The sequence below is a fragment of the Lentimicrobium sp. L6 genome (assembly GCF_013166655.1).
In the GTDB taxonomy this organism is placed as follows: domain Bacteria; phylum Bacteroidota; class Bacteroidia; order Bacteroidales; family UBA12170; genus UBA12170.
Genome location: NZ_JABKCA010000025.1, coordinates 1 through 57,671, shown reverse-complemented (window position 1 = coordinate 57,671; position 57,671 = coordinate 1). Strand labels below are relative to the sequence as shown.

Below are 57,671 nucleotides of genomic sequence, written 5' to 3'. Positions count from 1 at the left end.
ATGAAACTATCAAATTAGCTACAGTTAGCATTTCTATGCATCCCATACTTAACAATGCCAACCAAAGATAAGTTCTTTTTAAATCCCTTAGCCAATATTATAATCTTGAAAATATAATATTTGCTAAATATTTTCTTGATTTAGTAAAACTATAATGATAAGATAAAACAAAAAAAGGAGGAGTCTCGACACTAAATCAGTTTAAAATATCTCCTTAGCAATACGGCAAATATTATCAGCTTTTCCCATAGTATAAAAGTGAAGGGCTGGAATACCATATTCTATCAACTCCTTACTTTGCTGTATTCCCCATTCGATTCCTACTTCATAAACCTCGGCATTGGTTTTACATTTCACCAAAGAGTTAACCAGTTGATCTGGAAGATCGATATGGAAAATCTGAGGCAAGGTGAGCAATTGCTTTTTGGAGCTAAAGGGTTTTAAGCCTGGAATGATAGGCACAGTGATTCCAGCAGCTCTGCATTGCTCCACAAAACGGAAAAATTTCTTATTATCGAAAAACATCTGAGTAATAATATAATCGGCTCCAGCATCTACTTTGTCCTTTAAATATCTTAAGTCCGATGGGCGGTTGGCTGCTTCAGGATGTTTTTCTGGATAACCTGCTACTCCAATACAAAAATCAGAGGGATGATTATTCATCAGATTCTCATCTAAGTAAATTCCATTATTCATGTTTTTTACTTGCTTTACTAAATCAACAGCATAGGCATTTCCCTCTGGTTCTGGTTTAAAGAATTTTTGAGTCGCAGGTGGGTCTCCACGCAAAAGAAGGAGATTATCGATGCCCAAAAAGTGTAAATCGATTAGCGCATTCTCCGTGTCTTCCTTGGTGAAACCTCCACATATTAAATGGGGAACCACGTCAATTTGAGTTTTGTATTGAATGGCCGCAGAAATACCAACTGTCCCAGGGCGCTTACGCACTGTTCTTTTCTTCAAAAGGCCATTACTCAAGGTTTCGTATTCTACTTCCTGTTGATGGTAAGTGATATTGATATAACTGGGATTAAACTCCAATAGTTGATTGATTTTTCCCTCTATATGCTCAAAATGCTCCCCTTTCAATGGTGGCAATAATTCGAAAGAGAATAATGTTTTATCTGACTTATTTATATGATCTATTACTTTCATTTTCTTCTTATTTATATATTCAAAGTATGAACACAACTCAGGAGAGTTGTGTTACTCCTAGCTTCGAGCTTTTACACATTCTGATTCAATAATTTCTTTAAATCTTCCAAACTCATTCCTTTTCTTTCAGCATAAGCTGTGGCTTGGTCTTCTTGTATTTTATTCACCATGAAATATCTACTATCAGGATGGGCAAAATAATAACCACTTACCGAAGCAGCTGGATACATGGCATAACTTTCTGTTAACTCAATTTGAGCTTTCTCTCTGGCTTCTAACAAACGGAAAATCTTTTCTTTTTCCGAATGGTCAGGACAAGCAGGATAGCCTGGTGCGGGTCGTATACCTTGATAAGTTTCTTTGAGGATGGTGCTGATATCAAAATCCTCCTCTGGTGCATATCCCCAGTTTTCCAATCTCACTTTGTGATGCAATAGTTCTGCTAATGCTTCAGCCAATCTGTCGGCGAGTATTTTTAGCATAATTTGAGAATAGTCATCATGATCTTTTTCAAACTCCTCCAACTTTTTCTCAATTCCTATTCCAGCTGTTACTGCAAATAGACCTAAATAATCCGTCAAGCCACTATCTTTAGATGCAATATAGTCTGCCAATGAATAGTTGGGCTCATCTCGTTCTTCTTGATTTCTCAAAAACTCGAATTGCTCTAAGACTTCTTTTTTAGAAGCATCCGTATAAATTTCAACTTGCTCCTCTTGGCTATTTGCCGCATATAAACCATATACAGCTTCGGCTCTCAACCATTTTTCCTCAATAATCTGCTTCAGCATTTTTTGTCCATCGGCAAATAGCTTCGATGCCTCCTCTCCTTTTTCAGGATGCTCAAAGATCTCGGGATATTTCCCTGGTATTCTCCAAGCTTGAAAGAAGAAAGTCCAATCGATATATTTTACAATATCTTGCAAAGGGAAATCACCCAGATGAAAACTTCCCAACTGCTTTGGTTCCACAATATTTTCTTTGGAAAAAGTTACCTTTGGTTTCTGTGTTCTGGCCTTCTCCAGACTCACATATTTTTTTTCTTTATGACGCTTTTCATATCGTTGTCTGGTAGCCTCATATTTAGCTTCCACCTCTTCTAGCCATTGTTCTTTCTTTGAAGGAGAAAGCAAATGAGATAAAACGCCAACAGATAAAGAAGCATCTTTCACATGAATCACAGGCTGATTATAAGCTGGACTTATTTTAACTGCTGTATGAATTTCTGAAGTAGTGGCACCACCAATGAGTATGGGAATATTTAATTCTAACCGTTGCATTTCTTCTGCAATGCTCACCATCTCTTCTAAGGAAGGAGTAATTAATCCACTCAATCCTATCACGTCTACCTTTTCTTCTTTTGCGATTTGGAGGATTTTATCCATAGGCACCATCACGCCCAAATCAATCACTTCGTAATTATTACAAGAAAGAATAACGCCCACTATATTTTTTCCAATATCATGAACATCGCCTTTTACGGTAGCCATTAAAACTTTTCCTGCAGAGGTAGACAAGCCGGTACTTTCAGCTTCAATATAAGGAAGCAAATATGCCACAGCTTTTTTCATTACTCGAGCCGACTTAATCACCTGAGGAAGGAACATTTTTCCACTTCCAAAAAGCTGACCAACTTCATTCATACCATCCATTAAAGGGCCTTCGATTAGGTTTAATGAAAAGTCGAATTGCTGACGAGATTCTTCTAAATCCTCTTCTAAAAACTCTGTAATTCCTTTCACCAAAGAATGACTCAATCGCTCGTTCACGGCTAAGCTTCTCCACTCTTTTTGCTTCTTTTCTTTATGCTCACCTCCTCTATTCTTAATACTTTCGGCATATATCACCAATTCATCGGTAGCATCAGCGGAGCGGTTAAATATAACATCCTCCACTTTTTTCAGAAGTTCAGGCTCTACCTCATCATAAACTTGCAGCAGGGCTGGATTTACTATTCCCATATCTAATCCAGCTTGAATGGCATGATAAAGGAAAGCAGCATGCATGGCTTCTCTCACCTCTTGATGTCCACGGAAGGAAAAAGACAGGTTAGAAATCCCTCCACTCACTTTCGCCAATGGCAATTCTTGCTTAATATATTTGATGGTTTCAATGAAATCGATGGCATAATTGGCATGCTCTTCTAATCCGGTTCCAATAGTCAGTACATTGGGATCGAAGATGATATCTTGAGGAGGGAAGTTTACTTTCTCCACTAACAAATCGTAGGCTCGTTTACAAACTCGTTTTCGCTTGTCCAAAGTATCTGCCTGTCCTTCTTCGTCAAAAGCCATCACCACTACTGCTGCTCCGTATTTTCTAACTTTTGCGGCATGTTTTAAGAAAACCTCCTCTCCCTCCTTCAAACTGATGGAGTTTACAATGGCTTTTCCTTGCACACATTTCAGACCAGCTTCTATCACGGACCATTTAGAACTATCAATCATAAAGGGAAGACGAGCAATTTCTGGTTCCGAAGCCATCAAATTAAGAAAAGTAGTCATTTCTTGTTCTGCATCGAGCATGGCATCATCCATGCAAATATCCAATATCTGAGCGCCTCCTTCTACTTGGTCGACAGCAACAGTGAGGGCCTCCTCATATTTCTTCTCTCTGATGAGTCTTGCAAATTTGATACTTCCAGCCACATTGGTTCGTTCTCCAATATTTACAAAATTGATTTCAGGAGTTATCTTTAGGGCATCCAAGCCACTTAAATGGGTAAATTTATCTTGAGTAGCCGATTTTCGTACTTGAGTTTCTTGAGCATATCGAGCCATTTCAGCAATATGCGCTGGAGTAGTACCACAACATCCTCCAATGATATTGGCAAATCCGCTATCTAAAAAGTCTTTCATGTGAATACCCATTTTCTCAGGACTCTCGTCGTATTCCCCAAACTGATTGGGCAAACCCGCATTGGGATACACACTTACAGGAATATGGCTATTATTTGACAATTCCGCTAAATAAGGTCTCATTTGTTCAGCTCCAAAAGCACAGTTAAATCCAATGCTCAGAATATCGATATGAGTCAAAGAATCGAAGAAAGCCTCTACGGTTTGTCCACTCAAAGTACGACCGCTATTATCGGTAATGGTGCCGCTTATCATCACAGGAATTCTTTTACCTTTTGCATCGAAAAGCTCCTCCATGGCCATCAAAGCCGCTTTGGCATTTAGGGTATCGAAAATAGTTTCCAATAGGAAAACATCAACACCACCATCCATCAAAGCTTCACATTGCTCATAATAGGAAGTCTTCATTTCATCAAAACTCACCGCCCTAAAAGCTGGATTGTTCACATCGGGTGAAAGACTTGTAGTTTTATTGGTTGGACCAACAGCACCAGCTACAAAACGAGGTCTTAGAGGATTCTGTTTTGTGAATTCATCGGCTGCGCTTTTGGCAATTCGGGCTGCAGCTAAATTAATGTCTCTCACATATTTCTCCATATCGTAATCTGCCATGGAAATGGAGGTTCCATTGAAAGTATTGGTCTCTAAAATATCGGCTCCGGCCGCTAAATACTCTTTATGAATATTTTTAATCACTTCTGGTTGAGTCAAACATAAAAGGTCGTTATTCCCTTTAAGATTAGAATGCCAATTTTTAAATAGCTCTCCTCGATAGTCCTCCTCGGTAAATTTATGTTTTTGTATCATGGTACCCATAGCACCGTCCAATACTAGTATTCTCTTTTTTAATTCTTCTTTTACATTCATAACCTCAAGCATTATCTTTGTTTTGCATATAGCACGAGCAGTCATGAGAAATCGTTCTCATAAGGACATCAGAAATACATCATTAATAGGCGATGTTTCTTTAGATGAAAATTTGCATTCGTTTATACATGAAACAAAGTTTATTCATTTATAATCTTCCGGGATTTTCCCGAAATCAGGTATTGGCACCTTGCTGTTGAGGCAGGTTGCCAGAGCTTCTCGGAGCCTGATCTCTTCACTCTTCTTTATAAATCAAACAAACCTAATGGATTTAAGAAAAAGTCAAATACTTCGTTACTCTCAAATTGCTTATTCATCATTTACCAATGTAAACTCAAAATAATCAATATTTCGAAAGTCTCGTCTTTAACAATTTCTTATCAAAGCCTTGTTGACTAAAATTCATAAACCCATTTTTTGAAAGGAATATTTGAATTCTGCTGCAAAGATAATTATTTTTTGAAAATGGGCTTATGTACTTGAAATTTAGGAGTGATTTAACAGAAAAGGTCTACATCAAACAAATCTAAATTATAATAAAGCTGGCATGCAACAAAACCTAGCAGGGCAAATTCATGCTTATCATTATATTTAAAAAATCAGAGATTATTTAAAAAAAAGAAAAACTGTCTGTTAATCCCACTCATTTTCACGGATTATTTCTCCCAACAGAGTTCAGCAAAGCTACACTCTGTTGGTAATCTGTGTTAATTACTTTCAGTGAGTTTACTAAGCCTAGGTCATTAGAAATCTGTGGACTAACAAAAGCATGGGACTTACCTGTAGAGCCTAGATTCCAAAACTCTTGACTTAAATACATTATTAAAACCTTTTAAATATTAAGCTTCGAATGGAATCTAAGGGATATCATATTATTTCCTAATTTAGCCATCTTAAATGACATGTAACACTTTTAGCATTATGCCAATTCTAGGAAGAAATGTCTTATTGATTTTATCCTTACTACTTAGCCTTTATTCCTGTGAGGATAAAGAGGTCAATACTACTGATTACTCTTTGCCTTTCAATGAGATTCTTGACACCAAACTTAAAGCAGAACAAATAGATTCTATTTACGATGCTGCCTTATCACTTCCAAATACCAAATCAAGAGTCGATGTCTTATTGAATATTTATAGGAAATCACTAAAAGCCCGTCCTATTCGTTTTGATATATTAGACACAGCAATATTTATGGCCGAAAATCTAGACTATAAAGAAGGCTTAGCATATGGTCATGACAGAAAAGGATTAAATTTTAGATACCATTCTAATTTTCAAGAGTCTCTAACTGAACACATGAAATCCTTAAATTATTACAGGCAAGTAGTAGATACTTTTGGTACTTTAAGGTGCTTGAATAATTTAGGCGTAGTATTGAGAAAGCTTAATCATGAGCAAGAAGCCATGAAATATTATCTAGAGGCATTAAAAATGGCTCGCTCCATCAATAATGAAAAAAACATTGCCATTTCACTCAATGGAATCGGGAATGTCTTTGTCAATATTGAACAATACGATAAAGCCATGGTCTATTTCCGAGAAGCATTAGCTCTGGAAAAAAAGAATGGAAATCAGCGAGGTATCAATTACGATCTCAGCAATATAGGTGAAGCATTTATGCTCACAGAGCGATACGACTCTGCACTTTATTATTATTCCGAAGCTTTAGTGATTGGTTTAAAAAGAAATTATAAAGCAGACTACTCTGTGGATTATTATAATTTGGCCATGCTTTATCAAAAACAAGGGGATTATATCACTTCCAACGAATACTTTCAAAAAGCATTTCCTAAATTAATAGAATACAAGGTTCAGCGATACCTGAGTAATGCCTATATTAATTCAGGAATCAATTACGATCATTTACAACAGCCAAGCTTAGCTCTCGAAAACATTCAAAAAGGGCTAGAAATTGCTCAGAATATAGAGACTCCCGAGATCAGCATCAAAGCTTATCAAGCCTTATCTGATCATTATATTCAAGCTACAGACTATCGTTTGGCTTTAGAAAGCTTTCAAACAGTTATCACGCTAAGAGATAGTATTCGTAGTGAGGAAACCAAAAGAAATATAGCCTCATTAGAAAGCATTTATAAAAAGGAAATCCAAGACAAAGAAATTCAAAACTACCAAACCAAAGCAAAACTTCAGAAGTCCCAAAACATCATTCAATTATTAACCATTGGCTTCTTATTAATTACAGTATCGGTGTTTATTGTTATTTCTCGTTTACGCCGTAGGAATAATAGATTAATAGTAGAACAAATGCGTTATGATATTCAAGAATATATTCAAAGAATAGAGGAATACGAGAGCCAAAACGAGAATGAAAGTGAGGAGGATGAAAGAAGCATCTTCTACAAAAATGTAGAAGAATACGGTCTATCAGAACGAGAAATAGAAGTGCTTTTATTAATCTCCAAAGGTTTGAAGAATGATGAGATTGCTGAGAAGCTATTCGTTTCTGTTTCCACAGTAAAAACCCATACTCGAAATATTTTCACCAAATTGGATGTAAGAAATAGAATTGAAGCTGCCAGAAAAGCCCAAGTGCTTTAGTATTGATAGGCGCCTACCTAATGTGAATGATTGCATGGTAACGAGGTTTACATACATTTCATGACCTATACAAAAAAAGCTCTCCTCATACTTCTTATTGTGACCCTGTCTATACTAATAAAACAAAGCCTCATCCAATAAATTATGAATGAGGCTTTTCTATTTATTTTAATCGTTATTATTCACATTTTGAATAACCACAATGCTTACATGTTAAACAACCTTCTTTATAAACTAGACCATCGGGCACGTCGCACTCTGGACACTTGTTTTTGGCTGCACTAGTTCCATCAGGTATATACTTTTTTAAAGATCTAACTACACCGTTCTTCCAGGTATTTATACTTTCTGTATCAAAAGTTAAATTGGAAATTAAATCTACTGCTTGGTATAAAGGCATTCCGTGACGTAGAATTCCGGAAATCAGTTTAGCATAGTTCCAGAATGTCTTGTCAAAACTTCTACTTAAACCTTCAATAGTTACCTTATACCCTTGTTTGTCGGAGAATTGGAAATCGTAACGAGCACGTTCCCCTTCTTTTTTATATTTAATAACCTCACCATTATGCACCCAAGGTGGTAAATAGAAATCATCTGCTTTTCCGGTAAACACCTCGTAAGGTTTCCCATCTAATAATCCTACAACAGCAATCCACTTCTCATAGTCATTTTGGAAACGCAATATATCAGATTGTAATCTTTTAGGACGTGTTGGGGCTTGAGTTTCTTTAAAAGTAGAATCATCCTCTTCTTTTTTATCATTAGAAACTAAAACTCCAGAACGAGAACCATCACGATAAATCGTCATTCCTTTACAACCTGCTTCCCAAGCTGTCTGGTATACGTTACTCACCAACTCTTCTGTAGCATCAGAAGGGAGGTTTACGGTGACGCTGATGGAATGATCTACCCATTTCTGAATAGCACCTTGCATTTTTACTTTTGCTACCCAATCAATATCATTAGAGGTAGCTTTACTATATGGAGAGATATCAATTAACTTTTGTAACTCGGCATCATCATATGCCTTTACTACATCTGTATCATAACCCTTTACTGTCAACCATTTCAAAAACTTAGGGTGGAATACATTATATTCTTCCCAACTATCGCCAATCTCGTCTACGAAACTTACAGTTACATTCCTATCATTAGGATTTACTTTTTTCCTTCGCTTATAAGACACCAAGAAAACAGGCTCTATACCAGAAGTGGTTTGAGTACAAATACTCACGCTACCCGTTGGAGCTATGGTTAAAATGGCAATATTTCTTCGGCCATGTTCTTTCATTTGCTCCAAAACCTCAGGAGCTGACTCCCCTATTCTTTTAATAAAAGGGTTATTGGCTTCTCTATCATAATTAAAGATAGGGAAAGCGCCACGGTCTTTTGCTAAGTTAACACTGTTTCTATAAGCCTCTGTGGCTAAAAGCTGGTGAATTTCTGTTGAAAACTTAATCGCTTCATCAGAACCATAACGCATACCTAAAGCAGCCAACATATCACCTTCAGCTGTTATCCCTAGTCCAGTACGACGACCTTCAATAGTTTTACGTTTAATATTTTCCCAAAGGTTTTTTTCTACTCTTTTTACTTCCTTTGTTTCTGGATCACTATCAATCTTTGCAATAATAGCATCCACTTTTTCTATCTCTAAATCAATCACATCATCCATCATTCTTTGAGCATAATGAACGTGCTTGATAAATTTCTCTGTGTTGAATTTTGCTTGGTCAGTAAATGGCTGATCCACATAACTATACAAATTGATGGCCTGAAGACGACAGCTATCATAAGGACAAAGTGGAATCTCACCACATGGGTTGGTAGATACGGTTTTAAATCCCATATCAGCATAACTATCAGGTACAGATTCTTTAATCACTGTATCCCAGAACAAGATACCTGGTTCTGCAGAAGACCAAGCGTTATGAATAATCTTATCCCACAATCCTTTAGCATCAACATCTTTAGCCACTTTAGGATTCTCAGATTCGATTGGATATTGCTGACGATAAGGTTTGTTTTCCTTGAGAGCCTGCATAAAATCATCATCAATTTTGACAGAGACATTTGCTCCTGTCACTTTACCTTGCTCCATCTTAGCATCGATGAATTTTTCTGTATCGGGGTGTTTTACAGAAATACTTAACATTAAAGCTCCTCTTCGTCCATCTTGAGCAACTTCACGAGTTGAATTAGAGTAACGCTCCATAAAAGGAACAATACCGGTAGAGGTCAAAGCACTGTTTTTTACTTTGGAACCTGCAGGACGAATATGAGACAAGTCATGACCAACTCCTCCTCTACGCTTCATCAACTGAACCTGCTCTTGATCTATCTTCATGATACCACCATAACTATCAGATTCACCATCGTTACCAATCACAAAACAATTTGACAAACTTGAAACTTGCAGATTATTACCAATTCCTGCCATAGGACTTCCAGCTGGAATAATATATTTAAACCTATCCAGAAGCTCAAAAATAGTCTCCTCAGACATCGGATTTGGATATTTCTTCTCTACGCGAGCTATCTCAGAAGCAATTCGACGATGCATCTGCTCAGGGTTTTTTTCAAAAACATCTCCCTCGGAATTCTTTAAAGCATATTTATTCATCCAAACTCCTGCAGCAAGTGTATCTCCTTTGAAATATTCTGTGGCAGCTTTTAAAACCTCCTCGTGAGTATAGGCTTGTAATGGTACAGCTATCTTTTCTTCTGCCATAGTAAAGACCTCTTTGGGCTCACTTATGTCTGGACGGTTTCTATTAGATTCTAATTTAGTATACAGGTCGGTTTTTTCTTGAGTGGTGTCATTCCCCGTTTCAACACCCAAATTGGCAAACAAATCTTTCTCCATGCTAAGTTGGCAATTAAATAAGTTAATAAAAAAACAAAATGATATTGATTGTGACGGCTTTATATTTTCCGCATTGTGAAGCCAAATTTAAGCTGAATTCTTTAGCTTTTACAGTTTTTATTATCAACATTCCTATGTTAATTAAAAATTACACATCCATTAAGCGCTTGATAATGACAGGAAAAACAAAAACAAAATATTGCAAATTATTTTTTTCTCTTTTTCTTTAAACAACTCTATAACAACCGTATATACTACACTTAAGAAATATTATTTGACGTTTTTTTCATTTTTTAAAAAATATTTTCTTGAAAAATAAATTTGTTTTTATCAATTACGGCATAGCAATTGCTTTAAATTTGGTTCTCAAAGCATTGGCTATGAAGAATCCAAAATATGGAAATATTAATAACTTTTTAACAAGTGTTTCTATTAAATATTTCCAATGATTTTTTTGCTTTTCACAATTCTTTGTTTAAAATATAAAAACAATAAAGAGATTACTTTTCTGAGAAATCAAAACTCCCAACATTAACAATACACTCCTCGATAACCACCAAGCATCAATATGGTTTTTTATAAATTTTAGAATTTTCCCAAATTGAAATAAATGCCTATATTTGTTTCAATTTGATACACATTCCATTTTTTGCAAAAGAAATAAAATCAAGTCTTAATTAGCCCACTTAAATACAACAAGTATGGAAACATTCAAAATTTTCATTGTTGAAGATGACAAAATCTTTGCTAAAAGATTAAACTACGAACTGAGTTTAAATCCTGATTTTGAGATCGAAGTATTTTACGATGGCAGCTCATTACTTCATGCACTAGACAGAGAACCCGATTTTATAACCCTAGATTACCATCTCCCAGATAGCAATGGAGATGAATTGCTCAAAAAAGTTACGGAACGACTTCCACATGTGCCAGTACTCATTGTTAGTGGACAACAAGATGTTTCAACCGCTATTGAATTATTAAAAAACGGAGCCTATGATTATCTGGTGAAAGACAATGATTTAACCAAACGTTTGCGCAAAGTTATTAGCAATATAAGAGAAAGAGTTCTACTACAAAGAAAAGTGGAGCGCTTAGAACAAGAATTGAACGATAAATTTGTTTTTCGGAATTTGATAAAAGGGAAAAGTACAGCCATGATTAAAGTTTACCAATTGATGCAAAAAGCACTGGCGACGAAGATTTCAGTGAGCATCATGGGAGAAACTGGAACAGGGAAAGAATTGGTTGCAAAAGCTATCCATTTTAACTCTCCACGTAAAAAATGCCCTTTTGTTGCTCTCAATGTATCCGCTGTTCCTGCAGAGCTTATTGAGAGCGAGATGTTTGGTTTTGAGAAAGGCGCCTTTACAGGAGCAGTAGGACGAAGAATAGGGAAATTTGAGGAGGCCAATGGCGGAACATTATTCCTTGACGAGATTGGGGACATGGATATTAATATGCAAACCAAGCTATTAAGAGTTTTACAAGAAGAAGAGTTTACCAGAATTGGAAGCAATAAGGTGATAAAGACCAACTGCAGAATCATGGTGGCTACTCATAAAAATTTAGCTACCGAAGTTAAGAATGGTAATTTCAGAGAAGACCTTTATTACCGATTATTAGGCTTACCTATAGAACTCCCACCCCTAAGACAAAGAGAACAAGATATCATTTACCTTTCTAAGTTCTTTATTAAGCAGTTTTGCAAAGAAAACGAGATGCCTAAAAAAGAATTAACTCCTAAGGCCATAAAAAAACTGAACGCTTACCAATTCCCAGGCAATGTAAGAGAACTAAAGGCCATTATAGAACTAGCGCTGGTATTAAGCACCGAAGATCAAATAACAGAAGAAGACATCAGCTTTAATTCCTCCGTGGGATTAGATGATTTGTTTAATAAAAAAATGACCCTAAAAGAATACAACACCAAAATAGTGGAGTATTACCTAGAAAAGAATAACGACGATATAAAGGTAGTTGCCCAGAAGTTAGATATTGGAAAGTCTACTATTTACCGCATGATGCAGAATAAATCTTAAAGCTAGCTATAGGTTTCTTTAAATGAAAAAAAACCACTAATCTATTAAAATTAGTGGTTCTATAGTTGGTGGGCCCACCAGGACTTGAACCTGGGACCAACTGATTATGAGTCAGCTACTCTAACCAACTGAGCTATAGGCCCTTTCTCAAGTAAAACTTGAAAACACAACTCTTTTATTGGAATTGCGGCTGCAAATTTACATATTTGCCAAATACAAAGCAAGAATAATATGATTAAGAATATCATCTTTGATTTTGGTGGGGTAATTTACGATATTAACCACAACCTCAGCAAAATAGCATTTGAAAAACTAGGTGTAGAAAACTTTGACGAGCTATATGGACACCAAATTCAAGCTAAAACCTTTGAAAAAATGGAGCGTGGTGAGTTAGAACTCGATGTGTTTCGAGATGAATTGCGTAAAGTCATCCCCAAGAATGTTAGCGATCAACAAATAGACGATGCTTGGTGTGGGCTCTTATTGGGTTTCGATACCAAAAAGCTTGACTTGTTAAAAAGCATAGGAAGAAACTATAGAATCTTCCTTCTATCCAATAGTAATGAGATACATTATATGAGATTTATTGAGGAATTAAATGAATATTTCAACTTTCGAAGTCTCTTTGAGGATGTTTGGTTTTCTCATGAAAAAGGAATGAGAAAGCCAGAACCTGAATTTTATATGGGCTTGCTAATAAATAATGACTTAAAGGCGTCTGAATCGCTATTTGTAGATGATTTGGAAACCAATATTTTTGCTGCCAAAAATATTGGGATTAAAACTCATTATATCCAAAACGACTCTATTCTAGATATGTTTGAGGATGGAAAACTAAAGGTGAATTATTAGGACTTTTCAAATTTACTAGACTTATAATCAAAGTATAGTAAGAGAATAAATTATTTCAATCCTATAGGTTTATATATTACCTAAACCATAGATATAACTGAGTAGTGCTTCTTTTTTACGATGCGAAACCTCCACTCTACTTGTATCGGTCATGATCAAAAATCCTCCTTCACTCTTATCGAACCTATCGATATATTTAAGGTTAACTAAGTGAGATCGATGTACTCTCATAAATCCGTAGTCTGTCAGTATTTCTTCAAACTCCTTTAAAGTTTTTGATACAATAATCCGCTCTCGATTAGCAAAATAGAAATAAGTATAGTTCTTCTCGGACTGACAGCGAATCACATCTTTCAAATAAATGATATAGATATTCTCGGTAGTTCTAAGAACTATCCTTTTTTCCTTTGTGGACTCTCCTTTATAATAATTATCCTTAAAGGTTTCAAATTGATCATTCATTCCGGTTACATCCTTGGAGTTAGATATTTTCTCTACTGCGCTTATCAAGTCACTAGGATCGATAGGTTTTAATAAATAATCCAAAGCACTGAAACGAAATGCTTTTATGGCATATTCTTCATGAGCGGTGATAAAAACTACTTTAAAATTAATATTTTTGAACTTATTTAATAGGTCAAACCCACTACCATCCGGCATTTTAATATCTAATAATACTAAATCTGGTTTCAGAGAATTAATCATTTCGTAAGCAGTGGTCACGTTTCGAGCCTGACCAATAACGGTTACTTCAGAGCAATACAACTTTAACATTTCTGCCAAAATTTCCCTTGCCTTACTCTCATCATCAACTATTAAACATCTTATCATCCTTAACCTATTTATTGAATAAAACAATATTTCATCATACTATTCTCCTCTACTCTTATAGCTTCAAAACCATATCACCCTACTATTCAACCATATATAATCTGCATCAATATCGCACTAACATATTCTTCAAAAATACAAAAAAATCCCTATAAAACACCCAATGTGAATCTAATTACATAGGTCGCACAGGAATATACAATTCCATATATTGATGCTTCTTTGCACCTTCGTCAACAATGTTCTCACGATAGACAAAACTCATCTTATCTTTTAGAGTTTTATTCAGAAGCCTTATTCTTTCTTTTACTTCTACCAAACTGTTTTTCATATCTTGGTGATCTGCTAGATTCTCATCCTTAAACAATGGCAAATAGATCTCACCTTTCATCTGCAAATAATTCTCATCTGTATCTATTTCTATTTTTATACGCACTTCACCAAGACTCAAATGAAAATCGATAGCGTGGGCAAATATGGGAAATAGTATCAATGGTGGAATGGCCAAAATTTCGGTTTCCACATGTCCTGCAACATCAATATCAAATTTCAATTCATGCTCGTATCTTAGCTGATGCAATTTAAAGAAACTATGATAGGCTTCTATCTCTTTGTCCAGTACGATGGCATTATTTGTTGAAGTTTCTATAAAGACTCTAATGAGCCTTGCAAAGCCACTCAAAAACAGGCCTGACTCTTTTACTCTATTTTTCCCTATCAACTCTTTGATACCAGATAGGCTGCTATTTATAAACTGAGGGTTGAGCTGATAACGAAGGAGTGCTGGAGTTAATTTACTATGTTCAAAATTGGTCCTGGATCTGATCTGCCAAATAATCAAATAAGCCAATCCAATAACCAAAATCAAAATCACAACAGCTCCAGCAATAAAAATTCTTGTTTGCAATTTATCTACTTTTGTAGCCTCCATTTCATTTTGCAATATAGAGATGTCTGCTTGATTCATTTCCCTTTCAAACTTCACCTCAATATTTCTGATTAAATCAATGTTCTGAACTTTTCTTATGGAGTCGTTTAATCTATTATATCCTAACAAGGCAAAATAAGCCTTATCCCATTTCTTGTTTTCAGAAAACACTTCGTTTAAAGCCTGGTAATTGGCTATCAAATAATCCCCAAAACCTTGCGCTTGTGAAATATTCAAACTTTCCTGAAAATACTTCGCAGCCAAATCAAATTCCTTTAATTCCTGATATACAGATCCAATATTATAAAGTGTCATAGTTGTACCCATCCTATTGAAAAGCTCCTCAAAAACCACAAATGATTGCTGAAAATAATCTAATGACTTTTCGTACTTCTCAACTGAACCATAATACATACCTAAATTATTCAGAACATAGGCTTTACCATTCTTATCGCCTGTTTTTTCTCTATAATCCAAACTTTTTAAGTAATACATAAGGGCCGAATCATTATTCTCTTTATACCAATAAATGGTTCCCATATTATTATACAACCTACTAGACTCCTCCACAGAACCCAAAGAATCAGCTATTTCAAGGGCTTTTCTATAATAAGCTAGTGATTTATCAAATTCTTGCCAATCTGAAAACAACACCCCTAAATTATTATAGAGCATACTTTGCTCAGAGCAACAAAGGCTTGAATGTTTACTTAAAGCTAGTGCCTGATGAAAGTGCTTTAGTGCTAAGTCTGCCTGCCCTTGTTTATAATAGACATTTCCTATAGATCGTAGCGATTTTACTTGATTCAAAGTATCATAAATTTGATAAGCTTGTTCTAAGGAAACTTCAGAAAAATATTGAGCAGAATCCAATTGGCCAAGCCTACTATAAACAGTTGCCATATCTAAATACACGGCACTTAGGCAATCCAGAGTTCCTAGTTGATTATAATATTTTAATGCTTTATTGGAATAATTTAAGGATTTGTCATAATTCTCTCCGACATAGGAATAAGTTGCCAAACGCATGTAGGAGTTTGCCATATTCAATTTATCTGATGAGGAAATTGATAACTTTAAAGCATCATTGGCATATTTTACAGCCGAAGTATTACTGGATTCACTAAAAACATCAGCAATTAAAAGTAATGTTTGAATATGCTCAGTACCTACTTGGTTTTCTAGGACTAGATGAAGGCTATCTATTAACATTTGCTGAGGATTTTCAGCCTTAATATTAAAAATGGTAGCAAGTACCAACCAGAAATAAAACAGATATTTTAAGCACTTCATCATGTGCATCAAATTTATAAAAAATAAAGCTCAATTTTTAATGATTAATAAGATATTTGAAAACTCCTTATATCGCGAAAAATAATATTTTTGTAAAAAATTAATATATGCCGCTATTAGGGACATTAATAAAAAAGGCTTATCAAATAAAAGATAGACCTGCTCTTAGAGAAGCCAAGGTTTCACCCATCGAAATACAATATAAAGAATTAAAGAAATTACTTTCAAAAGCCGAAATTACAGCTTTTGGAGAGCATTACCATTTTTCAAAAATTCTTCATTCCAAACAAACTATTCAGGATTTTCAAAATACAATACCTGTATTTGATTATAGTAAAATGTTTCAAGCTTGGTGGTATCGCTCTCTAAATGGCGAAGCATATGTGAGTTGGCCTGGCAAGGTGAAATACTTTGCTCTTACATCTGGCACCAGCGAAGCCAGTAGCAAACAAATTCCAGTTACTGGTGACATGCTAAAATCTATTAAAAAAGCAAGCCTAAGGCAATTGGTATCTGCTTCTCGTTATGATTTCCCTATTGAGTTTTTCCAAAAAGGAATCCTAATGATTGGGGGCAGCACACACTTAAATCTAAACGGAAGTTATTTGGAAGGTGATTTAAGTGGCATATCAGCTGGGAATATTCCATTCTGGTTTCAGCACTTTTATAAACCCGGAAGAAGAATCTCAAAAGAAAGAGATTGGGCTACTAAGCTGGACGAGATTGTAAAATCAGCTCCCAAATGGGATATAGGCGTAATTGTAGGAGTTCCTGCATGGATACAAATTATTCTGGAAAGGATTATCGAAACACATAAGCTAAATTCCATACACGATATTTGGCCAAACCTCAATGTATACGTTCACAGCGGTGTAGCTTTTGCTCCCTACAAAAAGAGTTTCGACAAACTTTTTGCAAGGCCTATCATATACAATGAGAGCTATTTAGCATCTGAGGGATATATTGCCTACCAAAACCAACCTGAAGATCTAGGTATGAAACTGATTTTGGATAATGGGATTTTCTATGAATTTGTTCCCTTTAATGACCAGAATTTTGATGACGAAGGAAATATTAATGCAAATGCCAAAGTCCTTCATATAGGTCAAGTGAACGATAAAGAGGAATACGCCCTTCTATTATCTAATAATTCTGGGGCATGGAGATATTTAATTGGAGATACCGTCAAATTTAATTCTGTTGAAAAATCCCAAATCATCATCACTGGAAGAACAAAACATTTCTTGAGTATTTGTGGGGAACATTTATCAATGGATAATATCAATAGAGCTATGGAACTCACTCAACAAGATTTAGATATTGAGGTGGGTGAATTTACGGTTATGGGGGTGGAGCATGGCAGCCTTTGGGCCCATGAATGGCATGTAGGCACCGATTGTCAAGTAGAACCTAAGGTTATAAAAGAGGCTCTCGACAATCATTTAAACACCTTAAATGATGACTATAGAGTGGAGCGCATGGAGGCCATTAAAGATGTAACAGTAAAAATTATCCCTACCCAAATTTTCGCTAAATGGATGAAAATAAACGGAAAAGAAGGTGGTGCCAATAAATTCCCACGGGTCTTAAAAAACAAAATAAAAACAGATTGGCTAGAATTCCTTAAACAAGAAGGTTATTAATGGGCTTCGCAATTAGAGATGGGTTAATACTTGGAATCACCTTGGCCACCTTATTTGGCTTTGGTCCTGCTTTGCTTGCCTTGGTGCAAACAAGTATCAATAGAGGATTCAAAGCAGGAATAGCTTTGGCTTTCGGTGTGTTTTTAAGTGATTTATTTTTGGTCCTCTTGAGTTTTCAAGGGGTAATACAAGTGGTTGAGCAACCCAAGAATAAATTGGCTTTTGGAATTGCCAGCGGACTCATCTTAATTGTTTTTGGTATTATCACCTATATAAAAAAACCAAAAACAAAAGCCGATGAAATTAAGGTAAAAGACCCCAGAGCCATTACCTATATACTTAAAGGATTTTTCCTGAATGTGGCCAATCCATTTATTTGGTTATTCTGGATGGCCACCATGGTAGCCTTCACCTCCAATTACCAAAAGGATGAACATGCTATCATGACCATGTTCTCCGTTACCCTAATCACTGTATTTCTAAGCGATACTCTAAAATCCTATTTGGCAGGAAAACTTAAGCCCTTACTTACCGAGAGACTATTGGTTTTAATAAATAGTGTTGCTGGAATTGGACTTATTTTATTTGGAATTTCTTTGATGGTTAGAGCTTTCTGGTTTTAAGCTAAATACTGCCTTTATAAAAAGCACCAAAGTAAAAAGCCAATGCTGCGAAACATTGGCATTAAAAACTAAATCAAATTATTCAAATACTAGATATTGGATATTTTAAGTCCGATGAAATAAGTTCTAGGTAAACCTGGTCCATAAACGTATCCTGCATCTCTATATACCCCTGTATCAAAATCATCTTGATAACTGTTAAAGATATTTTTAACACCTCCACTTAACTCCAAATTAGTTTGTCCAGACAATTTGAAGGTATAAGCTAGTTTCACACCAATATCTAGGAACTCTTGAGTTTTCACCAACTCCTCTGGTGTTTCTTGGGTTTCGAGATGAGGAACATACATGCTACCTGTATAATTCATATTTACATTGGCCATGAATTTCTTGGTAGGATAATAACTATAAACCAAATAACCATAATTGCTAGGTGTACGAGTCATATGTTTTGAAACACTCTCGTCCAACTCACCCCAAGCCTGAGCTGACTCAAACTCCGATGACTGTACAGTAAAACCAGACTGCAGGTCCATTTTATTATTGAAAGCATAATTTACTTCCAAATTGACACCTGATACAATAGCACCATCCTCAGCATTTACTCTGATATCGGTTAGTATTTTCTCATCTTCATCCCATAAGTATTCACTTGAAAAGGGATTATCCAATTTGGTATAAAAGCCTTCCAAAATAATCTCTAAAGCCGACGATTTAAAATCTAAATCATAATCAAAACCACCTGTAAGACTCCAAGAATGCTCTGCTTCCAAATCTGGGTCGTTTATATGAATCACTTTTCTAGCAGCAGAAGCCTCAATATGTAAATCTTCACTGTATATTTGAGGCGCTCTAAATCCAGTAGAGAAATTAGCTCGAACACTCAAATGCTCGCTGGGCTTATAAACCAAGTTTACTCTTGGGCTCCAATTTGGATAAACCTCTTTTTCAATATCAGAATGCACTCTATCTTCCACAGCAATCTGATCGTAACGAACTCCAACTAAGAATTTAATGATGTCAAAATCCCATTCATTTTGAAGATAGGCAGCTAATGTTGTTGTATATTGATCGGCAATATTCATATTATCCTCCATTCTTGAGGAGTCTTGATTATAAAATCCCAGTTTATTATCGTTTAAGGAGCCATAAATAAACTCAGCTCCAGCAGTAAGAGTGGAAGGAGCAAACAAGAGACGATCGAAATAATAGGTTTCTTGAAGACCAGCAACAGCAGAATAATCATAGGTTTTTCCATAACCAGCAGGGTCTTGTTCTGCCCCATAATAACTGTCTCTGTCAATATATTGCCCGCTTGCATAAGCCGAAAACTTGTTTTTTGAGTCTTTGGAGTATTGATCAAAAGTTAAACCCCCACTGATAATATCATGATTGAGCTGTTCAGCTATATCTGCCATATCTGCTTTATAATCGAAGTTATTTCCTCCTCTTCTAAATTCTTTGGTAGCTCCAAAATCCAAATTGATTTTACTATAATCCCCAGGACGATAAAAGGCTCTCAAACCAAGATGATTGGCATTGATTTCTGTAATTTCTGAGAAGCCATCCTCATTGGCATCCCAATGATCTCTTCTTTTTATGCCTCCGTAAAGAAACATTCCCGATTTATAATCATCACTAACAATACTCGTGGAGGCATTCAAATTAAACTCTGGCGCCTCACCGTTAATCATAGCGAAATTAGATTCTATGGCATAAGAGTTTACTAAAGGGTCTTTGGTTATCACATTAATAGTTCCTCCAATTGCATTGGAGCCAAATAAGGCAGAACCTCCTCCCCTCACCACTTCAATCTTATCAATCATATTTACCGGAATCTGTTCCAATCCATAAACCCCAGCCATTGTAGACAAAATGGGTCGGCTATTAATTAAAACCTGACTATAAGAACCTTCTAAGCCATTCAGCCTCACTTGGGTAAAACCACAATTTTGACAATCATTTTCCACTCGTAAACCAGGGGTGAAATTCAGGCCATCCGCCAGTGAACTAGCTTGTACACTCTCGAGCATTTTTGTTCCAATGGTATTTACTAATACTGGAGCATCCTTTCTTTTCACTGCATTTCTAGATGCACTCACTACTACTTCATCTGTGGTAATTAATGACTCCTGTAGTTCAATTTCTAATTTATCATCTAACTCTTCTGCTACATCAACAGCATGAGATACACTTTTATATCCCACTGCACTTACTACTAAAGTTAAGTCACCACTCGGAATATTATGCAAATGAAAGTGGCCATTGGCATCTGTGGCAGCTCCTATTGTAGTTCCATTTATTAAAATGGTAGCATAAGCAACAGGCTCAGTATTTGACACTACATAACCATGTATCTCTCTTATTTTTTTAACATCCTCAGCAAACACATACCCTTGAACTAACATTGACATGAGCAATGCTAAAATCTTAATTGATCTCATTCCTAAAACTTATTATATTTGAAACTTAACCCATAGCGGGTTAAAACTAATGAATTGTTATTCTGCGAATTAGATTAACATTTAGGAGGTCCCCGAAGTGCATTAAAGGGGATTTTCATTAGCTGAATGGCCTCATTCTTAAAAAGAATAGAAGCGACAAATACCTCAGTAATCTCAATATCCAAATAGGGGAAGTCTTGAGCTAAATCGGCATGAGGTATGAGCAAGCTTAAAAAAGTGATTTCACTTTTATGATGTGTGTGCTGGGTTCCATTACTATCAGAAAACGGATGAGCATGAGTAATAATAGAACCATCAGAAAGATAATGGGAATGTTTAAATGTCAAACTGGATTGAAAAAACAACATCAACACTAAAACAGCCAACAAACTGCCGACTCCTTTTAAAATAGATGTTAAATGTTTTATCATTCTTCTAATTATTTGATGGGGCAAAAATAGAGGAGGCTAAAAAATCTGGCAATACCTAGATATGGGGATTTAAAGTCATGGGGAAGCTAATTAAAAGTCCTCAGAAAAGCCACCACTATGGCTCCAACGCAGTTCTTACCAAGTTAGACATTGATTTTTAACAGCTTAGAAGCAACCTTTCCTCAAAACGGACTGTCTTTAAAGATAGACTTCTATAATGTTTAAATTTCCATATAAACAATGATATGAAAAAAATATTCCCTCTTCTATTAACAATATTGATATACTCAAATGGTATTGGCCAAAATTTCAATGCTCCTGAACTAAGTTGGGATGTTGCTAAACAATTAGTCAATACCTCTCCAAACTACCCCTCTAATGTAGACACCATCACTAGCGTATATGGATATACTGGAGATACCATTATCGAAAATCAAACATGGCAAAAATTATCTTTTACATATGAAGAAAGCCTAAATGAGAACTCAATTCCCCTTGGCTTTATCCAACAAGAGGAACATATTGTTAGTTTCAAAGACACAAACGAAGTCGTTCATCAACTTTATAATTTTAATCTAAATATAGGTGACTCTGTATTATATTTTGAGGGACTTGGGTCAGAAAACAATTATCTTTTCGTTGAATATATAGATAGCATTCTAATAAATGGAACCTATAAAAAGCAATTTCATTTTAGTACTTCACTAAACCCTCCATATCTATTAAATGAAATTTGGATAGAAGATATAGGAAGTATTCATGGACCATTATTCCCTATTAACCCATGTCACTTTTCTTCTGAAATGCCAAGTGACATAAAATTAACCTGTTGTTTTTTTGAGGACGATATCATTTGGGATAATCCAGATTTTGCTTATTGCTATTACCATTCTGTACTACCCTCCCCTAACTTTATAGAAGAGGGAAAACAATGGAATGTTAGACTAAGCAATTTTGAAAATTACATAACAGAAATCCTCCTATTTATGGGAGATTCCATAATCGACAATGTCAATTACAAGAAACTATACACCTCTTACGACTCCCTCAACACACTGCATTTTAAGGCATTAATCAGAGAAGAAAACAACAAAGTGTATTTAAGACACTATAATCAAGCCGAAGCTTTAATCTATGATTTCAATTTAACTATCGGAGAAAGCACCACCATATACTCTCCTGAAGGGCAAGGCTTTATAGAAATCACTGTTAATGATATATCATGGGTAGAATATGAAGGTTTCTTTCGAAAGAAATATACACTTGATGGTAATTATGAAGAATATTGGATGGAAGGAATAGGCAGTTGCTTTGGCCCAATTTATAGTAAGGTTTATGATTTTATTGTTTGCCCGGATTGGATGATGTCATGTGCTTATAACGAGGAAGGTCAAATTTATCAATATCAGGATTATCCATGTTATGATCTTAAAACTGGAATAAACGAAATACAAGAAAACAAAGTAGTCATTTATCCAAACCCTATCCAATCAGGTCAAGTTCTACAGCTTTCTAATCCTATTCAAATGAAGTCGATAAATATATTTGATTATTCTGGTCAACTTATCATAAGTATTAATTATGATTTTTCTAATCAGGTATTTATTCCAACGGATAAAATAAAAAAAGGAATCTACATCATAAAAATAGAAGATAAAAATGGCAAACTTCAGATTTCTAAACTCATTGTATCTTGAGGTGATTAGAATGGCGTCCTTATTTCACCTAAAAACACCTAAGTAGCTTTGAAATCTTTAATAATACCACTGAATCATCATCAATTATTAATCGCATAAATATCATTGAGAATGTATAATCCACTTCCCTACCTTCCCAAGAATTTCCAAAAATGGATTAAGAAATTAAAATCATTGAATATCCATCCGAAAATTATGTTTATCGTTTTGGGTATTTTATCCACTCTTTCCCTAGGTGGAAAAATCAGAATAGAAACCAGTTTTCAGAGCTCCGTGAAAAAAATTATTAATTATTGTTTTTCAGATATTTACACAGACACTACTTTCCCATTTTGAGCAATCATTTTATTTTTATAAATTTCATTGAAAAGACCAAAAAACGAATACATTTGCTCAATTTTATTTTAAGAAAATAATAAAAATGATAGAGCATAAAAAGAAGTTCCTTTTTGTTTCAAAATGGGGCGAAATTTTAGATATTGCCAATACCGTTCAAAAAGAAGGGAACTTAGTAAAACTTTTTATCGAAACGGTTTCTTGTAGAGAAGTTGGATTAGGCTTTGTGCCAAAAACTAGAGATTGGAAAAAACAGGTTGATTGGGCCGATGTAATCATCTTCGACTATATAGGCTGGGGCAAGGAAGCCGAAGAACTACGTCATGCTGGGAAACATGTCATTGGCGGCTGCGAATATAGTGATAAACTTGAGTTAGACAGAAGCTTTGGACAAGAAGAGCTAAAGAAAAACAAAATAAAAATACTGAATTATAAAGAATTCACCTCCTATCAAGAGGCTATTGAATATGTACAAAACAATCCTCACTCCTATGTCCTAAAACCTTCTGGAAAAATGCAGGACTATAAACAGCTACTATTTGTTGGAAAGGAGGATGACGGGAATGACATCATCAGGGTATTAAAAGCTTATGAGAAAACTTGGGGAAGTGATTTGGAAGTATTTCAATTGCAACGAAAAGTTAATGGTGTGGAAGTTTCTGTGGCTGCATTTTTTAATGGAACCCAATTTATTAAACCTTATAATATCACTTTTGAACACAAGAAACTATTTCCAAAAGAATTAGGAGTTTCCACCGGTGAGATGGGGACGAGCATGTTTTGGACCGAGGAAAGTCCGCTCTTTAATGCCACTCTTTTAAAACTAGAAAATGAGTTGAAAAAACATCATTTTGTTGGACACATCGACGTCAATTGTATTGTAAATGGAAACGGAATTTATCCTTTAGAATTTACCACTCGCTTTGGCTACCCTCAGATTTTTATTCAGCAGGCTGGAATTACAGAGCCCATCGGGATGATGCTGTATAAAATTGCCACAGGATTAGAATTCAAAATCCAGGTAAAAAAAGGATTTCAAATTGGAGCATATATGGTGGTCCCTCCTTTTCCATTTCAAGACAAAAAATCCTTTGAAATGTTTTCCAAAGATGCTATTGTTATTTTGAGAAAACCCATGAAAGAAGGAATCCATATACAAGATTTAAAAAATATAAATGGAGAATGGCTCATCACTGGCGACACAGGAGTCGCATTACTCATCAGCGGAACGGGAACAACCATGAAGGAGGCCCAAAAAGTAATGTATAATCGCATTAATAATGTATTGATAAATAGCTCCTATTATAGAACCGATATTGGTGATAGATGGAGTGAGGATTCAGATAAATTGTGGGCTTGGGGTTACTTATAAACTTTTGATATGAAATCTTCTATATTATTTAATGAGATAACGGAATCCGCCATGGATTTTTTCACTCTTTTACCTTTAGACTGGCAAGATACTATTATTCCATATTGGAATCAATACAGCGACAGCAGCCGAATATATACATTATTAGAAGCGGGCAAAATTATTGGTGGTGGAATTGTGTTTACTAAAGCATCTCCAGATATGATAGCGAATGTTAAAATTGCAGATAAGTATTATCAACTCGGATACCATTACCTAGGCTATATTTGGATTTCGGAAGAACATAGAGGAAAAGGATTAGGTCAATATTGGCTCGAACAATTATTTCAAGAAAACCCAGAACAGAACTATTGGTTAAGTATTGAAGATCTAAACTTAGAATCTTTTTATCAAAAATCGGGCTTTTATCTTAGCGAAACCATCAATAACAAAGAGGGTAATGAATGGATTCTAGTACGTTTATAATAATAAATAACGGTTTTGGATGTATAGGATTTTATTAATGTGAATAAACTAACTTTGTCATGAGTTTAAATTTATAAATATTTAAAACCATGAAGCCCTATGAGCCTTAAACACTATTCTGCTCTTGCTATTATTTTTGTATTCCTATTTGCTTGTTGCTCAAAAGAAGACGATAAAAAGGAAGAAACACCAACAGAACCCATACCATTAACTTATGTCAGTGGTGCAGATTTGTCTTTTCTACCCTTTCTCGAAAGAAATAACACTAAATTCTATGATGCAGAAGGCATTGGGAAAAACGTAGTGGATATTTTTAAAGAAAGAGGAATGAATGTGGTGAGGTTGAAATTATGGTATCAACCCCAAACTGAAGCCGCTTCCTTTGCGGAAGTCAAAGCATTTAGCCAAGAGCTAAAAGCAAAGAGCTTGAAGGTATGGCTCACGGTGCACTATTCAGATACTTGGGCTGACCCAGGACATCAAGAAACTCCAGAGGCATGGAAGAATTTAAGTTTCCCAGTTTTAAAAGACAGTGTTTATAAATATACCCAAAGGATTGTTGAACAGATACAGCCCGATATTATTCAAATCGGAAATGAAATAAACGGAGGATTCCTCTGGCCCGAAGGTAATCTTCAAGATAATGAATCCCAGTTTTTACAATTAATGGAAAGTGGGATAAAAGCGGTACGAGATCATTCGAGTACTAGTCAAATTATGATTCACTTTGCTGGACATGAAGCCAGCGATTGGTTTTATAATAAGATGACCTGTTTAGATTATGACTTTATAGGATTATCCTACTATCCATGGTGGCATGGTAAAGATATGGATGCCCTTCAAAATAATATGAGCTCTTTAAAAAGCAAGTATAACAAAGAAGTCATTATTGCAGAAACCTCCTACCCTTTTACTTTGGGCTGGAACGACTGGACCAATAATATTGTTGGAGCAGACGAGCACTTGATACTCCCTAATTTTCCGGCAACACAAGAAGGGCAGAAAGCTTTTCTAAGTCAACTCAAAGAAAAGATTAAACTTGCTGGTGCTTTCGGATTTTGCTATTGGGCACCAGATTGGGTGGCTTGGGATGGTCCAGAATCTAAAATTGGCAGCTCTTGGGAAAACCAAACCTTATTTGATTTTGAGAATATGGAAACGGAAGCAACTGAAGTATTTTCGGCTCCAAGTAAATAAACTTATAATATTTAGAAGTTCCGTTATTTCTCTTCCTAATCTAAAACTTGAAACGATAGTAATTTCCTTATTCTTAAATTTTCCCTCAACAGTGAGAGCCATAAACCAAAAGAAATTCCATTCAAAAGAAAAATTCGCTGAAAAAACTCTATTTTTGCAAAAAAATAGAATGCCCTATGCAAGAATTAAAAGTATATAATACCCTAAGTAGAACAAAAGAAGTTTTTAAAGCCATTAATGCTCCTCATGTAGGAATGTATGTTTGTGGCCCAACAGTATATAGTGATGTTCACTTGGGAAACTGCCGTACTTTTATTTCTTTCGATGTGATTTACAGATACCTCAGTGCTATAGGTTATGATGTGAGATATGTGAGAAACATTACTGATGCAGGGCATTTAGAGAATGATGGCGATGTAGGAGAAGATAAAATCTCTAAAAAAGCAAGACTGAGTCAACTTGAGCCCATGGAGATTGTACAGAAATACACTTTGGATTTTCATAAAGTTCTGGAGCAATTTAATAACCTCGCACCAAGTATAGAGCCCACAGCCACAGGTCATTTGATTGAACAAATCACCATGGTTGAAGATATTCTTTCCAAGGACTTAGCTTATGAAAGTCAGGGGAGCATCTATTTTGATGTGAATGCCTATAATAAAGATTTCAATAATGATTATGGTATGCTCTCAGGAAGAAATGTAGACGAGCTGATGAGTAATACGAGAGAACTAGACGGGCAAAGTGAGAAAAGAAATCCTGCCGATTTCGCCTTATGGAAAAAAGCATCTCCAGAACATATCATGCGCTGGAAATCACCTTGGAGCATTGGTTTCCCAGGTTGGCATTTGGAATGCTCCGTGATGGGTACCAAATATCTAGGTGAGCAGTTTGATATTCACGGAGGAGGAATGGATTTAAAATTCCCGCACCATGAATGTGAGATTGCTCAAAACAAAGCGACACATGGCGCCAAAAACCCTGTTAACTATTGGATGCATGCCAATATGCTCACTCTTAATGGGCAAAAGATGAGCAAATCCACAGGAAACACCTTGCTTCCAGCCGAGCTATTCAGTGGAGACAATGACAAGCTCAGCAAAGCATTCAGTCCGATGGTGGTTCGTTTCTTTATCTTACAAGCTCATTATCGTTCTACTCTAGACTTGAGTAACGATGCCCTTTTAGCCGCTGAAAAAGGCTATCAAAAACTAATGACAGCTATGGAAACTTTGGCTGGATTAAAACCAGCGGCCTCCTCTAGTGTAAATGTGAATGAAATCATGACCAAATGTTATGAAGCCATGAACGATGATTTCAATACTCCAGTTCTTATTGCCAATCTTTTTGATGCTGTAAAACTCATCAATAGTTGTAATGATGGCAAAGAAACTATTTCTGCCAGTGATTTAGAGAAGCTTCAAAAAGAAATGAATAGCTTCGTATTTTCCATTTTAGGCTTAAAAGCTGAAGAAAAAGCTGAAGGTGGAGATAATGAAGTATTAGAAGGTGTCATGCAAACGGTATTGAGTCTACGCCAGCAAGCCAAACAAAATAAAGACTGGGGTACTGCAGATTTAATTCGCGATGAACTGGCCAAAGTCAATATCAAAGTGACCGATACCAAAGAAGGCGCTGTTTGGAATGTAGAAGATTAATCTTGTTTCATTTTTTCTAATTTCTATAAACCTTAAACTGGCTAAATCCTATTTTTATGCGCTAGGCAAAATGTATTTAAATTGTGATATGGCCATAACAAAGGAACCTATACTAAATATAATTTACTGGTAGACTCTATTAGTCCCTTTTATATGTAATTATTCCATCTCACCTGATTTGTTCTCATTGGTTGGTTTGCTATTTTTTTGTTGTGTAAAACATCAACTCATCCTTTTTTGTGGAAAAAAGGAAGCAAAAGCCATCCCAAACAAATGCCTACCCGCCTCTTATAGAATATTGATTTGCCTACCAAAGTAGAAAACTAATGACCTAATAATTTTACCTCTCTATCAGAACTAGAACACTTATCTCTATTCCAAATATGTTCGATGTCATTATTTTAAAAGCCAAGGCCCTTTGATGACAAATGAAACATTCTATAATTCACCCCATGAGCCGCCGCCTGTTTGGGAAAGGCCAGCCCACTATCTTCGAAAGAAAATTATGACTTAAGGATTAGCACCAGCTTTTATCATGAAGAAAGTGTATTTGAATCTATTTTGTTATGAACTAGAATCCAGTTAAGGATTCTGTATTAAATCAAGCAATGTTTATAAAGACTTCCAACGGAAGTCTACCTCCGCCTTATCAGGAAGTCGTTAAGCGGAGCAAATGGCTTGTAGGATATAAAACAATACTGTTTGACGCTCGTTAGTGACCATTCGCAGAATGTCACTATAAGGAGGAGTTTATTGTTTTTCCGGAAAGCTATTTGTGGAGTAGACTTCCTGATACAGCGGTGGTTTTGCTACACTTTTTGAAAAGTGTAAAGAACAAGACTATTAAACAAAACTTCTAATTCAAAAGGGTAAATGATTTCAAAAGAGCCCTTAACAACTCAACTAATAAAATTCATGTACATACACTCTAAATGCATTTAGTATTACCTAGCAATTGGGAGATTGAGTAGTCTTTTCAGTTACACAATGATACTACAGCACATCAAAATGAGATACAGACCTTAAACTCATAGAATCTTAACATCTTATTAAACAGCCCATAGCTTCTGTTTCTGAAAAAATACTACATTTGCCTCAAACCAGATTAACCAACATTATGCGTATTTTCTTCATTGCTTTAATCAGCTTGCTGTCATTGACCGCTATGAGCCAGGACACTTTAAAAATCATGTATTATAACCTCCTCAATTTTCCTGGAACAACTCCTGGAAGAGCGGATACCTTGAGAAAAACGGTGCAATATATTATGCCCGATTTATTAGTAGTTAACGAATTAAGCTCAGAGGAGGGCGCTGAATTGATTTTGAATAACTCTTTAAATATAGGTGTTTCTGAAACTTTCCAAAGAGCTGAATTTACTGATGGCCCAGACTCAGACAATATGCTGTTCTATAATGCCAACAAACTAGCTCTATACAGCCAATTTGAGATAGAAACAGAATTGAGATTGATCAATGAATATGTTGTTTATACTTTACCAATCATTAACGATACAGTTTTCTTATCTCTGTATTCAGCACATTTAAAAGCCAGTGATGGTAGTGAAGAAGAAAACCTACGTTATGCCGAAGCCATGGCTTTTAAAACTCATTTGAATACTAAACATAAAGTCAGTAATGTGATTTTTGGAGGAGATTTAAACATCTATAAAAGTAGTGAAAAAGCCTATACAGAAATTACTACTGGTCAGGACATTACGCTCTACGACCCCATATTCTCTCCTGCCAACTGGCATAATAATTCTTCCTATGCCAACATTCATACTCAAAGCACACGTTCTAGCCAATTTGGTGGAGGAGCAACAGGCGGAATGGACGATAGGTTTGATATGATATTTGTGAGTACAGATATCTTGAGTGGTGCCGAAAGAGTTAGATACGTCAGTGACAGTTATCATGCCTTTGGACAAGATGGTCAAAGATTTAATCAATCCATTAGAGTTCCCAGTAATTCAACTGCACCAGATAGCATCATTAATGCATTATACTATATGTCCGATCACCTTCCAGTTATTATGGATGTAGCCATTTTAGAGGAGGCTAACGCTATTGCTGAGGCCAATAGATTAGAATTCGACTTCCAAATAGAGAAAAATCTTATTCGTTTTTCGAGCTTGGAGAAGCCATTGGAATTTAAAGTGTTCGATGTTTTGGGTAAAGAGGTTTTTTCAAAACATCTAAATTCGGGAATGAGTCAATTTAGTCTTCCTTCCCAAATAAATTCTGGAGTTTATATCCTGCAATTCATAGAGCTCAAATCAGAAAAATCGCTGATGACTAAGAAATATTTAGACCTTTAAAATCTAAGTGTATTTGTTTAAACTTAACAATTCTTTATCCTGTATATTTGCCCCATGAAATCCGGCGTACCTTCTTATAAAAAGATTTGGCAAATCAGCTATCCTATTGTTCTCACCTTAATTGCTCAGAATGTAATTAATGTAACAGACACTGCTTTTTTGGGTCGTGTGGGAGAAGTAGAATTGGGCGCAAGCGCCTTGGCTGGGATTTTTTATATTGCCATTTTTATGCTGGGTTATGGTTTTAGTACCGGAACTCAAATTATGATTGCCCGCCGAAATGGCGAAAGGGATTATAAGCAAGTTGGAAAAATCTTCGACCAATCTAATTACTTTCTCGCCGGACTCGCCTTAGTAGTTTTCTCCATCATCTATTTCTTTGGGACTCCCATGCTAGCTTTGATAGTCTCCTCAAAAAACATTTTGGGTGCTAGCGAAATCTACCTTCAAACTCGTGTTTTTGGTGTTTTATTTGCCTTTGGAAACTTAGGATTCAGAGCACTTTTAGTAGGAATCACTCAAACTAAAGCTTTGGGATATTCCGCCATAGTCATGGCCATCACCAATGTGATTTTAGATTATATCTTCATTTTTGGTCATTTTGGAATGCCAGCCATGGGAATTGGGGGTGCAGCTATGGCCAGCGTATTTGCGGAATTATCAGCCCTCATTTTCTTCATTATTTATACTTTAATGAAGCTTGATAGAAATCAATATCCCATCTTTCAGTTTTCAAAAATCGATTTTAAATTGATAGGCAAAACACTAGAGCTTTCCATATATGTTATGGCTCAATATTTTATTTCTATCCTCACATGGTTCACCTTCTTTGCCTTTATTGAGCAAATGGGAGAAAGGTCATTGGCCATTTCTAATATAGTTAGGAGCGTATATACAGTTTTGATGATTCCCGTGATGGCTTTGAGTACTGCTGCCAACACTTTAGTGAGCAATGCCATAGGAGCAGGACATAAAGAAGATGTATTAAAAATCGTAAACAAATTAGTCTTTATTGGAGTCCTTATTGCCATTCCTATTATTGCCTCCATGCTTTTATTACCAGAAACCATGGTGAGCATTTACACCAATTCGGAGGAGCTTATTCAACAAACCATTCCTTCGATTTATACCATATCGGGTGCTGTAGTATTATTTGCTATTGGTTTTATAGCTTTTAGTGGGGTGAGTGGAACTGCCAATACCAAAACTGGATTGCTTATCGAAATCATCACCTTAGCCATTTATATCAGCTATGTGTATTGGGCCACACAAATCAAACAGTTTCCTGTTCATATTGCTTGGACTAGTGAATATGTCTATATGACTTTTTTGGGTCTATTTTCTTATGTCTATTTAGTCTCTGGTCGTTGGAAGAAAAAAGAAATATAGTCCCTTATCCGTTTCTAATCATCCTAAATAATTCATTTTTGCATTCTCTAATGAAACGATAATTCTTTACTTTTACCAAAAAATAAATTAGAATCATGCGTTTGGGGTCCATCACAGTTTATTATCTTTTATTAGTGGTCTTGCTTTTTTCAGCTTGTACACCATCCGACCCTTCCCTAGATTCATCAGCAAAATCAGGGTTTCAAAAAGAAATTATCAACTTGGCTCAACTTGATCAAAAGATAGCTCTACAAGTCACAGATTCAGATATTAAAGATTGTGAGCAAGCGCTGGAAATAGCCAGAACATTAAACGACAAAGAGATTGAACTGCAATGTCTCATCAGACTTTTCGAACTACAGAACAAACAAGAGCTTTTTAAAGATGCATTACAAACAGGTAATCTATCCTTGAATTTAGCTAAAGAGCTAAAAGACAAAACATCACAAGCTCAGATTTACATGCTTTTTGGAACCAATTATTATCACCTCTCCTCTTTTCACAAATCTTTTGAAAATTTCGAGACTTCATTGAACTATTATTTGGTTTTGAAAGATACCACTAGCCAATTGAATATTCTAAATATGCAAGGCAATATTTATTTCAATTGGCAAGACTATGAAATGGCCTACGAATATTATAATAAATGTTTAGAATTGGCTCAATTTCAATCGCGTAATTCTACCATAGCTAAATCACTAACCAATATGGGTGTGGTTTATGCAGCTCAAGCTGAAAATAAGGAATTGGGTTTAGATTCCACTCAGATGCTTAGTAAAAAAGCCGTTCAATACATAGAAAACGCCTTAGTATTTATAGATAAAACCAAGCAAAATGACATGCGAGCTGAAATTTTAAACAATTTGGCTCAAGTATATACATCAAGCAATGACTATGATAGAGCCGTACAAACTATCAAAAAAGCCATTTCAATCTCCAAACCAATCTCCGATAGAATCTATATTAATTCCTGTCAGACATATGCTCATATGCTCTTTTACAAAGATTCTTTAACAAAGGCTAAAATACTATTAGAACAAGTAGAAACCGTGACAAAACAAAAAGGGTTTCAAGCACAATATACGCAGACCCTTAATCTCATGAGTTCGATTAGTTTTAAAGAGAAGGATTTTGAAAACGCATACCTCTATCAAAAAAAATATGCTCAATTATCAGATTCCATTTTTAATCTAGACTATAAAAAGAAGATAGATGCCATTAAACTTTCCAGTGATATGGATAAGGTAATAGAGGAACAAAAGTTAAAAAGGCAGCAAAACTTCACAAGAACCCTAATCATCATTATTATTCTGATAGCCATCATTATCATCATTGGCCTCCTCTATTCTCAATCTAGGACTAGAAATATGAATTTCAAACTTCAAAATAATCTACTCACTGAAAGATTAGAAACCAGAAACAAGGAACTCACCACAAGAATAATGGCTCTGATACAAAGAAATGAGCTGGAGAAAGAAATTGTTCAGAAACTACACTCCCTTCAACCTAAAATGAAAAAGGAAAACCAAGGGGATATTAAAGAAATCATCAGTGATTTAAGCTTCAAACAAAACGATCAACTTTGGAAAGAATTTGAAGTAAGATTCGAAAGTGTTCATCAGGAATTCTTTAGCAAGTTGAGTGTGTCATTTCCAGAACTAACCACCAACGAAAAACGCTTGTGCGCCTTTTTATATTTAGACATGAGCTCTAAAGATATTTCTTCTATCACTGGCCAAAGTACCAGAGCTTTAAATGTTGCTCGTACTCGTTTGAGAAAGAAATTCGATATTACCAATAGTCAGCAGAGCCTTTCTTCTTTTTTAAACGAAATTTAAGCCCGAAACTATCTCATTGATATCCTACACCTTAGCAATAGTTGTGCACTAGAAATGCACCCCTAAATTTCTTTTGTATTGTTTTTATAGCCCAATAAAATTCTTCAAATTCTTCCAGCTCTTATAGTTTTGTCCCTAATTAATTTCAATAGGATTTAAGCGCATTTTAAGCATTAACGATTTTTTCAAAATGAAAAAAGATAAAGAATACGAAGAAGAAACAATAAGCAAACTTGAGGACCAAAACAAAGCCTTGAAAAAGCTTATGGATACACTAGACAAAAAACAAAAAGAAATAATTTCAAAAAAACAAAAACATGAGAAAGCTTAGTTTACTTTTTATTTTATTTATTGCAGCAATGACACAGCTCAATGCTCAAAAGGTTTTTCAGGGAACAGACCTAAATCCTATCAATAATGAAAAACTTGTTTTAGCCAATGGCGATCATGCCTATTGTATGGTTACTGGAGGAGGAGGTGGTGGAACTACCGGTTGGGCAAAAATGAATGTAGACCCTATAGGTTTTGAAAACATTGGCCCAAAACCCAGTGACTTGTATTTCTTAGGTGGTGATTTTGCACAAGATGGAAATTGGTATGCAACAGAATACTCTGGTGGATTTTACCAGATTGATACATTAACATCAGAGCATACTTTATTAACTACTTGGTCAATCACTGCATCGGGTTTCACTTATTCTCCTGCCTATGAAACACATTATGTTTGTTCTGGGGGTGAACTTTATACCGTAGATATGGACACTTACACTTTAGAGCTTATTGGGCCTATGGGTAATTCAGGAAATATGGTAGGTATAGGAGCCGATTTTAGAGGAAACCTTTGGGGAATAGATACCAATGATGATAAACTATATTCCATCGACCCTATAACAGGAACAGCCACTGCTATTGGAGAATCTGGATATAATTTCGATTATCTTCAAGGTTGTACTTATGATAAAACCAATGATATGATGTATCATGCTGCTTTTTGGGTGAGCCCGGGTATTTATGGTGGTTTATTTACTTATGATTTAGAAACAGGTGCTGCCATAGAGCTAGAACAATTTACTTATAACGATGAAGTAACGGTGATGTCTTTTCCATGGTCTTTACCTTCACATGGTAGCATTTCTGGCTTAGTAAGTGATGCCTCAAATGGAAATCCTGTGTCCGATGTAGAAATGAAATTAGAAGCAACGGATGGTAGTGATGGTTCTTACATTATCAAGTTCACTGAAACTGATGGCTTATATTCTTATGGAATGGTTTTACCTGGAACATATAAAATTACAGCTACCAGTTCTTCTTTTGCTGTTGCAGTTGAAAATGATATTGTGATAAATGATGGAGATGAATTAGAAATCAACTTTGAGCTCAGCACTGCTAGTAATTCTGCCAGTTTTACAGTGGTAAAAATGACTGACAATACACCTATGGAAAATGTGATGGTAGAATTTGCGGGACAAGAAGCCTCTACCAATGCAAGTGGAATGGTGAACTTTGAAAACATAGCAAGTGGCACCTATGAATATACAGCTAACTATACTGGATATTACGAAGGTTTTGGCGATTTGGAAATCACAGAAGGCTCTCATGAGCAAAACATTAGCCTATATGAGCTTAATAATGTCTCCGTTGACAAAGTAATTATTGAGGAATCTACAGGAACATGGTGTGGACCTTGTGGTTCCTTATCACCAACCATTGATGAAATATATGAAAGTGGTGCTCCAGTCAATATCATTGCTTATCATGCCAGCGACCCTTATGAAAATGAATATGCTAGTGCTAGAAATGGATATTATGGAGTAGTGGCTTATCCTACCCTTACCTATATGGGACAAGAAGCTACAGTTGGTGTTGTCGGCGAGACCGAAATACTTAACATCATTAACTCTTATTCAAGTCAAGAAACACCCGTGGAAATCAGCCTAAACAATCTTCAAGTTGATATGATGGCAAACACCGTAAATGGAAGTGCAAACATTAAAAACTTTGGGCCGGTAAACTCTGATCATATGCGTTTACATTTGGTATTAGTAGAAAACCACATTCCCGAAGAATGGCAAGGAAACCCAGAGTTAAACTTTGTAGAAAGAACCATGTTCCCGGATGAAAATGGTACGGAACTCGACTTTACTGCTGTTGGCGAAAATGAATATGAATTCTATTTAACTTTAGATGATATCTTAGACTTTGAACACTGTACTATTATAGCCTTTGTGCAAGATAACTTAACTAAGAAGATTTATAATGGAACTTCTATAGATTGTAGTTTAATCACTGGCATTAACGATGTAGAATCTAATTCCATCCTTCTTCTTCCAAACCCAGCAACCGATGTAGTTTCCATAAAATCAGATGAAGCCATCAATTCTATAAAGGTTTATAATAATACTGGTCAATTAATGATAAGGAAAAGTGATTGCAATACCATGACCACTCCATTGAAGATTAATGAGCTAACTGATGGAGTCTATTTTATTAAAATAGCAACTGATAATAAAGAGTATACAGAAAAATTGATTAAAAGATAATTATAAGGATAGAGTTAATAAATTGATTTAGCATAGTAGGGATGGTTTTAATAAGCTATCCCTACTTTTTTGTCATCATTTTACTAAAAACCACCATCCTTATTATGAATTTTGCACTGTGAATTAGTTTATGATATCTTGACATTTCTTCAATCATTTCTGTCAAAAAAAAGACTATTTTCGAGAGCTAATAAGGCACTAGGGAATACGAAAATCAATTTAGGAATTCATTTCTGTTTCTAATATCGAAGTATTTTCAACTTGCAATGACGAAACGGATAAAACATGGATTTCAAAAATAAAACCATCTGGATAACGGGTGCTAGTTCAGGCATGGGCAAAGCAACAGCTATTGCTCTATCTAACAGAGGTTTAAAAATCATCATTTCAGACCGAGATCTAAAAGGATTAAAAGAAACTGCTCAAGAAATTGAAAATAATGGCAGTAAAGTTCGGATGCTTAGTTTAGACATGTCTGACCAAGAACAAATTCTCCAAAGTGCTCAACAGATTATTTCTGAAGGAGAAGTCATTCATGGTTTATATCAGTTCGCAGGAATAAGTCAACGATCATTAACCGTGGAAACACCCATTGAAAACGACCGGAAAATAATGGAAGTGAATTTTTTTGGTGTCATTACCTTGGCAAAAGCAATACTTCCACATATGATAAAAAATGGAGGAGGACAAATGGCTGTAGCATCAAGTTTAGTCGGTAAATTTGGCTTTCCTTATCGCTCTGCCTATTCTGCTTCAAAACATGCTTTGCACGGCTTCTTCGAAAGTATTCTGGCTGAAAACTATGACAAAGGCATTCGAATATCGATGATAATGGGTGGAAGAATACAAACCAATATTTCCAAATTTGCACTCAACAAAGAAGGTAAAGAGCATGGGAAGATGGATGATGGTCAAGCCAATGGTATTAGCCCCGAAAAAGCAGCTAAACAAATTATAAAAGGGATTAGAAAAGAAAAATATGAGATTCCTGTTGGGGGAAAAGAGCTGAACATGCTTAAAATAAAAAGGTTTTTACCAGGTCTAGCTTTTAAACTAGCCCGAAGTATAAAACCGATGTAGACTTAGAATTTTAAACAAATAAACGACAATTAACACCTTGAAGAAATAGATTATATGTCAAAAAGAATCAACGGAATTCAACAGTTAGGAGTGGGAGTATTGAATGTTCAAGAGGGTTTCCGTTGGTATCGGGAAAAATTCGGAATGGATATTAAAATGTTTGAAGAAGCAGCTATTGCAGAACTTATGCTTCCTCATACCCAAAACAAAACCCGCGAGCGTCATGCCATCTTAGCACTCAATATGCAAGGTGGAGGGGGGTTCGAAATTTGGCAGCATACCGGCAAAAAGCCCAGTCCTCAAACTTTCGAAATTCAATTAGGCGATTTAGGGATTTGTGTGGGTAAACTAAAGTCATCAAACCTTGGAGAGACCTACCAGAAATATAAAGAACAAAACATAAAACTGATTACTGATATTTCTAAATCACCTACTGGCGCTCGCCATTTCTATATAAAAGATGACTATAATAATCTTTGGGAAATAGTAGAGGATTCACATTTATTTCAGAAAGATGGGAAAGTGAATGGTGGTATTTTCGGAGTTGTAATTGGTACCAAAAACATAGACGATAGCCTGAATGTATATCGCGATATTTTAAACTATACTGAGGTCATATTTGATGGTAATGGGTTATTTGAAGATTGGCAAGGGGTTCCTGGTTCAAAGAATTCATCCCGACGAATTATACTCGCACATCCCCAAAATCGTAATGGTAGTTTTTCTCCCCTTTTAGGGCCTTCACAAATAGAATTAGTTGAAGTAAAAGATAGAGAACCAAAGGGTGTTTTTGATGGCAGAATCTGGGGTGATCCAGGCTTTATTCATCTTTGCTTCGATATTAATGGCATGGATGAACTTCGTGAGGAGGTAAAGCAAAAAGGATTTCCTTTTACCGTTGATAGCGCGAAAGCCATGGATTCATTCGATATGGGTGAAGCCGCAGGAAATTTCTCTTATATACAAGCTCCCGAAGGAACTTTGATTGAATTTGTGGAAACACATAAGATACCGCTGATCAAAAAAATAGGCTGGTATTTGAACTTAAAAAAGAGAGGCGAAAAACCACTACCTAACTACATGTTCAAAGCCTTTAAATTCATGAGAGTAAAATCTTAAATTTATATCTTTGTGATACCAATTTTGAGATGATGTTAGCGTTAAATAATTTTAGAGTATTTAAGATTTATCAAGACGAAATATTTTTACATAGCCTTAGCTATGGTAAAATAAATGAAATTATAACCCTTATTTCATTTTAATATTGGTATGATGTTAGATTTCGAAGTTTCATGCGTCTAAAAAGGAAATGGAATAAATAAATCATGCTTCCTCAAAGAATACCATATCATCTTTCGCTAAGTATAATATTAGGCTTAACTCTGATATCCAATATTTTATTGGCTCAAAGAACCGAATTGGATTACTTTGAGGCTACTGAAAATCAAGATGAAGTATTACTTAAATGGGCCATCTCCAAAGGAAGCACCTGTAATGGAATTACGATAACTCACTCGTCCGACTCTCTTTACTTCTCGCCTATAGGACGAATAGAAGGTGTTTGCGGAGATGCAGATACTCCTCAACCCTATAGTTTTGTTGATTTGAATCCTCTAAAAAACCAAAAAAACTATTATAAGCTAGAACTCGGAACCAGCTCTTTTTCTGAAGTGATCTCTATCACATTGGTTAACAAAAATGAGGAGGGTTACCAAATAAGACCCCAACCTATTCATTCAGAAGCCAATATATATTTTGACAATCCCGATTTTAATACTGCCCAATTACATATTTATAATTTCAATGGCCAATTGATTTATCAAAGTCAAAGCAGAGAGAATTATTTTGAAATCAATAGTGCTCCATGGTCGTCAGGGCTTCTATTCTTTTCTATTTTATTAGATGATAAAGAAATAAAAGGCAAATTATTAATTGCTCATTAAAAGAGCTAATCGGATTTATACTATTTTTACTCCAGTATATAATCTCCGAAATCATGAACTGTATCCGCACATGCGCCCTACTCCTGTATACTCTTATCCTTCCTGTGATTTCCATAGCTCAAGTAAGAGAAGTGAAGGAATTAAAAACGAATTGGAAGTTTCAAAAAGGACCAGAAAAATCAGCCTATCAAATTGATTTCAATGATTCAGATTGGGAAACTGTTCAAGTTCCTCACGATTGGGCCATTTATGGTCCATTCGATAAGGAAATTGACAAACAAACGGTGGCCATCATACAAAATGGTGAGGAGAAAGCCTCAGAGAAAACAGGAAGAACAGGCGCATTACCCTATATAGGAGAAGCTTGGTATAGAACCCATTTTGATATTCCTAAGCTTCATAAAAACCAAAAAGTATTGCTCCTGTTTGAAGGCGCAATGAGCGAACCTAAAATCTTTTTAAATGGTGAAAAAGTAGGAGAATGGGGATATGGCTATAGTTATTTCTACTTCGATATTACTGATGAACTCCTTTCAAACCAAGAAAACACTTTAGCTGTTCATCTTCAAAACAGAGGCCTTTCTTCACGCTGGTATCCTGGTGCTGGACTTTATAGAAATGTTTCTCTTATTATCAAAAACCAAGAAAGCATAGAACAGTGGGGAAGCTTTATCACTACACCCAAAATAAGTTCCGAAAAAGCCTCCGTAAATATCAAAACCAAAACCCATGGGGAGAATAATAGCTTATTAACGACCATCTATAATTCCAAGGGAAAAGAAATAACTTCTATTGCTTCTAAAGGTTTAAACACTGAAGAATTTGAGCAAGAACTGTTTATCCCCACCCCACAACTTTGGAGTCCAGAGAATCCTTATCTATACACTGCTCATACTCAACTATTCAAGGAAGAACAATTATTAGACGAAATAAAAACGAAATTTGGCATTAGAGAAATAAAATATGAAGCCCATAAAGGCTTTAGTCTAAATGGTGAGGTAAGAAAATTCAAAGGCATTTGTTTGCATCATGATTTGGGTCCCTTGGGAGCAGCCATTAATAAATCGGCATTAAGGAGGCAATTACAAATATTGAAAGATATGGGTGTCAATGCCGTGAGGAGCTCTCATAATATGCCATCATTGGAACAATTAGAGCTTTGCGATGAAATGGGATTGATGTTTTTGGCAGAAAGCTATGACGAGTGGGCAGTGGCTAAAGTAGACAGTGGATATCATAGATTCTTTGAGGAATATGCAGAAAAAGATATTGTGAACTTAGTGAGGGCCACCCGTAATCACCCTTGTATTGTCATGTGGAGCTCGGGCAATGAAGTGCCAGACCAATGGGGAAAAGAAGGAGTAAAAAGAGCCCAGTTTTTACAAGATGTATTTCACCGAGAAGACCCCACAAGACCTGTTACAGTTGGGATGGACCAAGTGAAAGCTACTATGGAATCAGGCTTTGGAGCACTATTAGATATTCCTGGACTAAACTATAGAGTCCATCTTTACGAGGAAGCTTATGAAACCTTTCCTCAAGGTTTTATTCTGGGTTCAGAAACGGCATCCACTGTAAGTTCTAGAGGAATCTATAAATTTCCAGTGGAGAAAGCCATGATGAAAAAGTATGATGATTCTCAATCCTCCTCCTACGATTTGGAATATTGTAGCTGGTCTAATTTACCCGATGATGATTTTGTATTACAAGACGATAAACCTTGGGTGATTGGAGAATTTGTGTGGACGGGTTTTGATTATCTGGGCGAACCCACACCCTACGATCAGGCATGGCCATCACGCTCCTCCTATTTCGGAATATGTGATTTAGCAGGACTCCCCAAAGACAGGTATTTCCTGTATAAAAGCCGCTGGAATACAGAGGAGGAAACCTTACATATTCTTCCACATTGGAATTGGGAAGGCAGAGAAGGCGAAACCACTCCTGTATTTGTTTATACCAGCTATGATAGCGCTGAGCTTTTTGTGAATGGAAAAAGCATGGGTATACAGAAAAAACATGAGCAAACACCTCAAAACCGCTACCGTCTGATGTGGATGGATGTAAAATACCAGCCAGGCACACTAAAAGTAATCGCTTTTAATGAAAATGGAGAGGAGGCTGCTGTAAAAGAAATTCACACTGCAGGTGCGGCCCAACAAATTCTTTTGGAGACTGATAGAAGCAGCTTAAGAGCCAATGGTGAAGACTTAGCTTTTGTCACCGTTTCGTTAGTTGACAAGCATGGGAATCCATGTCCCACAGCCACCAATGCACTTTCATTTACAGTACAAGGAAAAGGAAGTTTCAGAGCGGTTTGTAATGGAGATGCCACTTCTTTGGAGCTTTTCCATTTGCCAAACATGAAATTATTTAGTGGGAAATTGGTGGTTTTAGTTCAATCTAGTCATGAAGAAGGAGAAATGAAACTCATTGTAGAAGGAGAAGGATTGCAAAAGGCCTCCATTCGTTTAACAAGCACAAAAAAGCATTAACCAAGGCGTACATCTTCCTTTATTTTAAGATTTTAAGCTCACAAAAGGAAGGACGAATCCTTTCTTTTCCTATATTTGGAAAGCATAAACACAAGCCTTCATGAAACAAAGTATACTCCTTTTATTATTGATTTCTTTTATAACTATTGGTATTTCTAGACCTATAGAAAAAGCAGACAGTCTTATTCAAATCACCCAAAACAGCACCAATCCATTAGAGGTTTTAAAAGCCTATATGGCATGGGATGAATTGGTATATGCCAAATATCCAGACTCCTCTATTTATTTAAATAGCACAGTTGTGGAGATGGCAGAAAAATACCTTAAGAGCATTTCTGACAGTAATATAGTCATAGAGATAAAAAGAGAAATGGCTTCTGCTTTAAATAATTTGGGGAGCACCTATAATCAGCAAGGAAATTATACTGAAGCTTTGAATTTCCATTCTAGGAGTTTAGCCATTAAGAAAGAAATTGGGAATAAGCAAGGAATGGCAACTTCATTAAATAATATTGGCTATGTATACCTATTGCAAGTGAATACGGCAAAGGCATTAGATTATTTTCATCAAAGTTTAAAAATACGTGAAGAAATAGGCGACAAAAGAGGTGAGGCAGGTTCTTTGATTAATCTAGGGACCATGTATTATCACCAAGAAGAAATGGTGAAAGCTCTTGATTTTTACTTTAAGAGCATAGAAATACTAGAAGATATAGATGATCAGAGAAGGATTGCTTATGCTTATATCAATATCGGTCATATTCTAAGCACACAAAGAAAACCAGATGAAGCCATCGTGTATTTTAATAAATGCCTAAAAATCTATGAAAGCATTCAATATCCCATGGGGGTGGCAGATGTATATAATAATTTGGGAGGAATTAGCTTACAATTAAAGAAGCCCACCTTAGCCTTAAAACAGTTTGATGAGGCCTTGCATCTATATCGGCAAATCAATAGTAAAAAAGGTATAGCAAGCAGTCAGAATAATATGGCCAAAACCTATTTGCAATTGAATAATTACAAAATGGCCATAAAACTTGCCAAGCAATCACTAGCCATTGGAAAGGCATCAGATATTAATCTTGAAATTAAAAATGCGGCACAAACCCTCTATCAAGCCTATGAAGCCCAAGGAAATAATAGTCAGGCTTATGATATGTTCCAATTATATATCAGTACAAGAGATACCATACTCAGCGAAGAAAACCAGAAGCAAGCCATCAGACAAGAATTTAAATATGCCTACGAAAAGCAAGCCACCGCAGATAGCATACAAATGATGGAAGCCAAAAAAGTAACCGATGCTCAGATAGCTGCACAAAAAGCTGAAATAAAACAAGAACGTACTCAACGATTTGCGCTATATGGAGGTGTTTTTATGCTGATTCTTTTTGGAGGATTCATTTATAATAGACTCCGCATTACTCGTCAACAAAATATACTCATCGAACAAAAAAAGAAAGAAGTAGAAGAGAAAAATAAAGAAATACTCGATTCTATTAATTATGCCAAACGTATTCAAAAGGCCATCCTCCCGCCTGATCATATCGTTGACGAATATCTAAAAGATGCATTTATCCTCTATAAACCGAAAGATATAGTAGCTGGTGATTTCTATTGGATGGAAAAGAAAGATGATTTGATACTATTTGCCGCGGCAGATTGCACCGGTCATGGTGTTCCGGGGGCCATGGTTTCTGTGGTTTGTCATAATGGCTTAAATAGAGCGGTAAAGGAGTTTTCATTATCAAAGCCAGGGGAGGTTTTAGACAAAACCAGAGATATTATTGTTCAGGAGTTTGAGAAGTCAGACGAGGAAGTACAAGATGGAATGGATATTGCTTTATGCAGCTTAAAAGGAAATCAATTGCAATATGCAGGCGCTCATAATCCATTATGGATCATCAGAAATGGAGAAATCATAGAGACCAAAGCCACCAAACAACCTATCGGGAAATATGATAATCCCAAACCCTATCAAACCCATAGCTTTGAATTAGAAAAAGAAGATGTGCTTTACATTTTCAGTGATGGCTATGTAGACCAATTTGGAGGAGAGAAAGGCAAAAAACTTAAAGCCAAAGCATTCAAGAAGATGCTATTAGACATCCAAGGACTTTCTATGTCGGAACAAAAGATTCACCTTGACCAAGCCTTTGAAAGCTGGCGAGGAGACTTGGACCAAATTGATGATGTTTGTGTGATTGGGGTGAAGATTAACTAAACTACTATGGTCTGAATTACCATAAATTTTATTACGATTGAAATTCGTTCTAAAAATTACCAAATATGGCTGGAAGACAGAAGATAGAAGCCTGAAGTAAATTTACTTCTAGCTTCGGGCTCCCTGCTTCGAACCATAAAATTCGTAGAAGCTGAAACACTAAAGTACATAGTTTTAACAACTATAAAACCATATTACTTTATTACTATTTCAACAATAATAAAGTCTCATCACAATATTTAAAATGAGTACAAAACCACGGCTAGTGCGGATTTGCAATCCGTACGGTCAAAATTAGCTTTTTTGTTATTGTTTCTGCACAGAAAAAATTTACGCGCTAGCTTTTGATATTAAAACTATAACAATTTGAAAGGTTTGTCCTGAAAATATAAACTTTGAACTTCCAAACATTGAACATTCTATTTTATAGCTTTAGCAAAAGCCTTTTCTCCTCCAACAATAGGAATGGTGATACTTGTTCCATCTAGATCAATAGTAAGCTTAGTTCCTGGTTCAGGAAGCAGTGTAAAATCTCTATCGCTTGCAAAAATCATCAGACCAATTTGTTGTCCTGCAGGAATAATTTGATCATCGGGCTGCATTTCGAAAGTCATCTCGTAAAACTCACCCGGCTTTAAGGGCTCACTTTCTCTTAAGGATTTGTGATTTTGCAAATCTGCCCATCCTCTAGTGATGATATTATCGGTAATCTTAGCTCTTCTGCTCTTATTCCAAGGCAAAGAAACCAGATAGACAGAAAGGTTTACAGCAGGTTTATTACTTGCAGCTTTTATGGTGATGGTAGAGATTCCGGAAATATGAATATCCTCTTTAAGGATAGGGCTGACATATATTAAACGATGTTCTGTTTCTTCCGCTTGTGCCAATGCCTCTCCTGAAAATGAATAATTATCAGTTAAAGTCTCTTGACCTTGATTCTGCATTTTTGAAGTCATTAGGCTTCCTTGCTTAGGAGCTCCTTTCCCTAAATAAAAAGTCACTGGACTGGCCTCTGGATTAGGATAGTTTTCATAAGCTGTAGGTTCATCTTGCTTGTCGTTCTCACGCACTATCCATGCTTTGGCATCCTCTTCTACTCCATTTTCTACCCCATGTAGATAACGGGTAAACCAACGATTCATCATCGTCATTGGAGGAGGTCCACCATGTCCATTTTGGTGATAATATATCTGTGAAGGAATCCCCATCTTTTGAGCCTCCTCATAAATTCTATAGCTATGTTCTGGCATCACATTCCAATCGTTAAAACCATGAGACATCAATAAAGCGGCCTTCATAGGTTCCATATCATTTAGATAATCCCTACCAGCCCAAAAATCATTATAATCACCAGTCACTCTATCCATTCCCTCTTTCATCTCGCCATCACGAATCACCTTATTGCTATAAGCTCTTTTCGACTCGTCGCCACTGTGAATAAAGTCATAAAGCACATCGATATCCTCCCCTAAATAACCACCCGGAGATCGCACCAAACCATTGGAACGATAATAATGATAATAAGAAGTGTTTGGAGCTATGGGAATAATAGCTTCTAATCCTTCAACTCTAGTTGTGGCAGCAGCCAAAGGAATGGTACCATTATAAGAAGTACCTGTCATTCCCACTTTACCAGTTGACCAATAAGCTTCTACTTTTTCATCGCCTGTTCTAGTGGTAAAACCATCGGCTCTTCCACATAACCAATCAATAACGGCCTTAGGTGCTAAAGATTCATTATCACCACCAACAGTAGGAGAACCATCGGACAATCCAGTTCCAGGAGAAGAAGAATGAACGATAATATATCCTCGAGGTAGCCAGGTTTTAATATGCGATTTTGAAATGATAGGTCTTTTATTTCTACGTTTAATCTCAGGTGGATGAACGAGTTGAGGAGAAGGCTGATTGAGCTCCTGATGTACATTATAGAGATAGTCGGACGAGCCAGAACCCATTCCGTCAAAATAGGGACTAGAAATATAAATGACTGGAAGTTTCAAGCCTTCATATTCAGTTTGCCCCGGACGAGTCACATCCACATGCATACGATCTAGTTTCCCATCACCATCGGTATCGAACTCCGTTTCTACCCAAAGATCATGTCTAATCCATCGATCAGCATCCTCAAATTCCGGAACTATTTGCGCTTCGCCATCTTTAAAAATGGGACCCACTTTGTTTTCATCCTGCGCCATGATTGAGGAATGAAATAAGATGAAGAAAAGAAGTCCAAGACTTAAACAGAAACTGATTTTACTTTTTACCATGATTAATATTTTCGACTAAGATATAAAAAATATTAGGCTCAAGGACCAAGTTTAGAATCACTATAATTTTCAGCTCTATGGATATCATGATGCACAAAGTATTTCTTTTTATACTATCTTTATCAAGAAATAAAGAGAGATAACGTGAAACACCTTCTGAGAAAAAACCAATCATTTGCCATCTTCTTACTTTTCCTATTTATAACAAACATCCAGGCTCAAGAGCAGAGGATAATAGACTCTTTACATACTATAAATGCTACTGAAGACAGCCCTGAAAAATTAGTCGACAATTATAATCTAATCGCTTATTCTTATGGAAACATCAGTACAGATAGCTCCCTAAAATACAGCAGATTGGCAAGAGACTTGGCTCAAAGCAGTCAATATAATCATGGCCTCGCCGTTTCCTATTCCTATATAGCCAGAGCAAGCATGCAGCATGGCTATTTATTAGATGCTATTACTAATTTCAAACTTTCTTTACCTATTTATTGGGAAGAAGAAGACTCTCTAAATATCTTGGATACCTACCGAGGTTTGAGCTATGTATATTCTTATGGGAAAAACCAAAAACAAAGCTTGATCTATAATTTAAAATCATTGGATATTGCACTTCCTTTGAAAGACTCAGTTAGCTTATCAACAATCTACAATAACCTAGGCGCTATATACATGCATCTTAGAAACTATGAAGCTTCTGTTTCTAACTTTCAAAAATCTATTGATATTATGCCTGAAAATGCTCCAATTACAGATGTAATTCCAACCTATTCAAACATAGCGGTAGTTCAAGTAGAACACAAAAGGTTTGAGGAAGCTAATAAAAACTTTAATTATGTGAAATCTCATCTTCATAAATTTCTCAGTTCTTATATGAAGGCATACTTATTCACCTCAATATCTACCTATTACACAGAAACAGAAAAGTTTGATTCTGCATTCATGTATCTTGACAGTGCCAAACAAATCATAGATACCAATCATTATATACAAATAGAATCAAGGTATTACCGTAGGCTTGGTGAGCTTTACCTAAAGCAAAACAAGTATAAAAAAAGCTTAGCGTATTTTGATAAATGCATTGCCTTATCAAAATCCATAGAAATGAATGAAGAGTTTTCAGCAATCTATAGAAAGAAATCAGAAGCTTATTCTAAAATTGGAGACCATACCAAAGCTTTTGAGTCTTTACAATTGGCCAATCAATCTCTGGATTCTTTAAATCATAATAATATTGCCAACCTGCTCAGTGAATACGAAATAGAGCAACAGATTAAAGATGAGTTGAAGCGAAAAAGGCTAGAAAAAGAGCTCTTAGAGCAGAAACTTGAAAACGAAAATATTAGAGCAAAAAGTAAGCTAAGGATGGCCATTGGCGGTATTATTTTGCTCATTTTAATCTTTGTGATTGGAATATTCTATTTCTTAAGGGTTAGAAAAAATAATGCCCTTTTAAAATCTCAGCACAAACTAATAGAGGAACAAAAATCTCAGTTAGAAGAAAACATTGAGAAGCTAGAACTCAATGAACAAAATCTAAAAGTTTTAAATGCCACTAAAGACAAATTTTTCTCCATTATTGCCCACGATCTCAAAAGTCCTTTTACTGCCATTATAGGCTTTACCGATGAACTCAAAAATAATTATAAAGAATATAGCGACCCGGAAAGAATGAATATGCTTCATATCATCGCCAACAATTCGCAGCTTACCTTTAAACTATTAGAAAACCTATTGGCCTGGGCCAATTCTCAAAGTGGTCATCTGAATTTAAATAAGAGAAAATTGGAATAGGAGCCATTGGTTAAGGAAAGCATCTCTGCCTATTTGGGAGCTGCTGCATTAAAAGAAATTGATGTTGAAACAAGTATTGAGGAGGCTGATATTTGGGGGGATAAGGAAACCATAAAGATTATCATCTCCAACTTATTTAATAATGCGACCAAGTATTGCCATCAAAAAGGGGAAATAAATATATACAGCAAGCTGAAGAAAGGCCATATCGAAATACACTTTAAAGATTCCGGCATTGGTATGAGTCAAGACATTATGGATGGTCTATTTAAAATGGAGAAAAACGTTCAACGCATGGGAACATCTGATGAAAAAGGAACGGGATTAGGCTTGATTTTATGCCAAGAATTTATCCATAAAAACAATGGCGATATTGGAGTAAAAAGTACTGAGGGAGAAGGTAGTGAGTTTTGTATTTCTTTGCCTTTGTATATGTCTTAAATGGTAGTCATCCCGAATAAACTACAATACCAACATTACTCCGAAATTAACATTATAATTTCATTTATTTCAGCTTTATCATCGTAAAAAACATCTGGTAAGATGGTATTTCAATCCAATCGCTTTTGCCATTTCACGCAAAGAAAACGCAAAGGGAAAACATACAAAGTCCGCAAAAGGGATTGTATATTAAAATTCGATATCATTTGCTTAGATGGAATTGTATTCCATCGCTCTATTAATATTATGGATTGCTATAATCTTCATTTTATACTTTTCAAAAAACGAAGGAGCTCTTCAAAAAAACTCAATATTGAACTTGGAAAGGTCGAAGCTGTCGGGCTGCGATTTGGAGTCGCGCCCCGACTGGCTGCCTCTTTTTTTATTGAACAATTAATTTCCCTCTATAAACCTCCCCGCCAATCTCCCCTTCATAAAAATAAACACCACTGGCAATGCCACTACATTCCCAAATGAGGTTGCCTTGGTTGGGTTCAATATTTAATGTTGCAATGACTTTGCCATAGATGTCTTTTATTTGGATTTGGCTTTGTTTATTGATGTTGGGCAGCTCAAAAGTAATTTGATTAGTGGCAGGGTTTGGATAAAGATACAAGGATTTCTTATTGATTTCGTCTATGCCAACACATGCTCGTACAACTATGTTTTTAGGTTCTGAATACTCCGATTCTCCACAACTACTGGTGCTTCTCACACTCAATGTTGCTTGTCCTTCATAATCTGTATTCCAATGGATAAGGACAGTATCGTTTTTATTGGTGAGCTCTCCTGCTTCTAGTGGTTCTAATAACCATACGGCCTCCTCATATTGTGGGTTGGTTATATGTGTGGTATAAATGGTTTTAGTATAGCTTAATGTACAAATGGTATCTTGGCCTATGGGCTGGCTTGGTATTGTGGGTGGGTTTTGGTTACAATCTAGGAGCGAGAAAAACCAGATATCTTCATTGGCATAAGGGTAGTGAAAATCGCATGTGATATCAAAATCATCATTTCCCTTAGTTGCTGAAGCAGAAATAATAAAATGACCTTCATCTATTTTTAACACTCCTCCTGGTATTTGATCTCCCCAGGCTCCAATACACTTTTGATACTGAATTTCACCTAAACTATCTATTACTACATACCAAATATCATACCAACAATAGTTAGCTTGGCCACAGTGATTACCTGAAACATCACCATTGTATGATTTTGTACTACCGAGGAAAGTATAATTTCCATTTTCTTCATTTTTGAATAAAGCATAAGGGTTATCATGATCTCCTCCGCCGTAGGTTTTGGAATTGGTTATATTACCCAGTTTATCTATTTGAAAAAACCAAATATCTGATTTATAAAAATTATAGCCCACATCACCATCATTACTATTACTTGTAGCTAATATGGTATAACCATTATCCTCTTCAATAAGTTCTCTACCATTATCAAAATCAGACCCTCCATAGCAATTTTCCCACTCGATTTCTCTCTCCGAATTTAGCTTAATCATCCAAATATCATTATAATATGTATCTCCAGCATTATTATGGTCACATATACAACCTCCGTTTAAGCCCCTGCACGAACCTAATATTAAATAACCTCCATCGGATGTTTGCAAAAGATCAAAACCATAATTAGGTCCATTTCCACCAAATACATCACTCCAAAGTAATTCGCCCTCGCTACTTACTTTGTAAAACCAAATATAACTTGAACCATCGGGATTTTCGTAGTTTAAATCTCCATCGCTTGAAGAAGTTCTTGAAAGCACCAATATATCTCCTTCTGGCGTTAATTGAATATTTGCCAATCTCTCAATATTACTACCTCCAAAAGTCTTTTCCCAAATTATCTCACCATCAGTATTGAGTTTAACTAACCAATGATCACCATACCCCTGGTTTCCTGATTCAACATCTCCATCAGTTGAATATGAACGACCAATGAAGTAACAAGTGCTATCATTACTCTTTATTAATGCATCAAGCCGGTCAGAATCACTACCGCCAAATGTTTTTTCCCAAATTAAATTCCCATAAAGATCTGTTTTTATTACCCAGATATCATCAGGACCATGATTTCCTCCTGCAACATCACCATCATCTGAACCAGTTGTACCGCCAATTAAATATCCAGCACTAATTTTTATTATTGAATTACTATAATTTCCAGTAATATCATTTTCAGTTCCTCCAAAACAGTTTTGCCATTGGATTTCAACTTCTTGAGCATAAATGGAATTAAATGAGAGTAGAGTCAAAATTATTATTAGTTTTCTCATGGTTCTTTCATGTTTTATTTGATAATTAGTTTCCCTCGATAAACCTCCCCACCAATCTCACCCTCATAAAAATAAACACCACTGGCAAAAGCACCGCATTCCCAAATAAGCTGGCTTTGGTTGGGTTTTATATTTAATGTGGCGATGAGCTTGCCGTAGATATCTTTGATTTGGACTTGGCTTTGTTTTTTGATGTTTGGTAGCTCAAAGGTGATTTGATTGGTAGCTGGATTGGGATAGAGAAATAAGGATTTCTTATTGATTTCTCCTAAACCTAGGCAAATTTCTACTTCAATTAATTTGGCTTGTGTATAAGCTGATTCTCCGCAGTTACTAATGCTTCTAACACTCAATGCTGCTTGTCCTTCGAATGTGCTATTCCATTCAATAATAACAGAATCTTGCAAATTAGTTAGTGCTCCTGCTTCTGCGGGTTCTAATAACCATTGAGCCTCCTCGTATTGGGGGTTTATTATTTGTGTGGTATATGTATATTGACTCGAATTATTGCTACAAACAGAATCTTCTCCTTCTATTTCTGAGGGTGTATCTGGTTGAAAAAACTCACAATCTACGGCCTCAAAAAACCAGATATCATAGGATTCTGATTCATAACCTCCCCAAACCTCTCCATCTGTTGGAGCTTCAGGGTTATCGGGGTCTGCTTGCCTTGAAAAGCCAGTTCCTGCTATAAGATAATGAGAATCTGATTTTTTTATCACAGCTCTGGAAAGTCTTGTTTGACTTGCATTCCCGAAACATCTTTGATCTAATAGCTCTCCTTCGGAACTCAGCTTAAGCATCCAGATATCAGAATTAATATTGTGCGGATATAATAAAGTATGGTGTTTACCTACCACATCTCCATTATTAGGTGAGTTTGTGGTTCCAAAAACGGTAAAGCTCCCATCTTCATTTGCAAATACCTTACTACTATGTTCCCATTCATCTCCACCTAAAGCTATATCCCAAAGTATATTGCCCATACTGTCAATTCTTACTACCCAAATATCATCCTGATCGGGAACATCCGGAAAATCAAATCCATGTACATCGCCATCAGATGATTTGGTGGAGCCATTGAGAATGTACCCTCCATCATCCAGTTGAGCAAGACCATATCCTCCTGAATCATAATTGCTTCCACCAATTAATTTTTGCCATTCAATATTTAATTGAGCATCAAGTTTTAATAGCCATACATCGTGCCAACCTCTTGGTTCTGCATTTACCATACCGTCATTTACTCCTGCACGTGCTGCTGTAAAAAAGCCTCCATCATCTGTTTGTATCAGACTGAAAATATTATCAGATTGCGAACTTCCAAAAACACGACTTTTTACAATTTCACCTTGGGGTGTTATCTCCCAAATCCAAATATCTAAATAACCATAATTAATATTTACATCATTATCTGATGAAAATGTTGGTCCATAAGCCAAAATATTCCCATTTTCAAGATATAATAAATAGGCTCCATAATCTGTCATGCTGCCGCCATAGGTTTGTTCCCAAACAACCTGACCAGAAGTATCTATTTTAACTACCCAAAAATCATGACCTCCCATATTTCCTGATTGTATATCTCCATCGTCAGAATATGTGCCTGCACCCAAATAAATCATTCCTAAATCATCTGATGCAATTGACGCAGGGGTTTCATCCAATGATCCACCGTAGTTTTTCTGCCAAATATATTCACCATCAATATTAGTTTTTGTTACTAATAAATCATTGTGATGTTCATCGTACCCAGGGCCAGTTATCATTCTTGTTCTGCTTAAAATATAAATGGCATCTTGTGTTTCAACAATATCTTGAACTACATCTTCTTCAGATGTACCATAAATAGATTGCCAAATAATATCTCTAGGTAATTGAGAATAAATAAAATATGGAAAGATTGAACATAGTAATAAGAGGACTAATGATTTCATAATTATGTTGTTAAAAAAGAATGCGCTTATAATATAAGCACATTCTTTAAGATTAATTATTGAATAATTAATGTTTCACTTAGTTGATAATCTCCTGCTTGGATTTTAATAAGATAAGTTCCATTCGGATGATTTCTAATATCAAAAGTAATTTGTCCTTGAACTCCATCAATATTTTCAGTATGTAGAGTTTTACCTTCAACATTTATCAGTTGTAGCATAGCTTTTTCTATCCCAATAGGTAATGTATAGTCTATTGATGTATAAATAGTTGCTGGGTTTGGTTTTATATCCATACTTAAACCCATGGCCTTTGCAAAATCATCTTGTGAATAATAAAATGATGATGTGCTAGCTTTATTTTGATTAATAGGGCTAATACAATCACAGTAGTTATCGCCATAAACAAAGCTTAATATATTCTGGGCGCCATATTTAGCTTCGCCATTACTATTTTCAGCTAAGTCTATCAATTGAGATTTTTCAGTACTATTTAGCATAAAAACATTTCTATCCTGTTGTTTTAATGCTACTTGCAAATTAAGTAGCTCCTTATAATCATTAAACTCCTGTAGTTTTTCACCTTGTAGGTTATACAAATTCGGAATTAGATTTAATAGGTTATTAGCTGCGGTATAATTATCTTCATAAAGGTATGTTCCAACAATTTGCTTATCTGCTTCAATATTTCCCATATTTCCCAACCAATTTCTCAGTTCCACAATATTTAATTCCTCTTCGTTTTTAATGGAGCGAATTATTGTTTGAGCTGCTTTAGTTTTATTCACAAAAGATTTGGTTTTTTGACCAATTAAGGCAGTTTTAGCACTTACACCTGTTGACATTTGTTTTAATACATTAATCATATAATCAGGCAAGGGTTGCTCTTTATTCTCAAGGTGTTCCATTAAATCTGTTTTACGTAATTCATCGGGGTTGGCTGAAAGGATCTCAAATAATACAGACTCCGGTAAAACATCCGTTTTATCGGTAGCTTCGATTAATACTTCTTTTGATAGATAAGGCGACATTCCTAATAAATTAGCACGCAATTCCCAAGTATCGGTGGCTTGTGCAGAAGCTATACTTAAACTGGTTGTTTCCGTACTACCACCATCTTTTAATTCTTCTAGAAGAATATTTACGGCTTCATAATCCTGATAATTACTATAGAAATCTTGTTCCACTTCTAATTTCTCAATATCAGTTAATATCAACTTGGTTTCTAAACCGGTTCCTCCACCACTTCCAAAATTAGATAAGCATTCATTTTCATTAGTCACTTCAATGGGAGTAACATAATTAGAATAATACTCTAATTCTTCATAAGGTTCATCAACCCAATAATAGTTTACTTCTTGTGTAAAGTTATTTTGAATTTGAGGGTTGGTAATTGAAAACTTGTTACCCGCCGCTTCTTGAAGGCTTCCAACATGTCCGGTAATCATAGAGTTCTCAGCAATAAAAATATCAATAGTATTGTTTGTGTTTTCATTACAAAGATATGTTACACCATGTTCATCAACTAAATGATTTAACCTATTCCATAATTCTGCTTGGTTTCCAGCAGTAAGGCCATTAAATATATTTTTATAAATGTCATCAGATTCAGAAGGACATTCATAAACCAAAACACCAACCACATCACCACCAGTGGTTCCTTGCATCTTACTAAAAGTATTTTCTTCAATATCGAAACCAAAGCTTTGGTTCATTTGGATACCTCTGGCACTGAAATAAGAACATTTTTGTTTTTCAAAATTGTCTATTCCATTATTGCCAATTTCAAACTCATTATTGATAATGGTAGCGGCATTTTCAACAGTGGTCATAAAAATACCATAATGATTGTTCTCAAAATAAGAATCTTCAATTGTTATTGCATACGGATCTGGTGAACCAACTGTATTTCCAGACTCAATGGCTTTTTCAAATTTGGTAAAAGTGTTGGTTTCCCAACCGCTTACGCATTCGCCATTTGGTCCAGTAACTCCCGTACATTTACCTTTGAACTTATAACCAGCATCTAGAGTATAAATGGCTTTACTCTCAGGGAAAGCAGAAGTATTGATAAAATCACATGCTGTAAAGCTTACCCCTCTAACTTGCCACATAGTTACGAAAGCTAGGAATGGGTTGTCCATGATATAATCAGAATTATTTTCGAAAGTACATTGGCTAAATCCAGAACTATAGTCCCACTCTAAACCAAATTTCATGTTTTTATAGTCCATAAAAACGACTGCTCTATGATTATTTAAAAAATTAGAGTTAATGGCTGAAATCATACCTCCTGAAGTGCTATAATAGTCAGGTCGCCATAGTTGAACAGCTTCGTTGGCATGTTCTATGGTGGTATTATTAAGAACTAGTTTTCCTTGGTTTGCTTCAGTTTGGGAAAGGCCTTTGTTTCCCCAGACTTCTATGCCTTGCCATTTGGCATCTGCATCCCAGCATTCATAATTAGTAAGTATACAATTATTTAATACTAATTTTGAACCAGGTTTAATAATAACTTTAGCCATAAAGTCCTGGTCAAACTCCATTGTAAGGTTATTTATGGTAAGTGTTTTATTATCTTTTAATATAAACCCATGCTTAAAAAGAATTTTTCCATCAATGATAAAACCCTCCTCTGGATCATTATCATTCAAATCCCAAATCATATCTTCTAAGCCATAGATTTCTGTGGGGGCATCATTCCCAATTTCTAACATATTTTCAGAGAAATCGTACATATCGCCTTTAAGTATTACAAATTGCTCTTCTATTCCATCTTCACATTCACTTTGGTCGGTGAGTTTGTATCTATAATTACCCCACATTAAATTGGAGGCTTCGAAACAATCAAGTTCACTATTAAATACGAATAGGTTGCTAATATCCTGCCAATTATAACCAGCTATTTCTGGATCATCATAATAGGCTACTAAGCTATATTCAGGTATTCCACCAGAAACACATATGGTGGCACTACCTGACTCTAAATCACATATATCAGGACTAGTACTAATGCTTGTATTTAGCATTTGGAGATCGTTTTCGGGGAGGGTATAGTATTTTATATTGCCTATTTCTGTAAAGGCATTATGAAAATAATTATTTGTAGTTGGATCATAATCAAAAACATTAGCACTAAACAATCCAGTGTTTCTATTTATGACACCTAAGTTATGTCCATTATCTGCAACGGCATAGATATTCCCATCAGGTGCTGTTTGAAGATAGGTATGTCCAAAGTTACTTGTTCCTGAGACTACTATATAAGAACCGTCTGTATAATTTAGCTTAATAATTCCTTCATCTTCACAACTAAGGTAGAGAAATTGTTTTTCATTTTCGAATGGAGAAAATTCTATACCTCCTATTGCGCCAACTTCTAAATCTATGGCGTATTCTTCATCATCTTCTTCTGAATTATAAATAAGTATTTTTGAATTATTCCCTGGATTTGGTGTTGTGATCCATGCAAATATCGGAGCTTCAAATTCATTTTTATCTTGCATTTCAAGATTATATCCTCGAAAATCACTGTTTTCAAATACATCAGATTCAAGATTTTCTAATAATGTTTCTTCATGTTCAATACCATCTTCATCAATAATAAATTTTTGGAGTCCAAATTTACTATCAATGGAGTTGTCAGTCCAATCTCCTACCACGACATATAAATATTTTTGACCTAGATCGGAATCAAAATTTGAAATAATAAACCCAACTCCTTTGCTGTCTTCTAGATAATCACCAGTACTGGAGAGATCTAATGGTGTTCTTGTGAAGTTTATATCCCCATTCTCAATTTTTACATCAACCACATGAAACAAAGTATGTTCATTTGCAGATCCTCCTCCATATTCTTGAGAATAGAACATTTTATAATCTAGATCTTCATCTATACTCCTAATAATTTGAAAATCACTATGAATTAAACGGGTTACACTTCCGTTTGTTTCCCATTCACCTGATTCATCACCAAAAAAATAATGTTTCCCCATGACATAAAAATCCTGCTCAATAGTACACATATATGCACCTCCTGTAAATTCAGCAAAGTCGTTCGAACCAGGACCTGTTATTATTCCATTATCAAGTTGGATTGATGAGCTAATTCCACTTTTTGTAAAATATAATTGATGATTTTGGTAATGATAAGCATTATTTGAGTAATCATATTCATTTATACTTGATAATACCCAACTTCCTATTGGGTTTTCTTGTGCCATTGCTTCCATATTTATCATTACAGATAATATGAAAACAAAGAAAATATATTTATATTTCATTTTATATTAATTTTGCATTGAATAATTTTTTGAATTCGATCGAGAGATGAGCATCGCTAAATGCTTTCGGGTCATGACAGGGTGAGATTTGTCATGACCCACCTCGGGTCGAATTTATTCTTTCCTAAATAGAATATACGGTAAGCGATATTCTTTCCATGAAACAATACTATTTTTAGTGTACCTATACAGGGGGGGGGTATAGCAATAATTGCTATCATTTGATATTATTCTTGCTGGAATGAAGCCTAATATTTGGTAAAGAAAAATCATATTTTCGAGATAAAATTTTGCCTTCCAAATGTATAAATTTATTAGCTGCGATAACAGTAATTAAGGTTCTTTTTTGTAAAAATGATGCTTAAATATTTTATCTATTTGTTTATCAGCCATATAGATTTTTTTATTTAGAATATTTCTAATATGATGAAATAATAATAGCGCTATCAGATTCTCTTTTTATGATTAAATGCTAAACCTGCTTCGGCAGGAAGGTCATCAGAGCTGGAGATAGGGAAGCTGATGAGCTGGGATGTGTTTCTAACTATAAATACTCTAGGCACTTTAAGCACTTATTTGTCATTCCACACAAAGAAAAAGGAATCACTGACACTCCGGTCAGGATAAACGCGAATAACAAGGATTTGCCGGGTCAAGTCAAAATTCTGGGGGAATTGATTTTGTATTCATCAATAATTATCACA

Annotated in this window: 34 protein-coding genes, 1 tRNA gene and 1 riboswitch; of the genes, 22 read left to right on the top strand and 13 right to left on the bottom strand. The window is 35.5% G+C overall.

The features are described 5' to 3' along the window. Nucleotides 1-201: 201 nt before the first annotated feature. From metF to HNS38_RS20195, 3 genes are all read right to left on the bottom strand, one after another. Nucleotides 202-1,155 carry a methylenetetrahydrofolate reductase [NAD(P)H] gene (gene metF, locus HNS38_RS08205; RefSeq protein WP_172282426.1) on the bottom strand — a complete coding sequence of 318 codons (954 nt, stop codon included), beginning with the start codon at nt 1,153-1,155 and terminating at the stop codon, nt 202-204. Nucleotides 1,156-1,226: 71 nt separating this feature from the next. Then, on the bottom strand, nt 1,227-4,892 hold the full coding sequence (gene metH / locus HNS38_RS08200; RefSeq protein WP_253939368.1) for a methionine synthase: 3,666 nt from the start codon (nt 4,890-4,892) through the stop codon (nt 1,227-1,229). A 133-nt stretch (nt 4,893-5,025) separates the two neighbouring features. Further along, a riboswitch (SAM riboswitch) is annotated at nt 5,026-5,134 on the bottom strand. Between the two features lie 395 nt (nt 5,135-5,529). Continuing rightward, nucleotides 5,530-5,700 carry a hypothetical protein gene (locus HNS38_RS20195; RefSeq protein WP_216663667.1) on the bottom strand — a complete coding sequence of 57 codons (171 nt, stop codon included), beginning with the start codon at nt 5,698-5,700 and terminating at the stop codon, nt 5,530-5,532. Nucleotides 5,701-5,777: 77 nt separating this feature from the next. On the opposite strand from HNS38_RS20195, the gene HNS38_RS08195 reads away from it, so the two are divergent. Beyond that, nucleotides 5,778-7,442, top strand: a complete 1,665-nt coding sequence (locus HNS38_RS08195) for a tetratricopeptide repeat protein (protein ID WP_216663666.1) — start codon at nt 5,778-5,780, stop codon at nt 7,440-7,442. Nucleotides 7,443-7,620: 178 nt separating this feature from the next. On the opposite strand, the gene HNS38_RS08190 is transcribed toward HNS38_RS08195, so the two are convergent. After that, nucleotides 7,621-10,173 (bottom strand): adenosylcobalamin-dependent ribonucleoside-diphosphate reductase, encoded by a 2,553-nt coding sequence (locus HNS38_RS08190; RefSeq protein WP_172346271.1) that lies wholly within the window; start codon nt 10,171-10,173, stop codon nt 7,621-7,623. An 836-nt stretch (nt 10,174-11,009) separates the two neighbouring features. On the opposite strand from HNS38_RS08190, the gene HNS38_RS08185 reads away from it, so the two are divergent. Further along, the gene (locus HNS38_RS08185) at nt 11,010-12,350 is read left to right on the top strand and encodes a sigma-54 dependent transcriptional regulator (protein ID WP_172282423.1); all 1,341 of its coding nucleotides are present in this window, start codon (nt 11,010-11,012) and stop codon (nt 12,348-12,350) included. A gap of 66 nt (nt 12,351-12,416) precedes the next feature. Here HNS38_RS08185 and HNS38_RS08180 read toward each other — a convergent pair. Next, a tRNA-Ile gene (locus HNS38_RS08180) sits at nt 12,417-12,493 on the bottom strand. 88 nt (nt 12,494-12,581) lie between these two features. Here HNS38_RS08180 and HNS38_RS08175 point away from each other — a divergent pair. Beyond that, complete coding sequence (locus HNS38_RS08175) at nt 12,582-13,202, top strand: HAD family phosphatase (protein ID WP_172282421.1); 621 nt, start codon at nt 12,582-12,584, stop codon at nt 13,200-13,202. A gap of 69 nt (nt 13,203-13,271) precedes the next feature. Here HNS38_RS08175 and HNS38_RS08170 read toward each other — a convergent pair whose 3' ends face one another. Together HNS38_RS08170 and HNS38_RS08165 are read right to left on the bottom strand one after the other, a co-directional pair. Further along, entirely contained in the window at nt 13,272-14,033 is a 762-nt protein-coding gene (locus HNS38_RS08170) for a LytTR family DNA-binding domain-containing protein (protein WP_172282420.1), read from the bottom strand. Nucleotides 14,034-14,208: 175 nt separating this feature from the next. After that, nucleotides 14,209-16,257, bottom strand: coding sequence for a tetratricopeptide repeat protein (locus tag HNS38_RS08165; protein WP_172282418.1), 2,049 nt, complete (start codon nt 16,255-16,257; stop codon nt 14,209-14,211). Between the two features lie 104 nt (nt 16,258-16,361). Between HNS38_RS08165 and HNS38_RS08160 the strand changes: the two genes are divergently transcribed. Continuing rightward, a complete protein-coding gene (locus HNS38_RS08160) occupies nt 16,362-17,897 on the top strand; it encodes a GH3 auxin-responsive promoter family protein (protein WP_172346270.1) in 1,536 nt (511 codons plus the stop codon). Then, nucleotides 17,897-18,520 carry a LysE family translocator gene (locus tag HNS38_RS08155; RefSeq protein ID WP_172282413.1) on the top strand — a complete coding sequence of 208 codons (624 nt, stop codon included), beginning with the start codon at nt 17,897-17,899 and terminating at the stop codon, nt 18,518-18,520. Before HNS38_RS08160 ends, HNS38_RS08155 begins: the two co-directional genes overlap by 1 nt. An 89-nt stretch (nt 18,521-18,609) precedes the next feature. Here the strand turns inward: HNS38_RS08155 and HNS38_RS08150 are convergent, their stop codons facing one another. Further along, the gene (locus HNS38_RS08150) at nt 18,610-20,964 is read right to left on the bottom strand and encodes a TonB-dependent receptor (RefSeq protein WP_172346269.1); all 2,355 of its coding nucleotides are present in this window, start codon (nt 20,962-20,964) and stop codon (nt 18,610-18,612) included. 74 nt (nt 20,965-21,038) lie between these two features. Beyond that, the gene (locus HNS38_RS08145) at nt 21,039-21,395 is read right to left on the bottom strand and encodes a hypothetical protein (protein WP_172282409.1); all 357 of its coding nucleotides are present in this window, start codon (nt 21,393-21,395) and stop codon (nt 21,039-21,041) included. A 245-nt stretch (nt 21,396-21,640) separates the two neighbouring features. Between HNS38_RS08145 and HNS38_RS08140 the strand changes: the two genes are divergently transcribed. The 15 genes from HNS38_RS08140 to HNS38_RS08070 all read left to right on the top strand — a co-directional run bounded on the left by HNS38_RS08140 (nt 21,641) and on the right by HNS38_RS08070 (nt 43,952). Continuing rightward, entirely contained in the window at nt 21,641-23,092 is a 1,452-nt protein-coding gene (locus HNS38_RS08140) for a T9SS type A sorting domain-containing protein (protein ID WP_172282407.1), read from the top strand. A 421-nt stretch (nt 23,093-23,513) separates the two neighbouring features. Beyond that, entirely contained in the window at nt 23,514-24,800 is a 1,287-nt protein-coding gene (locus HNS38_RS08135; RefSeq protein WP_172346268.1) for a phosphoribosylamine--glycine ligase, read from the top strand. Nucleotides 24,801-24,809: 9 nt separating this feature from the next. Continuing rightward, nucleotides 24,810-25,265 carry a GNAT family N-acetyltransferase gene (locus HNS38_RS08130; RefSeq protein WP_172282405.1) on the top strand — a complete coding sequence of 152 codons (456 nt, stop codon included), beginning with the start codon at nt 24,810-24,812 and terminating at the stop codon, nt 25,263-25,265. A gap of 99 nt (nt 25,266-25,364) precedes the next feature. Beyond that, on the top strand, nt 25,365-26,462 hold the full coding sequence (locus tag HNS38_RS08125) for a glycosyl hydrolase 53 family protein (protein ID WP_172346267.1): 1,098 nt from the start codon (nt 25,365-25,367) through the stop codon (nt 26,460-26,462). A gap of 176 nt (nt 26,463-26,638) precedes the next feature. Beyond that, entirely contained in the window at nt 26,639-28,120 is a 1,482-nt protein-coding gene (gene cysS, locus HNS38_RS08120) for a cysteine--tRNA ligase (protein WP_172282400.1), read from the top strand. A 1,090-nt stretch (nt 28,121-29,210) separates the two neighbouring features. Beyond that, the gene (locus tag HNS38_RS08115; RefSeq protein WP_172346266.1) at nt 29,211-30,440 is read left to right on the top strand and encodes an endonuclease/exonuclease/phosphatase family protein; all 1,230 of its coding nucleotides are present in this window, start codon (nt 29,211-29,213) and stop codon (nt 30,438-30,440) included. 54 nt (nt 30,441-30,494) lie between these two features. Continuing rightward, nucleotides 30,495-31,829, top strand: coding sequence for an MATE family efflux transporter (locus HNS38_RS08110; RefSeq protein WP_172282396.1), 1,335 nt, complete (start codon nt 30,495-30,497; stop codon nt 31,827-31,829). 95 nt (nt 31,830-31,924) lie between these two features. Beyond that, nucleotides 31,925-33,667 carry a tetratricopeptide repeat protein gene (locus HNS38_RS08105; RefSeq protein ID WP_172346265.1) on the top strand — a complete coding sequence of 581 codons (1,743 nt, stop codon included), beginning with the start codon at nt 31,925-31,927 and terminating at the stop codon, nt 33,665-33,667. A gap of 190 nt (nt 33,668-33,857) precedes the next feature. Beyond that, nucleotides 33,858-33,998, top strand: a complete 141-nt coding sequence (locus tag HNS38_RS08100; protein WP_172282392.1) for a hypothetical protein — start codon at nt 33,858-33,860, stop codon at nt 33,996-33,998. Continuing rightward, the gene (locus tag HNS38_RS08095) at nt 33,985-36,207 is read left to right on the top strand and encodes a carboxypeptidase regulatory-like domain-containing protein (RefSeq protein ID WP_172346264.1); all 2,223 of its coding nucleotides are present in this window, start codon (nt 33,985-33,987) and stop codon (nt 36,205-36,207) included. Before HNS38_RS08100 ends, HNS38_RS08095 begins: the two co-directional genes overlap by 14 nt. A gap of 285 nt (nt 36,208-36,492) precedes the next feature. After that, the gene (locus tag HNS38_RS08090) at nt 36,493-37,287 is read left to right on the top strand and encodes an SDR family NAD(P)-dependent oxidoreductase (RefSeq protein ID WP_172283728.1); all 795 of its coding nucleotides are present in this window, start codon (nt 36,493-36,495) and stop codon (nt 37,285-37,287) included. Between the two features lie 54 nt (nt 37,288-37,341). Next, nucleotides 37,342-38,406: a VOC family protein gene (locus tag HNS38_RS08085; RefSeq protein ID WP_172283730.1), complete on the top strand. Its 1,065-nt coding sequence runs from the start codon at nt 37,342-37,344 to the stop codon at nt 38,404-38,406. A 206-nt stretch (nt 38,407-38,612) separates the two neighbouring features. Beyond that, a complete protein-coding gene (locus tag HNS38_RS08080; RefSeq protein ID WP_172283732.1) occupies nt 38,613-39,230 on the top strand; it encodes a T9SS type A sorting domain-containing protein in 618 nt (205 codons plus the stop codon). A 53-nt stretch (nt 39,231-39,283) separates the two neighbouring features. Then, on the top strand, nt 39,284-41,725 hold the full coding sequence (locus HNS38_RS08075) for a glycoside hydrolase family 2 TIM barrel-domain containing protein (RefSeq protein WP_172346263.1): 2,442 nt from the start codon (nt 39,284-39,286) through the stop codon (nt 41,723-41,725). Nucleotides 41,726-41,825: 100 nt separating this feature from the next. Then, nucleotides 41,826-43,952 carry a tetratricopeptide repeat protein gene (locus tag HNS38_RS08070; RefSeq protein WP_172283736.1) on the top strand — a complete coding sequence of 709 codons (2,127 nt, stop codon included), beginning with the start codon at nt 41,826-41,828 and terminating at the stop codon, nt 43,950-43,952. A gap of 419 nt (nt 43,953-44,371) precedes the next feature. Here HNS38_RS08070 and HNS38_RS08065 read toward each other — a convergent pair whose 3' ends face one another. After that, on the bottom strand, nt 44,372-46,222 hold the full coding sequence (locus HNS38_RS08065; RefSeq protein ID WP_172346262.1) for a Xaa-Pro dipeptidyl-peptidase: 1,851 nt from the start codon (nt 46,220-46,222) through the stop codon (nt 44,372-44,374). A gap of 144 nt (nt 46,223-46,366) precedes the next feature. Here HNS38_RS08065 and HNS38_RS08060 point away from each other — a divergent pair, with 144 nt between their 5' ends. Further along, nucleotides 46,367-48,019 carry a tetratricopeptide repeat protein gene (locus HNS38_RS08060; protein WP_172346261.1) on the top strand — a complete coding sequence of 551 codons (1,653 nt, stop codon included), beginning with the start codon at nt 46,367-46,369 and terminating at the stop codon, nt 48,017-48,019. A gap of 6 nt (nt 48,020-48,025) precedes the next feature. After that, on the top strand, nt 48,026-48,460 hold the full coding sequence (locus HNS38_RS08055) for a sensor histidine kinase KdpD (protein ID WP_172346260.1): 435 nt from the start codon (nt 48,026-48,028) through the stop codon (nt 48,458-48,460). Nucleotides 48,461-48,842: 382 nt separating this feature from the next. Here HNS38_RS08055 and HNS38_RS08050 read toward each other — a convergent pair whose 3' ends face one another. From HNS38_RS08050 to HNS38_RS08040, 3 genes are read right to left on the bottom strand one after another with little or no spacing between them, the layout of a single operon-like run. Next, nucleotides 48,843-50,747, bottom strand: a complete 1,905-nt coding sequence (locus HNS38_RS08050; RefSeq protein WP_172283742.1) for a T9SS type A sorting domain-containing protein — start codon at nt 50,745-50,747, stop codon at nt 48,843-48,845. Between the two features lie 14 nt (nt 50,748-50,761). Beyond that, nucleotides 50,762-52,684: a T9SS type A sorting domain-containing protein gene (locus tag HNS38_RS08045; protein ID WP_172346259.1), complete on the bottom strand. Its 1,923-nt coding sequence runs from the start codon at nt 52,682-52,684 to the stop codon at nt 50,762-50,764. Between the two features lie 56 nt (nt 52,685-52,740). After that, on the bottom strand, nt 52,741-56,967 hold the full coding sequence (locus tag HNS38_RS08040; protein ID WP_172283746.1) for a T9SS type A sorting domain-containing protein: 4,227 nt from the start codon (nt 56,965-56,967) through the stop codon (nt 52,741-52,743). Nucleotides 56,968-57,671: the final 704 nt, after the last annotated feature.

Bases quoted from the DNA above. Each gene is read 5' to 3' on its own strand.
- metF (WP_172282426.1), bottom strand. From the start codon at position 1,155: ATGAAAGTAATAGATCATATAAATAAGTCAGATAAAACATTATTCTCT.
- metH (WP_253939368.1), bottom strand. From the start codon at position 4,892: ATGCTTGAGGTTATGAATGTAAAAGAAGAATTAAAAAAGAGAATACTA.
- HNS38_RS20195 (WP_216663667.1), bottom strand. From the start codon at position 5,700: ATGTATTTAAGTCAAGAGTTTTGGAATCTAGGCTCTACAGGTAAGTCC.
- HNS38_RS08195 (WP_216663666.1), top strand. From the start codon at position 5,778: ATGACATGTAACACTTTTAGCATTATGCCAATTCTAGGAAGAAATGTC.
- HNS38_RS08190 (WP_172346271.1), bottom strand. From the start codon at position 10,173: ATGGCAGAAGAAAAGATAGCTGTACCATTACAAGCCTATACTCACGAG.
- HNS38_RS08185 (WP_172282423.1), top strand. From the start codon at position 11,010: ATGGAAACATTCAAAATTTTCATTGTTGAAGATGACAAAATCTTTGCT.
- HNS38_RS08175 (WP_172282421.1), top strand. From the start codon at position 12,582: ATGATTAAGAATATCATCTTTGATTTTGGTGGGGTAATTTACGATATT.
- HNS38_RS08170 (WP_172282420.1), bottom strand. From the start codon at position 14,033: ATGATAAGATGTTTAATAGTTGATGATGAGAGTAAGGCAAGGGAAATT.
- HNS38_RS08165 (WP_172282418.1), bottom strand. From the start codon at position 16,257: ATGATGAAGTGCTTAAAATATCTGTTTTATTTCTGGTTGGTACTTGCT.
- HNS38_RS08160 (WP_172346270.1), top strand. From the start codon at position 16,362: ATGCCGCTATTAGGGACATTAATAAAAAAGGCTTATCAAATAAAAGAT.
- HNS38_RS08155 (WP_172282413.1), top strand. From the start codon at position 17,897: ATGGGCTTCGCAATTAGAGATGGGTTAATACTTGGAATCACCTTGGCC.
- HNS38_RS08150 (WP_172346269.1), bottom strand. From the start codon at position 20,964: ATGAGATCAATTAAGATTTTAGCATTGCTCATGTCAATGTTAGTTCAA.
- HNS38_RS08145 (WP_172282409.1), bottom strand. From the start codon at position 21,395: ATGATAAAACATTTAACATCTATTTTAAAAGGAGTCGGCAGTTTGTTG.
- HNS38_RS08140 (WP_172282407.1), top strand. From the start codon at position 21,641: ATGAAAAAAATATTCCCTCTTCTATTAACAATATTGATATACTCAAAT.
- HNS38_RS08135 (WP_172346268.1), top strand. From the start codon at position 23,514: ATGATAGAGCATAAAAAGAAGTTCCTTTTTGTTTCAAAATGGGGCGAA.
- HNS38_RS08130 (WP_172282405.1), top strand. From the start codon at position 24,810: ATGAAATCTTCTATATTATTTAATGAGATAACGGAATCCGCCATGGAT.
- HNS38_RS08125 (WP_172346267.1), top strand. From the start codon at position 25,365: ATGAGCCTTAAACACTATTCTGCTCTTGCTATTATTTTTGTATTCCTA.
- cysS (WP_172282400.1), top strand. From the start codon at position 26,639: ATGCAAGAATTAAAAGTATATAATACCCTAAGTAGAACAAAAGAAGTT.
- HNS38_RS08110 (WP_172282396.1), top strand. From the start codon at position 30,495: ATGAAATCCGGCGTACCTTCTTATAAAAAGATTTGGCAAATCAGCTAT.
- HNS38_RS08105 (WP_172346265.1), top strand. From the start codon at position 31,925: ATGCGTTTGGGGTCCATCACAGTTTATTATCTTTTATTAGTGGTCTTG.
- HNS38_RS08100 (WP_172282392.1), top strand. From the start codon at position 33,858: ATGAAAAAAGATAAAGAATACGAAGAAGAAACAATAAGCAAACTTGAG.
- HNS38_RS08095 (WP_172346264.1), top strand. From the start codon at position 33,985: ATGAGAAAGCTTAGTTTACTTTTTATTTTATTTATTGCAGCAATGACA.
- HNS38_RS08090 (WP_172283728.1), top strand. From the start codon at position 36,493: ATGGATTTCAAAAATAAAACCATCTGGATAACGGGTGCTAGTTCAGGC.
- HNS38_RS08085 (WP_172283730.1), top strand. From the start codon at position 37,342: ATGTCAAAAAGAATCAACGGAATTCAACAGTTAGGAGTGGGAGTATTG.
- HNS38_RS08080 (WP_172283732.1), top strand. From the start codon at position 38,613: ATGCTTCCTCAAAGAATACCATATCATCTTTCGCTAAGTATAATATTA.
- HNS38_RS08075 (WP_172346263.1), top strand. From the start codon at position 39,284: ATGAACTGTATCCGCACATGCGCCCTACTCCTGTATACTCTTATCCTT.
- HNS38_RS08070 (WP_172283736.1), top strand. From the start codon at position 41,826: ATGAAACAAAGTATACTCCTTTTATTATTGATTTCTTTTATAACTATT.
- HNS38_RS08065 (WP_172346262.1), bottom strand. From the start codon at position 46,222: ATGGTAAAAAGTAAAATCAGTTTCTGTTTAAGTCTTGGACTTCTTTTC.
- HNS38_RS08050 (WP_172283742.1), bottom strand. From the start codon at position 50,747: ATGAGAAAACTAATAATAATTTTGACTCTACTCTCATTTAATTCCATT.
- HNS38_RS08045 (WP_172346259.1), bottom strand. From the start codon at position 52,684: ATGAAATCATTAGTCCTCTTATTACTATGTTCAATCTTTCCATATTTT.
- HNS38_RS08040 (WP_172283746.1), bottom strand. From the start codon at position 56,967: ATGAAATATAAATATATTTTCTTTGTTTTCATATTATCTGTAATGATA.